Raw genomic sequence first — 42,001 nt, forward strand, 5'->3', positions numbered from 1 at the left:
CTAATGCACAACTTGAAGTCACCACCCAGTCAGCACGGGCTTTAACCGCTGCTGAAGTATTGGCATAAACCACTACGGTACGATCCGGATGCTGATCACAGAACTCAGAAAACTCTTTAACGGGACAACCCAAGTCCAGAGAACAAGTCGCTTCCAAAGTTGGCATTAAAATACGTTTTTCCGGGTTTAGGATTTTCGCCGTTTCCCCCATAAAACGTACGCCTGCCACAACCAAAGTTTGTGCACTATGCTCACTACCGAAGCGGGCCATTTCCAAAGAGTCGGCCACACAGCCGCCACTTTTTTCAGCAAGCTCTTGAATCACCGGATCACAATAATAGTGCGCGACTAAAACAGCATCTTTAGCCTTTAGCTCAGCCATAATACGTTCTGAGTAATGCGCCTCTTGTTCAGGCGTTAGGGCCTCGACCTGCTTTGCTGCCAAGTGTGCTTGAACTAAAATACGTTCAGAAATTTGCGTCATTAATGCCAGTCCTCACAGCGCACGCAGGCGCAATGTTAACAAGTGTATTTCTTATTAATTTCAAAAGATACAACACACAGCTGACAAAAACTGATGCTTGAAGAAGTTGGTGGGTCGTGTGGGATTCGAACCTACGACCAATTGGTTAAAAGCCAACTGCTCTACCACTGAGCTAACGACCCGGAAGGGTTGCAAATAATACGGAATTTTCAGCTCAGTGCAAGAAAAATTTTGCTTTTGTCAAAAATAACGTGTTGGATCCTTCATATCTGCGTTTAAAAACCTTGTTTACGCAATTGACAGCTGTCACAGACTCCACATGCCTGCCCTTTGTCATCCGTTTGATAACAACAAACAGTAAACGCATAGTCTACCCCTAGCTGTGTTCCATGCCGAATGATAGCAGCCTTACTCATACTTTGCAGTGGCGCTTGAATTAGAAATTTACGCCCTTCCACTCCGTCTCCCAGCGAACGCCTAGCGCCGCCTGATTTGCGCCAGTTCAGCCGTGCTTTCTTAAACTGCTTACGGCGTGTGACATACTCATCTGCAATGCACTGTAAGATTTGGCTGTGCAACCCTAGCTCTTTACCAGCACCTTTGGTGTAGGGATGCATATCATACACAGACAAAAACACACCGCGCTCCTTAATCGAGCGGTGACTTAACTCATTGACAAAATTCCAGACGAAATTGACGCTTCGAGCCATGCAGTTTAGTAAGGGCACATGCCTGTCTCGTACTCAGATTTTTAATGCTTTGGTGTGCTTTATCATGCTGTATATAATACCAGCACAACCTATACTGCAAAGACTTTAACAGCCTGTTAAGGGGTTAAGGGCTGCTTACACGGCCCTCGCTATCCATCCTCGCACTAAAAGTGCGAGATCTTACGCGATTTTAATAAACACGGGCACATACGCTGCATGCTCACCTATGCAAATAGATAGCTTCTCCTACTGAGAGGCTTTCAAGATATGTACAGCTATAACAGACTCTAAAGCTGGCTTAAATCTCTTTTTGCTAACTGAGCTGCAGAGCTGCTTGGATACTGCTCAATCACTTGCTGATAAATACCGCGAGCACGATCCGCACGCCCTAGGCGGCGCTCGACGTCCGCTAGCTTATATAAAGCGTCAGGCACTTTGTTATGCTCAGGATAGTTTTGTGCAACCTTCGCAAATGCTTTACCTGCCTCTGCTAAATTATTGCCTTGAACCAAATAAACCTCACCTAACCAGTACTGTGCGTTTCCTGCGTACTGACTATTTGGGTATTTACGCAAAAAAGCATTAAACGCTTTTTCTGCATTATCAAAATCACGTGCTTTAATTAAATCAAAAGAAGCATCGTAATAGAGCTTTTCCTTTTCTGGATCAGACTCTGCAGCGACTTGTGGCGCACTTACTTCGGCACCAGTGCTGACTGTTTGTTGTTCAGTCGCAGGAGTAGCTGCTGTACTACCACCCTCATGAATACGACTGTCTAATGTCTGGTAACGCTCAAGACTTTCTTGGCGCAATTGACGCAGTTCATGCTGTTGTTCTTCAAGCATTCCGCGTAGCGTTGCAATCTCACGCTGCATTTGTTGCAACTGCATGAACATCTCACCTTGAGCCGAAAGTGGCGCTTGCGCACCACTTCCAGTCTCAGTTCCGTTCATTCCCTGGCTTTTGCTAATAGGCACAACATACGCTGAACGATCAGTGACCGGTATTGCAGCCACCGCCAAAGCAGGCAAACTAAGGGCTAAAGCTATCAGGATTGGACGGATCATCTTCATAGTTAAATTACTTACGCAGTTCTACACGACGGTTTTGTGACCATGCGCTCTCGCCATGACCTGTTACCTTCGGATTTTCTTCACCATAAGAAACAGGCTCTAGCTGTGCTGGTGAAACACCCTGTAACGTTAAGTAGCGTTGTACTGCTTTAGCACGACGCTCACCCAAAGCCATATTGTACTCACGCGTACCACGCTCATCAGCGTGACCTTCAAGTACAACACGCTGACCATTGTTTTTCAGGTCACGTGCGTGTACATCTAAAGCGCGCATCGCTTCTGGCTTTAAATCTGAGCTATCAAATTCAAAGTAGAACGTAGTAATTGCACGCAAAGCCGCTTCTTCGCTGCTGCTGCTATCGTAGCGACCATCAGTTGCGCCAGAAGTTGAGCCATAACCAGCATTCGGATCCATTGCGCCTTCACCGCTCATGTCACCGCCTTTAGAAGAACAACCAACCGCTACAGCTAGCGCCAGTGATAAAGTTGCAAGTTTACCGAATTTAATAATTTGCATATTTTAAAGCTCCAAAAAACCACATTACGAATTGAGTTATAAACAACCCAGTATCAGTTTAAATAAGGGGACCATGAAGGCTCTCTGACTTCGCCTTGTATGCTAGGTAGTGGGAGCCGCACTCGCCCATTAATAGACGCAAGCATCAGGACACCCTTTCCGCTTTGCTGGGTAGCATAGATTACCATTGTTCCATTGGGTGCAACAGTGGGCGACTCATCTAAACTTGATTGTGTTAGCACTCGGAGGTTACCACGCTGCAAATCTTGTGCTGCTACTTTAAATACAGTGTAACCCTCCTGACGATGAATCATCACTAAAGTCTTTTCATCAGCAGACAGTTTCGGGTTGGCATTGTAGTTACCAACAAAGGTTACACGCTCTGCGTTACCGCTATTGATGTTCATTTTATAAATTTGCGGACGCCCCGAACGGTCTGAGGTAAAGTAAATGGTTTGTCCATCTTTACCCCAGAATGGCTCTGTATCGATGGCCGCATGATTGGTTACACGGCGCACTTGTCGAGTCGCCATGCTCATCACATAAATCTCAGGATTACCATCACGGGATAAGACAAAAGCTAAACGCTGCCCATCAGGTGACCAAGCCGGTGCACCATTCAAACCTTCATAGTTAGTGATTTGCTCACGCTGCCCCGTTTCAATATTTTGCACAAAAATGCGCGGACGCTTTTGCTCAAAAGACACATAGGCGATGCGCTTACCATCTGGTGCAAACGACGGCGACAGAATCGGCTCACGGGACTCCAGTAAAGTAACCGCCCGCGCACCATCATAATCTGAACGCTGCAAGGTATAACGTGTGTTATTTTCTGAAAAACGCTGCGCTGTGACGTACAACAAACGCGTTGAGAATGCGCCTTTTACACCAGTAAGTTTTTCATACGCCTGATCCGAAATGTGGTGCGCTAAGTCACGCAATTGTTCCACACCACCTGACACCGAACCACTTGTGAGCACCTGTTCGGTATTCACATTCAGAACCGCATAATCAACTTGTAAACGACCGGCATTGGAGATCACCTGGCCCACTACTAAATACTGCGCTCCTACTGCTGTCCAGTCACGAAAGATCACTTCGTTCACCGTTGCAGGCTGGCTGATCATATTGTTACGCGCAATAGGTTCAAAGGAGCCTGAATTGCGTAAATCATTCCCCACGACCTGCGCAATATCTTCCGGTAAAGCACTTCCTCCTTGCCAACCAAAAGGCACAACAGCGATGGGAATCGCTCGGTCGCTACCACCTGATATCAACAAAGGGTCTGCTGCCTGCACCCAGCCGGCACAGAGCAACATACTTAAAAACAACCACCGTTTTATTATTTTCACAGACCTAAATCCTCTGGTTTAAACACTGCACTACGTTTGCGATATAAGCGATCAAAAGTAGCGCGATCCAATTGTTGCACCTCTCGGACACGCCCCACTTTACGCACCGCCGCCACAGCTGAAGCATCAAAGGCACTGTCACCGCTACTGCGTGTGACACTGGCATTGGTGATAGTTCCATCGGGAAGCATCTCAATGAGCACTGTCACTGCCATGCCATTACGAGCAGACGGTGGTCGTATCCATTGTGCACTCACTAAACGCACAATTAAGTCATCCAAATTACCCGCTACCTGCGCACCTCGAGTATCCGCTGCTGTTTGCTGATATTGAGTATCATCCGCCAACAACTCTGCTAACGCGCTCGCTTTTTTCGCTTCAGCCGCTTTACGCGACGCCTCTTGGGCTTTTCTTTGCTTTTCAGCTTCGGCAGCCGCACGTTTTTTTTGTTCAGCTTGTGCTTGTTTTTTCGCTTCTTCAGCAGCTTTTTTCTTAGCAGCTTCAGCTGCAGCCTTCTTTTTGGCTTCCTCTGCAGCAGCTTTCTTCTTAGCCTCTTCCGCGGCCTTCTTCTTTGCTTCTTCCTCAGCTTTCTTTTTAGCAGCCTGCGCTGCAGCTTTTTGCTGAGCTGCTTCTTCAGCTTTTTGCTTCGCTAAGAGTGCTTGCTTCTGTTTTTCAGCAGCGTCCCGAGCCGCCTGCTCTTGCTTTTTCACTTGAGCCGCTTGTTGTTCAGCCACCTTACGTTCAGCTTCAGCTTTTTTCGCTGCCTCCGCCTTCGCTGCTTCTGCCTGTTTGGTTTGCGCCGCTCGCGCTGCCGCGGCAGCTATTTTTTCCTGCTCAATTTTCTTTTGCTCGAGCTGCTCAGCCTCATGCTGTGGTGCTGCGGTTTTTTTCGCCTCACCAGCAATTTTTTGATTCGTTTGTGTACTTGCCTGACTTTGTGACTCAAGCTTATACAAAGTAGCCTGAATAATCGGCCGCGTCGGCGGTAATTCAGGCGTCCGGGCAAAGCTCACAAACAGAAAAGCAAACAACAGTAAGTGCAAGCCTAACGCCCACACCACTGGCCAAAAAAGCTTTTCTGAAGGGGAAGGTTCACGCTCTCGCATCAAGGCGCCTCAGTAATTAAGCCAACGTCAGTCACGCCTGCTTGCTGCAAGCCACCCATAGCAGCCATCACACTGCCATAATCGACAGCTTTATCCGCTCGCACATAGACTTGCACTTTTTTACCTTGGGCTGCATTTGCTCCCAAAATTGCCCGTGCAGCATTAACCATTTGCTCCAACTCTACCGCTTCATCCTGTACCGTTTCCACATCCACTTCAGTGCTAGTATTCCAAAAATAAGTCTTATCAGACTTAATCGAAATGGTCAGCACAATGGCATTATTGTCTTGTGGTAACACCTCACTGCTGACCTGCGGCAGATCCACTTTTACCCCTTGATTCAGCATGGGCGCAGTGACCATAAAAATCACTAACAACACCAGCATTACGTCGATATAGGGCACCACGTTCATTTCTGCAACGGGTTTACGACGATTACGAATTCTCGCTCTATGCATGGGGCACCTAATCCTCTTTCGAGTGGACTTTACGATGCAGAATGGCTTGGAACTCATCAGCAAAGGTATAATAGCGAGCAATTAAATTCTCACCACGCGCAGCAAAACGGTTGTAAGCAATCACCGCCGGAATCGCCGCAAACAACCCGATGGCCGTTGCAATCAAAGCCTCAGCGATCCCAGGTGCTACTGTAGCCAAAGTTGCCTGCTGTACTTGAGCTAAGCCTCGGAAAGAGTTCATGATTCCCCATACCGTACCAAAGAGCCCGATATAAGGGCTGGTCGAACCCACAGTGGCTAAAAAGGGCAAACTTTGCTCAAGTTTCTCTTCCTCATGGGAAATGGCTACACGCATTGAGCGTGCTACACCATCCATTACAGACTCAGGATTGGCACCTTGCTGCTGGCTTAAGCGGGAAAACTCTTTAAAACCGGCACGGAAAATCCGTTCCACACCAGCATCAGGATCCGGCTCAGCATTGACTTGACGATACAACTTGGATAAATCCATACCGGACCAAAATCGATCTTCAAACACATTCAAACTGTTGCGCGCCGCTCGCAATAACTGGCTACGCTGAAAAATCATCACCCATGAGGCAATTGAAGCGCCAACTAAAATCAGCATTACCAGCTGCACCACCAAACTGGCGTTACTGATTAAGCTCCACATTGACATCTGATCAACGACATTCGCTTCCACGCTTACTCTCCTGCAAAGTCTCGCACATCGGCTGTAAAGGCCGTATATAAAGGTTCTGGAATGGCCTGGGGTTTCAAAGTATCAGCACGTACACAAGCCACAGTAAAACGCCCTTCACAGAGCAATACATTGTCACTGGCACGACGCACTTGCTGATAAAATTTCAAACTGGCACGTTTTAATACTTCCACCTGCGCACTGACCAGCAGCTCGTCATCTAAACGAGCCGGAGCGTGGTAACGTGCCTGGGAGGAATGCACAACAAAGAGTAGGTTTTTTGTGGCCATTTGTGCTTGGGAAAAACCTAAATCGCGTAATCGTTCAGTACGTGCCCGCTCCATAAACTTAAGATAGTTCACATAGTAAACGATGCCACCAGCGTCCGTGTCTTCATAATAAACCCGACAAGGAAAGTTAAACCCTGGTGCTGTTGTTATTGCGCTCATACTTTACTGCCGCCTTTGTTAATTGCCAATCAAAAACACAGGTATATTTTCATTCTTCCTCACTGCTGCTCGTCAGCAGTGCCACATCTTGTAAACGCTCTGGTAAGTTCAAACCAAAATGCAAATATGCATGACGTGTTACCACGCGTCCACGCGGCGTTCGCATAATAAAACCTTGCTGAATCAGGTAAGGTTCTAAGACATCTTCAATCGTATGTCGTTCCTCACTGATAGCTGCGGCCAAGCTATCAATGCCCACCGGGCCACCATCAAACTTTTCAATCATAGCCAATAATAAACGGCGGTCCTGATGGTCAAAACCGTGCTCATCAACATCCAATAAGTTCAAAGCTTGATTGGCAATAGTTTGAGTAATATGACCCGTACCACGCACTTGCGCAAAATCCCGTACTCGACGCAACAAACGGTTGGCGATACGGGGAGTACCACGAGCGCGACGCGCAATCTCATAAGCACCATCTTGCTCAATGGGCATATTTAAAATACCACCGGAGCGAGCCACAATTGTGGTTAAATCTTTATCGTTATAAAACTCAAGGCGCTGCACGATACCAAAGCGGTCACGCAATGGATTCGTTAACATCCCAGCTCGTGTGGTAGCCCCAACTAAAGTGAATACAGGCAAATCCAATTTAATCGAACGCGCAGCCGGCCCCTCACCGATCATGATATCCAGTTGAAAATCCTCCATTGCGGGATACAGCACCTCTTCCACAATGGGCGGTAAACGGTGGATTTCATCAATAAAGAGCACATCTCCCTCTTCTAAATTGGTCAACAACGCAGCTAAGTCGCCTGGCCGCTCCAATACAGGCCCTGAGGTACTCTTAAGTGACACACCCATTTCTTGCGCAATGATATTAGCCAGCGTGGTCTTACCAAGCCCCGGCGGACCAAAAATCAAAGTGTGATCCAGTGCTTCCTCTCGTTTTTTTGCCGCCTCAATAAACAGTGTCATTTGCTCACGCACCACAGGCTGCCCAATATACTCAGCCAAACTTAACGGGCGGATGGCGCGGTCAATGTGCTCTTCACGCTCACGAGGTGTCGCGTCAATCAAGCGATCAGCTTCAATCATAAACTGCAGTTATCCCAAATAAAGTAGCGCATTACGCCATGCCTTTTAATGCACGACGAATTAAGTCTTCGCTGCTCAAGTCTTCTGCAAAAACAGCACTGACGGCACGACTGGCCTCAGCTGGCTTAAAGCCTAAACCTATCAAAGCACTCACCGCATCATGCTCAGCATTCTGCGCCTGTATGACTGCATTATCCTTCGCAGGTTCCATGGCCGTCTGTCCTGCCAATGGTGTGCTCTCCCAGTTCTTAAAACGATCCTTGAGTTCAACCAGTAAACGATCCGCGGTTTTCTTGCCTACGCCGGGGACTTTCATAAGGCGCGAAGTGTCTTCAGCATTCACACATTGAATCAGCTCATCCACACTCAAGCCTGACATCAATGCCAACGCTAGTTTAGGACCTACACCATTTAAACGGATCAACTCGCGAAATAAAGCACGGTCACGCTTGCTATAAAAACCATACAAAAGCTGTGCATCTTCACGCACTACCAAATGCGTATGTAAAACCAGCGGTTCGTTCACCGCTGGCAATTGAAACAAGGTGGTCATTGGCACTTCCAGTTCATAGCCAACACCATTGACATCTAACAACACATGAGGCGGCTGCTTTTCTAATAAAGTGCCTCGCAAATATCCAATCACAATCAATCCTTATTCATCAAAAGCGCTTGCCGCAGCTCTACAGGCCCCAGCAATAACAACTGGCATTATATACAGCCAACACTCAGCAATACCAGAACCCTTCCTCTTGCTCAAAATGAACTACCCGCCACTTTAGAAATGGAGGAATTCTGCTAGCAATTGTTAAACAGCGAATACTGTACTGACGCACAATTAAGACACTGGGAAAATACTGTATTTTCATCTATTCTAAATTTTGAACCTTTAGTCACAACAGGAGCTCTTCTATGCTTAAAACGCCAATCTTAGCCGCAACCGTTGGTATTTTAGCCATCATCAGCCCTTTGACTTATGCCAGCGACGCGCCAACCACGCCGCAACAACAACGCCAACTACGCGCGCAAAATATGATGCAGTATTACAACTGCCTACAGGAAAAAATTGATGCGCCAGCGTTTGAAAAAATGAGTCAAGACAGCGAAACCCTTGACAACAATCTCTTCCAACTCTGCAGCAACGGTCAGCGCCAACAAGCTCAAGCACTGGCCCTGGATTACGCCAAAAAAATGCTCGCCTCAGACAACTTTAAAGCCATGTTGGCGTGCACAGCTCAATTTGAGCCTAACACACCTGGCATTCCTGACTTAGAAAAAGATTTTGACTTAGAGCAACTTAAGCAAGGCAATATTTGCGACCTACAAGAAGGCCTAGATCAGGACTAAAGGCTCTAACAGTCAGTACGTCGTGCCTACACCACTCTTACAGTGCATGAAGGGCGCAGTACTCAAACCGGTACACGCCCTTCAATCTCACCGCTTACTGAGTCAACCACGCACTAATAAAGTAATTCAATGCCCCACCGGCCAGCAGCAACCAAGCAAAAAGGATGGTAGCTAGCAGCAAAGGCCTTACACCAGCACGACGAATCGCCTTCATATCAGTGCTCAAACCTAAACCTGCCATCGCTGCAGCCAACAATGCTGTGTCGAGCTGAATAATGCGCTCGATTGCCACTTCCGGCAGCCACTGCAAAGAATTAAAACCTGCAACGGCCACAAAAATGAAAGCAAACCACGGCACATTCACGCGGGTTAACAATCCTTTATTCTGACAACTTCCCCTTTCTATCACTCTTGCAGGCGTTTCATGCCGCGCTAAATACAGCGCCAGCAGTATCAAAAAGGGCGCTAGCATCATGACGCGCACCATCTTTGCAATCACTGCAGTATTGGCAGCCTCTGGACTGATTGCAGCACCGGCAGCTACCACCTGCGCCACCTCATGCACAGTAGATCCCACAAACAAACCGTAAGCAAAATCTGTTGTACCCAACAGTTGCCAAGACTCATTTAAGCTGTACAACAACGGATATAAAAAAATTGCCAAAGTACCAAACACTACCACCGTTGATACGGCCACCGTAACCTGTTCAGCGCGGGCCTTAAGCACGGGCTCTGCTGCCATAATTGCTGCGGCACCACAAATTGAGTTACCGATCCCAATTAACATAGCGGTGCCACGGTCGAGCTTAAACAGGCGCACACCTAGCAATACAGCCAAAACAAAAGTAGAAATTATAACTAGGGCATCAATGACCACCCCTGCCAGCCCCACATAGCTCACATCCTGAAAAGTCAGACGAAAGCCATACAAAATAATACCGAGGCGCAACACATACTGCTTCGCAAAATGCACACCCGGTGCGCAGTAACTGTTGAACTTAAATGGCAAAATATTACCCAATACAAAGCCCAATAAAATCGCCAGAGTCAGCGCTGACAAACCATGCGCTTGCAACCACGCAACCCGGTCTAGCAGCATGGCTGCCCCTGCAATGACTGCGCACAACAACAGTCCTGGAAGCAACTCGGCCCGCCACTGTAACCACTGTGGTAATCGCACTTTTGTCGTTTCAACGCCTCTATTGAACGCGAACATTCGCAACCCTCGGCCTAAAAGACCTGCTTTACTGTTGACATCCTTCCCGGCCTAGAGGACGGGGTTTCTACTGCTAGACGGCCATGCCCGACCGCGAGAGTGCTTTGCGCCGCGCTTATCTAGCGGAGTGGAAACACTACACCCACTGCTCGCCCACTCTCTTATTACAAGCCCTGCGACACCTTTCGGCCTCGACTCGGGCAAACTACCACAACTCGAACAGCTTTGGGTGGTGTATGCCTCGTTAACTTACTTAAAATTGACATCCTCCCGACCTAAAGGACGGGGATTCCTACTGCTAGACGGCCATGCCCAACCCCTATAATTTTAAATTGCCCCAACGAGCGTCTAGTACTGACCTGGCCATCGTGGTTTTAACAAGTTTTAATCGGCTGACATGCCCACATAGATTGCACCGCAGCGGTTGACTAGGGTACGACTAAACTTGAACTCATCCTTGCACTAAAAGTACGAGGATTTCCACCATTTTGGTAACACCTGTGTACATTCCAACACAGCAAATTTAACTGCTCGCGACTCATAAACAAAAACGCCCCGCTGTTTAAAGCGAGGCGTTTGGGTCTTCCTACGTTTAGCGTAGAAATCAGTTACATTGCAGCACGGAAAATAGCGGCCACTTCTTTATCGTTTAAACGTCGAGGGTTGGTCACTGCACACACATCCTCCTGCGCATGCTTAACCATCGTTTCAATGTCTTCATCTTTGACTCCCAATTCACTTAAGCGACTTGGAATACCCACATCTTCAGACAAGCAACGAATCGCTACTACAGCCATTTCAGCTGCTTCACGCACAGACATACCATAGGTGTTTTCACCCAAAGCTTCAGCAATGTCAGCGTAACGCTCTTGCGCCGCCATCAGGTTTGCCTCACATACATGCGGCAATAAGAGTGCGTTACACACACCATGAGGTAAGTTATACATACCACCCAGCTGATGCGACATAGCATGCACATGGCCCAGACCCGCATTATTAAAGGCCATACCTGCTAAATATTGCGCATAGGCCATACGGTCACGGGCTTCCAGATCATCACCGCGAGCAACCGCCACGCGCAAGTACTTAGCAATTAAACGCATCGCCTGCAATGCAACAGCATCAGTAATGGGGTTTGCATCAGTCGATACATAGGCTTCAACCGCGTGAGTTAAAGCATCCATACCTGTTGCAGCTGTCAATGATGGCGGCATTTTCATCATGAGCAGTGGATCGTTAATGGCCAAGTCCGGCGTCACACGCCAGTCAACAATGGCCATTTTCACATGATTCGACGTGTTGGTAATAATAGTAAAGCGCGTCAATTCACTGGCTGTACCAGCGGTGGTATTAATTGCGATATATGGCGGTAACGCTTTTTTCAGCTGATCCACCCCTTCATAGTCAGCAATGCTGCCACCGTTAGCAACCAACAAACCAACCGCCTTACAGCAGTCATGCGCACTACCACCTCCTAAAGAAATCAACATATCACATTGATTGTCTTGGTAAGCAGCCACGCCTTGCTCAACGTTTGTATCTGTTGGGTTTGGTACCGTCTCATCAAACACAGCGTACTTAATGCTCGCTGCCTCCAATAGATCTGTGATCTGCTTGGTGTACCCCATCTGAGTCATACCTTGGTCGGTCACAATGAGCGGCTTAACACCACCTAAAGCTGTTACTCGATCAGCTAACTCACTCAGAACATTCGCACCGAACAAAGAAACACCGGGCATAAAAAAGCTTGCATTCTTGCTCATATTGGTCACCTCTCAATGTGCCATCATCGCGATCAGCAACGATGGGCTGAATCAATTCAAATTAAGTATAACAAAACTGGCCACTCAATCTCTTGACATCTCTCAATCGCCCTGATGAAAGAAATCTATAAACATGCCACAGCCTATTTCCGGCCTGCCCACAACACAAACTGTTACCGAAACCCACCCACGTAACACTTAAGCCCAAAAGCGGTAACACTTTTATCTCAACGCACGTATGAAAATAATCACAAAAAACACAGAAAACTTGTAAGTAGTTGTTTTTAAAAGGTTTTTATAAAGTTGGCACGCTATCTGCTTTATATATCTACACAACAACAATAAAAATACAAAAACCATAATAAGAATAAGACGTAACGGCTCCAGCACAATAAAAACAACAGCACAGGAGACGCAGCTAACTGATTACTTTGCAGAGGATGATGATTGTAGAGACACAGATGAACAGAGAATAACAAAACTGCAGAACATGCAGCGCCAGTTTCAACTGACAAACTACAAACACATCAGCATTCAAAGCAATCCGTTAACTCTTCACAGTTCGACTTAAAACTGTAAAAGCAGGCGCACAATAACAACAAAAACGCCGAGAATAATAAAAAAAACGCACAGAATCATTCAAAGAGGGGAGCCACGCACTCCCCTCTTAACCTTAACGCCCACAGCTCCCCCCCCCCCTCTTCTAGCACTACAAAACAACACTATCTAGCCGTATACCTACTTTCCTCGTTCACCTCCCTTGCTAGCGGTGATAGAATCGAGCGCTATGATGTGTCATTTACCCAATAATAATTCTTATCGTTACACCGCATCGGCAGCACTGTCTTCATTGCCGCTGACTTTTTGGCGCACAGCGTTTATGAATTTTCTTTTTGATGCGAGTCGCAAACAGGCCCTGCTATGCTGAAAAAGCTTTTTAACCCCTTTCGTCGTTCACGCCAGCGCAAAGACCCTCAACAACCCACTGTATTGAATGCCCATGAGCATCAACTCAGTACCGCTGACTTCAGCCGTAACTCGGCCAATGTTGCAGTGCGCTTACAGCATGCAGGTTTTGAAGCCTATTTAGTCGGCGGCTGTGTGCGCGACTCGCTCTTAGGCATTACCCCAAAAGATTTTGATGTCGCCACCAGCGCCACCCCCGAACAAGTGCGTCAAGAGTTCCGCAACTCACGCATCATTGGCCGTCGCTTTAAATTGGCCCATGTGCATTTTGGTCGTGAGATCATTGAAGTGGCAACATTTCGCAGTGATCACTCACAAACGGACAAAAGCAACAGCGACCGCTCTGCTCACGATGCCAGCGGCCGTATTCTACGGGATAACGTTTACGGTACTATGGGAGATGATGCACAGCGCCGCGATTTCACCATGAACGCGCTGTACTTTGATGTCAGCAACGAAAAAGTATACGACTACAGTACCGGCTTTGCCGACATTAAGCGCCGCCTTATCCGCCTCATTGGTGACCCTGAACAGCGTTACCTAGAAGATCCGGTACGTATGCTGCGCGCCATTCGCTTTGCTGCCAAGTTGGACTTTAATATTGAAGACAGCACAGCTGAGCCCATTCGTCGTTTAGCCCACTTACTGCGTGATATCCCAGCGGCACGTCTGTATGACGAAGTACTCAAACTGTTCCTCAATGGCTATGCTGAACGCACCTACGACTTACTGCGTGAGTATCATTTATTTGAGCAGCTGTTCCCCGCGGCGGCAGACGCCTTAAAGCGTCAACCTGAAAGAACCGACGCATTACTGCGCAATGCTTTCAAAAACACTGACACTCGAGTCAGTAACAACCGCCCTGTTACACCGGCATTCTTATTTGCGGCACTGCTATGGCCCTCCTTAACGGTGCGCGCCTCACATCTAGAAAACGACGGTATGCATCCGCTTCCGGCATTACAAGAAGCAGCCCACCAAGTGCTCTTTGAACAAGTGCAACGGATCGCCGTACCCAAGCGTTTCAGCGTCCCAACTCGCGAGATTTGGGATTTACAAGATCGCCTCACGCGCCGAATGGGGCGCAGGGCTGATGTGCTTCTCGCTCACCCTCGCTTCCGTGCAGCTTATGATTTCTTACTATTGAGAGAAAGTGCAGGCGAAGACACCCAAGGCTTAGGCCAATGGTGGACCGAATACCAAGATGCCAGCGACAGCCAACGCCGAGCCATGGTTAACGCACTGGGTGGTAAGCCACGTAAGCGTCGCCGCAAGCCACGCATGAAAAAACCCGTGCATAAAACGCACACCGGTGACAGCCCGTCAGACAACAGCTCAGGACCACATTGATGGAACAGGTATACATCGGCTTAGGCAGCAACCTGCGCGACCCTGAGCAACAACTCAATGCAGCGCTGCACGCCTTAGCACAATTACCCCACACACGCCTCGTTGCAGTGTCAGCCTATTATTCGAGCGCACCACTGGGCCCTGCGGATCAACCCCGCTATACCAATGCAGCGGCACATTTAGAAACAACGCTCGAGCCACACATTTTGCTCGACCACCTACAAGCCATCGAATTAAATCAAGGACGTGAACGTAAGGCTGAACGTTGGGGGCCCCGTACACTGGATTTAGATATTTTAATTTTCGGTGAGCGCATCATGAATGATGAACGCTTATGCATTCCCCATTACCACATGCATGCACGCCCCTTTGTATTACTACCATTGGCCGAACTGTGCCCAGTTGATTTTCAACTGCCCGATGGCCGCCTATTGACGGATTTATTAAGTGCTTGCCCTGTTGATCCAACTTTGCAACGCTTGCATACTCCGCAACTTGCAAAACTTTAACCGGTCGATTCACATGCAAATAATTGACTTAAAGCCACGTCATCAGGACTATAACAGCCCCGATGCGAGTACCTTTGAAGGTACCAAAGAGGACTTATTGTATGTCTGATGTCACCCTGACAACTTTATTAAAGCTTAAACAGCGTGGTGAAAAAATCGCCATGCTGACCTGTTACGATGCAACCTTTGCTGCCACAGCCTGTGATGCCGGCGTCGAAATTCTATTGATTGGCGACTCACTAGGCATGGTTTTACAAGGTCATGACAGCACCCTGCCAGTCACCATTGACGAAATGGCCTACCACACCGCCTGCGTAAAGCGCGGCAATAAAGGCGCCATGATCCTGAGTGACTTATCGTTCATGAGTGCAGCAACCCTTGAGCAAACCTATGCCAGCTGCGCCAAACTGATGCAAGCTGGGGCGCACATGGTCAAACTAGAAGGCGGCGCATGGTTAGCAGAAACCGTCAGTTTATTAGCGGACCGTGGCATTCCATCCTGTGTTCATTTGGGCTTAACCCCACAATCCGTTAACGTTTTTGGCGGTTACAAAGTTCAAGGCCGCGGTGATGAGCAAGCACAAAAAATGCTGGAAGATGCCATTGCCCTCGAACAAGCCGGAGCAGCTTTATTGCTCTTAGAATGTGTACCTAGCGAACTTGCTGCCCGCATCAGTGCCGCTGTACGCATTCCTGTCATTGGTATAGGTGCGGGTCCAGGCACAGACGGCCAAGTCTTAGTCTTACACGATATGCTTGGCTTATCCCTTACCGGCCGCATGCCTAAATTTGTTCGCAATTTTATGCAAGGCCAATCCAGTATTGCTGACGCGATCAGCCTGTACACGCGCTCAGTAAAAGATCAATCATTCCCAGCACAAGAGCACGAGTTTAGCGCATGAACACAGTAAGCACGCTGCAAGCACTACGCGCAGCCATTGCCCAAGCACGCAGTGAAGGCAAACGTATTGCCTTTGTTCCCACAATGGGCAACTTGCATGCCGGCCACATTTCACTGATCAACCATGCGGTTGCACAAGCTGACTTTGTAGTCGCCAGTATCTTCGTAAACCCACTGCAATTCGGTCCTAACGAAGACTTGGATAACTATCCGCGCACCCTCGCCGATGACCAAGAAAAACTGCAAGCTGCTGGCTGTGATCTGCTATTCACTCCAACGGTACAAGAAATGTACCCTGCGGGCATGGAGCAACACACTACAGTAAGCGTACCGGGTGTATCCAAGGGCTTATGCGGTGGCAGCCGTCCAGGTCATTTTGACGGTGTTGCCACTGTTGTGTGCAAACTGTTGAACATGGTACAGCCCGATCAAGCTATGTTTGGTGAAAAAGATTACCAACAGCTGGCCGTTATCCGTAAAATGGTCACGGACTTAAGCATTCCTGTACGTATTTGCGGCGTACCTATTGTGCGTGATACAGATGGCCTCGCATTATCGTCAAGAAATGGGTATCTTAACGCGCAAGAACGTGCCAACGCCCCTGCCTTGCATCGCAATATGCAAGCACTCGTTGCACAAATACAAAGTGGCCAGCGTGATTATTCAGCACTTTTCGATCAGTTCAAACAAGATCTGCAAGCTGCAGATTTACGTTTGGACTATGTAGAGTTGCGTGATGCACTCAGCCTAGAGCCAGCCGATGCCAGCAGCCAACAGTTAGTTTTATTAGCGGCTGCCTACCTCGGCACAACTCGCCTAATCGACAATCTGATCTTTGATCTGTAATAACGACAAAAGCTCAGCAGCAGCACAGAAATGCGCCAGCTGAGCCTCGTCAAAGAGGAAAAAATTATGCTAACCACCCTGCTCAAAGCAAAACTGCACCGAGCTGTTACCACCCACGCTGTCGTTGACTACGAAGGCTCTTGCGCCATTGATGGTGACTGGTTGGATATGTCGGGCATTCGTGAGTACGAGCAAATCGATATTTACAACGTCACTAACGGTGAGCGTTTTACCACCTACGCCATCCGCGGTGAAGCCGGTTCAAAAATCATTTCCGTTAACGGTGCCGCTGCACACAAAGCCGCTGTTGGCGATATTTTGATCATTTGCGCTTACTGCCAATACGACGAAACTGAAGTAGAAACCCATGAGCCACGCTTGCTCTATATGGCGGCCGATGGTTCTCTAAGCCACAGCAGCAACGCCATTCCAATCCAGCTGGCTTAAGCACACAGTACTAAGCGTTGGGCGACACTGAGTCGCCCAGCCTTTTTCTTAAGGTAGGCCGGTGTGATGACCCATTACCAACACCCTCAAGACCCTTCGCAACTCCCTGCTTGGCAACAACTGCTCAAGCAACAACAAGTGATGCAAAACTTTCGCATGAGCGATGCGTTTGCTGCGGACCCACAACGTTTTCAGAACTTCTCCATTAGCCATGATGGTTTATTGCTCGATTACTCGAAAAACCTTCTGGATGAAACCACTCGCGACTTGCTCATGCAGCTGGCTGAACAAAGCCGCTTGCAATCAGCCATTCAAGCCCTCTTTAATGGCGAACCCGTCAATGCGTCGGAACAACGTCCAGCACTGCACACAGCATTGCGCCGTCCCATTGGTGACCGCTTAGTAGTCAACGGCGAAGATTTAATCCCGCAGATCCATGATGTGCTTAATACCATGACCGAAATGGTCAGTCGTATTCACAATGGTCTGTGGCGTGGCTACAGCGAAAAACCCATCACCCACATTGTGAACATAGGGATTGGTGGCTCCTTTCTAGGGCCACAACTGGTGTCAGAAGCACTACTACCCTTTGCCCAACAGGGCGTCAAATGCCATTTCCTTGCGAATATCGATGGCAGTGAATTCCATGAGCTGAGTAACACACTGGATGCGCAAACCACCCTCTTTGTGGTATCTAGCAAATCCTTTAGCACCTTAGAAACGCTCAAGAATGCATTGGCAGCGCGCAGTTGGTACTTAGCCCAAGGTGGCAGTAAAGACTGCATTGACCGCCACTTCATCGCCGTTTCTAGCAACATTGAAGCCGCGGTCGAGTTTGGCATTGCCAAAGAAAACATTCTCCCTATCTGGGATTGGGTAGGGGGCCGTTACTCCCTATGGTCCGCCATCGGCTTACCCATTGCACTGTCCATTGGCATGTCCAACTTTAAAGAACTGCTGACTGGTGCCTGGAGTATGGACCAACACTTTCTGCAGGCACCCTTTGCTGAAAACATGCCTGTCATTTTGGCCATGCTCGGCATTTGGTACAGCGATTTCTGGGGTGCGCAAAGCCATGCAATCTTACCGTACGATCACTATTTGCGTAATTTCACCCAACACTTGCAACAGCTGGATATGGAATCCAATGGTAAGCAGGTGCGCCAAGATGGTACAACACTGAGTTATCCAAGCGGTGCCGTGATCTGGGGTGGCGTAGGTTGTAATGGTCAACATGCTTATCACCAACTGTTACACCAAGGCACTTTATTGATCCCAGCCGACTTTATTGTCCCAGTGGTGAGCCACAACCCCATTGCCGACCACCATCAATGGCTGTATGCCAACTGCCTCTCCCAAAGCCAAGCTTTGATGCAAGGTAAGAGCCTCGAGCAAGCCGCGCAAGAACTTCGCGACAAAGGCCTAGAAGAAAGCGAAGTGCAACGCCTTGCACCGCATAAAGCCATTCCCGGAAACCGTCCCAGCAACACCCTTGTGGCCGAACGCATTTGCCCTCGCCGCCTCGGCGCTCTCATTGCCCTTTATGAACATAAAGTCTTTGTGCAAAGTGTCATTTGGGGCACCAACCCCTTTGATCAATGGGGGGTAGAACTGGGTAAAGTACTCGGAAAAGATGTTTACCAACACCTCACCGGCCAAGTGACAGCACCTAGCAGTGATCCCTCAACTCAAGGACTGATTGATTTCTTTAGAAACCGTCATCGTGGTTAACACCCCATTCAATAAAAACTACAAAGCCAAAGCTCAGGCCCACGCCTGAGCAACAGGGCTCACTCATAACAAAAGGAATGCCCCATGCACGAAGTCGTCATTGTTGCCGCCACCCGTACCGCTGTTGGTAGTTTTCAAGGCAGTCTAGCCCAGATCCCCGCTCCTGAGCTTGGCGCTGCAGTTGTCCGCCGTTTACTCGAACAAAGTGGTTTAGCTCCTGAGCAAGTTGATGAAGTGATTCTTGGTCAAGTGCTCACGGCGGGTAGCGGACAAAACCCCGCACGACAAACGGCTATTCAGGCTGGCTTACCTCACTCCACAGCAGCTTTCACCCTCAACAAAGTATGCGGCTCAGGCTTAAAAGCACTGCACTTAGCCACGCAAGCCATTCGGTGCGGTGATGCTGAGGTGATCATTGCGGGTGGCCAAGAAAATATGAGCCTCGCACCTTATGTCATGCCCAAGGTACGCACTGGCTTACGCATGGGCCATGGCAAAATCATTGACAGCATGATTGAAGACGGCCTGTGGGATGCCTTTAACGACATCCATATGGGTATCACAGCAGAAAATTTGGTGGAAAAATACAATCTCAGCCGCGAAGAACAAGATGCCTTTGCTGCCGCATCACAAGAAAAAGCCAGCGCCGCCATTGCTGCCGGTCGCTTTGTCGATGAGATCACCCCCATTCAAATCCCACAACGCAAAGGCGAACCCTTGGTGTTCGACACTGATGAACAACCGCGCACGGGCAGCACTGCTGAAGCCCTAGCTCGCCTGCGCCCTGCCTTTAAAAAAGATGGCACTGTCACCGCTGGTAACGCATCAACTTTAAACGATGGTGCCGCAGCCGTCATGCTGATGAGCGTAGACAAAGCACAAGCACTCGGCCTGCCGGTCTTGGCGCGCATTGCAGCCTATGCCAATGCCGGCGTCGATCCAAGCATTATGGGCATCGGCCCTGTTGCTGCCACACAAAAGTGCCTCAGCAAAGCCGGTTGGACAATAGCCGAGCTAGACCTGATCGAAGCCAACGAAGCCTTTGCCGCACAAGCGCTATGCGTCAATAAAGAACTGGGGTGGGACACCGGCAAAGTCAATGTAAACGGTGGTGCCATTGCTATTGGTCACCCCATTGGCGCATCCGGTTGCCGAATTTTAGTAACCCTAGTGCACGAAATGATTCGCCGTGACGCGAAAAAAGGCTTAGCCACCCTATGCATTGGTGGTGGTCAAGGTGTTGCCTTAGCCATTGAGCGCTAACACCGCAGCGGAGCTGTTTACAACCCTGCTTAAATACGCAGTGTGGAATAAGCGCTCCGCCCCTTATGCACCAGTACAGACCTAAAATAGCCAAGCACAGACCCTGGCTGACTCTGCTCAGCCACATCCCCATTTATATGGATGTACATCCAATCACCTACTACTCTGCACATATTTTGCATACACTGTAAAAACTGTCGACCAGAGGAGCTGCCATGATGCTCAAAGCATTAAAACGCCTAGTCATTATTCTCACCAGTGTTTTAGCTGTTTACAGCTGGCTGGGCTTTTTGCTGATCCCCAGTGTGGCCCTACACATTGCCAACCAGCAACTAGGGATCTACGCCACCCAACCAGCGCACTTGCATCGCCTTGAATTCAACCCTTTTCGCTTTGAATTAAAAGCCTGGGGTTTTCAGCTCGGCGAAGCTGAAGATCAACAACTCAGCTTGCAACACCTGTACGGCAAGCTTGCTTTAGACTTCGACAGCCTGCGCAATAAAAGCTTACGTATTGAAGACATTTTACTGGTCAAGCCACATGGACAAGTGATCATTAACCCCAAAGGTGAGCTTAATCTAACCCAGCTGTTTAACCTACCCGACAACCCAGAGCCCAAAAAAGAGCCCGATAGCACACCTCTAACGCTACTGATTGACCGGATTCAATTGCAAGACGGACAGATCCGCTTCAATGACCAACGCCAACAGGACCCCGTCGACGTCACCTTAGCCGACCTGAATATCACCTTAAACAACTTTGACACAGGTCCCGACAACAACAGCGGCCTGCAACTCAGCGCTCAAGCCAGCGACGGCGCACACCTGCAATGGCAAGGCGATGTCAGCATCAACCCTGTCTCCTCACAGGGCCAACTCAGTCTAACCGGCGCTCAACTCAAAAGTTGGTGGCCTTATGTGCGCGAACATTTCGATGCCCAGCTACAGGATGGCCAGCTCAACTTAAGCACTGATTACACTCTCGTATTGCAGCCCACCCTCCAATTTACCGCCAACAACCTCAGTGCAGAACTCAAAGCGCTCGGTTTAAACCACAACAAACAGCCCCTTGCTCGTCTTGGCCAATTGAGCATCCAAGACGGTGCTTTTGATTTAGCAGCACAAAAAATAACCTTAGGCACAGTCACAAGCCGCAACCTTGAAGCTTGGGCCGATATTGATCAAAACGGTACCGTAAACTGGCTTAAACCGCTTCCTCAAAAAGCCGAACCCGACACACCTGAAGCTAGCAACTCAGCATGGCACATCATCGTTAAGCAGGCTGATCTCAAACAGCATACTTTTCACTTAGCCGACAACAGCCGTGCACAACCTGTGGCTTTAGAAGTGGCAGACTTCAATCTGCGCATTAAAGATTTTGACAGCCTTGCCGAGCAACCCTTCAGTGCAGAGTTGAACACCGGCATTGGCCAAGAAGGCAAAATCAGTAGCCAAGCCAAAGTACGCCTACAACCGCTCAATGTTGAAATGACAGTTAACAGCAGTAATCTCGATCTACGCCCAGCACAAAGTTGGATCAGTCCTTACGCACATGTTGAATTGCGCAGCGGTTTGTTAAATAGCGCACTTAACTTGCATATCAGCGATCCTGAGCATTTAAAACTGAACGTCAGCGGACAAGCGTCCATCACGCAACTCCACGTCACTGACACCTTCGGCCAACGTGACCTAGCCAAATGGCACAGCGTAGACGTCAACGGCATCAGCTACAGTCTACAAGAGCAAAAACTTAACATTGATCAAGTGGTTCTCGATCAGCCTTATGTGCGCTTTATCATTAACGACGACTTAAGCACCAACATCAGCCAGCTGATGATTGAACAACCACAATCCGCAAGCGCCGAACCCACCCCAACTGACGGCCCTGAATTCGCCATGCGCATTGGCGGCATAGAAGTGCAAGACGGTTCCGCCAACTTTGCCGACTACAGCCTCACCCCCAACTTTGCGACAGCCATTCAAAAGCTCAACGGCCACATTGGCACCTTAAACAATCAGACCAACGCCGTCGCTGAAGTGGACATCCAAGGCAGCATCGACCGTTATGCTCCCGTCAGCATCACCGGCAGCCTTAAACCTTTCGACCCACTTAAAAAGTTGGACATTGCCACCTCGTTTAAGCACGTCGAGCTCACCACGCTCACCCCCTACTCCGGTAAGTTTGCCGGCTACCGCATTCAAAAAGGTCGCTTAAATTTAGACCTGCACTATAAAATCACCGATGGCAAACTGGACGCGACCAACCAGCTATTATTGGAAGAACTGCAATTGGGTGAACGGGTTGATAGCCCCGATGCGGTCGACCTACCCATTCGCTTAGCCATCGCTCTACTCAAAGACCGAAAAGGCCAGATCGCCATTGACCTACCGGTACAAGGTGACCTGAACAATCCCGAGTTCAGCGTCGCGCCCATTATCTGGCAAACCCTACGCAACCTCATTACTCGCGCTGCCGCAGCCCCCTTTAATTTCATTGCGGGATTGGTCGACGGCAAAAGCGATGAGCTCAACGAGGTGGCTTTTCCTCCTGGCCAAGCCACCATCACCGCTAGCGCTGCGAAAAGCTTAAACGCACTGGCCGCCGCCTTAAAAGATCGGCCAGAATTACGCCTCGAAGTCGAAGGCGGCAGCCTAGCGCAGTTAGACGGCCCCGTACTGGCAGAAGCACGCCTCACAGCGGCCTACCAAGACGTGTGGTACAGCATGCTGCAACGGCGTGGCAGTAAAATTGAAGAACGGCAAGAAGACCTACAAGTCCCTGAAAAAGAACAAGCTGCATTGCTCGAAGGAATCTACCGCGCGGTCATTCAACATCAACCCCCAAGCGATTGGGATCAGCTGAAAAAAGATGAACGCAGCGAGAAAATGCGCACCGCGGTACTTAAAGCTTATGCACAAGACGACACAGCCTTACGCCTACTGGCACAAAAACGCGCCAATAGCATTAAAGAGTACCTGATTGAAAACAGCGGCCTCGAAGCCCAACGGGTGTACTTGATTGATGTCAGCCTAGGTACAGCTACACAAAAGAATGAAGTCATCAGCAAGCTGCATTTAGGCGCGATGTAGTGTATCGATTAACGCTAAAACACAATACCCAACACTCTGTCGGCCTTTAAAAGGCCGACCCGTAAGCTCATTAGGCCTACAGCTAGCCTTATAAGCTGAGTGTAATCCATTTACGAAAAATATAGGTTTAAAAGATGCACGTGAAACTTTGCAAGGATAAAACTAAAAACTTTCACTGCTGATACTCATTAACGTTCAGCCTTACTATGATGATAATAGAGGTAAAGCAAACCAATAGGCGCTATAAATACAGCCATTGCAAAGCACATCAACATTGTAATGACTTTAGTAACAAGCATAAAAATAGCATTAACAAAAAAAACATTACCACCCATGATATAATCCACAATACTCTCGTAAACAAACCGAGAATAAGGATAAAGCAACGTACTGATCAAAATAAAAAACCATATACCTATCGCCTGCGACTGTTCAGCCAAGGTAAGCATATAAATATTCAAAGCTGCAATAACCAGTCCAAATAAAAAATTACGAATATAGTATTGTACCGATAGACCACCAAAGGTTTTACGAATAACAGGATGCATGTATACCCTCTACTTATATACTCTATAACTAATTGAATAGTCATTTATAAAATGCTGAAATGGTCAGCGTTATGACGGTTTTGTTAAAACACGCTAGCAAACTTTAAACTCAAATTGATTTAACTCTATTTCGAAAAAGAGCTCAGAGCCTCAAGCTTGGCTGAGAGCCGTTCTTTCAGATAACTTGACCCTGCATACCTCAATTTGCACTGATCACAGGACTGGCTATACCACTCTATTCAAAACATCAATGCAGTATAAAATTTGTTGCAGCTTAATTTAACCTCGAAACTTTACTATAAAATAATTAATCAAACCCCCATACCAAAGTCGAATAACAACGTCTAAATCTCATATGTGGTCGGCGTCATCCGTCTTTCTTATTAATTATTAGTTATTAGTTTCCAGTAATGCGGATTATTTCTCTTTTAGTGTCAAAGCAACTTTTTATACCCTGTAACACCGCACATATATCATCGACCTATTTAAGTAATTGTCACAGATTAAATATAGCAATACTGTTGACCATCTAATTCATGAGGTTCTTGCTTATAACTCAATCATGAACGAATTAGATCTGTTTACTACAGTGTGATTGCTATTACGCTTAAGGAATACCTTTTGGAATACCTAGTGGAATACCAAAAGCAGTGGATTGGAAAAGACACCTATGAACACCTATAGCGTGCAAACCCTTGATATTGCTGAATTGCAGGCACAAAAAAAGGCGTCTTAAACAAGACGCCTTTTTATATTTGGTGGAGCCGGGGGGATTTGAACCCCCGTCCGCCAGTACTCCGCTGTCGGTACTACATGCTTAGCCGTGTCTATTAAGTTAACCCGCAGCCGCCCGATCGGCAGGGTGCATTGGGCGAGTTGTGTAAGTTTTAGCCGCGTCGTCCACAACATACTAAGCGGCGATTCTGTTCTATCTGACAGTCAGTTTGAGTTTACAGACATCCTCTAGTGACTGCTGGCGCCGAAGCGACCAGAGGAGCGGCTCGGCTGCTTACGCAGCTAGAGCTGTTGCTCCGTAGTTTTCGTCATTGGCAACTATAAAAGTTGCAACAGTGGATTTACGAGTTCTGTTACCAACTCGGCATGCACCTAAAGTTTCGCAACCAGCGTCGAATCCTAATCGGCCCCAAAGCTGTTCACTTACAAGGTGACAGAACAAGCATCATACGTTAAACAGCGCCTTTTGTCTAATATTTATACAAATCAGTAAAATATCAAAGCGCCCTCCCTGCTTGCTTACCTACATAGATGGGATCGATCTGTACTTTTTCAAGGGCTCATGCAAAAAGTCTGAATGCTTTGCATCTTGCTGAATTACAAATCAAAGCAGCCCGTCAAATAATGCTTAACGCGCATCCTACTTAAATCAAATTAAAAGTGATTTTACTAGCAGCGTCTACCAAAGGCGTTTGCAGCAACTGATGCTCAGAAAAATCAGATGGCTGTTGCTGTATAAAACTCTCAAAGCTATCAAAATGCTGCATACCTGTATTTTGCAGGTCTGAGGATAAGCCCCCTTGCGCCCAGTCGACTCGATTACCCACCACAAACAAGTGGTGCTTAGCCCGCGTAACCGCCACATTCAGTAAATTAGGTTTACCATTCACCCAACTAATGCCACCCGTATTTTTACGCGCTTTAGAGGCTGCAGTACAGAAAATAACTGTTGATGCCTCTTTACCTTGAAAGGTATGAACAGTACCAATATTTTCCTTGAAAAACTGATCAGGCTTAGCTGTATGGGCCTTGTCTTTTCCCAATGCCTGCTGCATCCAAGCGTGATTATTAGCGTTTTGTAATAGTTTTTTACAGCAGGTTTGTAACTCAACTCTCATCTTAGAAAAAGGTGTAATGATATAAACACCACCGGCTACCATTTGAGGGTGCTGAACAACTAAAAACTCAACCACTTTTAAGGCTGTAACAGCTTCTGCAGTATTTGCATAGCCCGGGCGTGCAATTGCATCAGGCTGTTCTTCAACATGAATCCAACCGCTTGGAATCGCTGGCCAACTAAATGGCTGACTGGCCATAACCATTTTATTGTCATAAGCAATTTTATTAGCAATTGAAAACATAGGTTCTGTACAGCGCCTATGTACCAATAATGGTATACCCACTTTACGCTCACCAATTTTAGCCATAAAACGCCCAGCATGATCCGCTAAGCTTTGAGCCGAACTGGTACTCACCAAATAACGGTCACCCCACCTTGACACACCATCTTTTGACGATACATCAATAAAATCATGAGCAATTGCTCGGTCCACTGAAGATGGCAGCGCGACTACAGGCTCAAGCTGGATAGGATCGCCGACTAAAATAGCTTGTCGACAGCGCTGCAATAATCCTACGATATGATAGTTAACAGCTTGCCCTGCCTCATCGATCATTACCAAACCAAACCCGCTGGTTTTCTGCATCAATCTAAACTGGCTTTCCACCGATGAGAGCGACGTACTCACAACAGGAAAAAATAAAAATAAAAGTGCCCACAACTGCTGATGCTCGGGTAAAACTTCTGTCGTTTCTAAACGCCCATCAATCAACTGATTTAATTGTTCCCAATGCTTAGAAAACTGCGCCCCACTGCTTTCTAAAAGGGCCTCATTGAACCTTAAAGCACTAGCAAACAACTCACTGCGCTGCCTATTTAACTTCTCACTACTAAAAGGAGCGCTCATTTGTAGTCGCTGTTCTGCCGCCTCAAGAGACTCATCAGTTTTCGGCATGTAAGCCGCAGCAGAAGTTAAATGTTGCTCCTCATCCAACTCCCAATAAGCTGCAGACTGAGCATTGCTCGATGAAAACATGGCATAACGCTGAACAAAGTCATCTTTGGCCGCTTGCAACTTTTTCTTAATGTGCGCCTGATACAGCTTCTTACCAAACCACTGACGCTTAAAGGCCTCGAACGCTTTTAGTGAGTAATCCCACTGCTCTTCCTTAAACTCATCCCAACGAGCAGCCAGCGCATCAACCGTAAGCTCACCAGAGTCAATCATCAGCAAAGCATCGGTGAACTCTGAGAAGAAGCCCTCATAGCTTTGATATGCCTGACACAACTTAATATCAGCAACCAGCGCTGGAATTTGGCCTTGCTTATCCCACTGCTGAACAAATTCTGCAATGGTTTTCTGCCCATTTTCCTGACCGCCACTTAAAAGAGCTCTATAAAAAAGATTGAGATTATAAATATCATTAATGTATTTAATATGCTCGCTCACTTTTTTCAGCGTTGCTTTAAACACATTACGGTTTGTTGAATTACCCAGAATGGCACAAAACAACCCCCAATCGCTGCTCGGTGCCAACGCACGAAAATGAGTAACAGCGTCAGCAAATGCTTCATCCAGTTGGCTCAACGCAGGCAGTTCTCTAGAAATGTTTTCAACTGCTTTATTATTACTCGACGCCACCAACATGCTGTGTTGCATAATCACTTCAAGATTTGAACTGTCATTAAACCATTCAGTATCCTCACACACCCGACTTAAAGCATAGCTGCGCGCTACAAAACGATCGGCAATAATATCTTTTAACAGGGTCGTTTTACCCGTACCTGGAGGACCATTTACAGCAACAATCGGATTTTGCTCAGCAGCACGCGCCACATTCACAGCAAACGCCTGCAGCAAACTCAAACCATACTTGGGGTTTTCAGGCCAACGTCCGTGCAGTAATGCGTTGGTATGCTGTAGAAAAAACGCCCCTTGATTCACCGCATCGCCAATTTCAACCTGCTCTACTTGGCCTAACACATATTCTTTCAGTGGGGCGGATAAGCCTTGCAGTCCATCTCGCTCGATGCGACTTATCACATGCTCAAGATCTTTCACAAAGAAAGGGCCGAGCTGTTTGCTTTCGTTTTCATCGGGGTAATAACAGAACCGCCAACGAAAAGTCACAGAACCATTGGAGAGCTGTCGAGGCTTATCTTGTTCTGCCAAGTATCCACTTTCAATCGGCTGACAATGCTGCAGCATATAACGACGCGCATCAGCATCAGGCCAAAACTCTTCTGCAAGTTCGCGATTAATCTCAATAATACGGCTTTGTAACTCTTCCGTGCTGAGCGGCACGCCCTCATCACCACCCAGATGATCCTGCAGCTTCGTTTCAATACTGACGACCCGTGCTTCAACCCACTGCGCAAGGCTCATATGTTCAGGCACGGAGCTACGGCAGCGCCGATACAAGGTACGCATTGTTGCTAAGTTTAGAATGAGGTCTTCATTATTGTCAGAGCGCAGCCAAGACAAAGTTTTCTTCTCATCATCCCATTGCGGGATCATGGCTTGCGCAACAAGGTAGGTACGCGGCACAACATAGTTGGGATGTTTTTCATCTTCTCGAGTGAGGTACCCCGCTCGATGACACTGAAACATCAGCAATAAGCGACTTTTATCGCTGATTTTTAATTTTTTTGTCGTTATTTTTTCAATCGCTGCATCACCCCAGACCTTATTAAAATCGTCTGCGGGTTGGCTGATAATCTTCTTTTTTACATCTAAAGGGCATTCAGGTAAATCAAATAACTCAGTATCCAGCCAATAATTTAAAACTCGTTTACAGCGCTCAGTGTATACATAACTGCTCTCAGCTGAAGGCTTAGTGGCAGATGATGCAGACACGCCTCTTACTGCTGAGCTGAGGGAAGAGTTCATAGCCTTTAGTGCTGCTTGACGATTAAATAACCTCGTCAAAATAGACTTGAATACCCCTCTCATACCACCCGCTCCCTTTTACTCACAACACGAAAATCCGGTGTACCGGCCTGAGTCACAACCACTCAACTATGAAAACAACAATATGCGCCCTAGCTAACGCGCCCCAAACCCAGTCAAAATCGTTTTAATGGTTTTCACTACAATCAAAATATCCAGCCACAAGGAGAAATGCTTGATGTAGTAGAAGTCATGTTCAATCTTAACTTGAGTATCATCGGCATCGGCAGCATAACCATGTACCACTTGCGCCCAACCGGTAATGCCTGGCCGAACCACGTGGCGATAAGAATAAAACGGAATCTCTTTTTCAAACTGATTCACAAAGGCACGCTGCTCTGGCCGCGGGCCAATTAAGCTCATGTCCCCTTTGAGCACATTAATAAACTGTGGAATCTCATCAAGGCGGGTTTTACGAATAAAATGACCAACTCGAGTGATGCGCATATCATTCGCTTGGGCAAACTGAGCCCCATCTTTTTCCGAGTCTTTACACATACTGCGCAGCTTGTAGACTTTAAAATCCTTATTTCTCAGGCCAACACGCTCTTGAATAAAAAACATAGGCCCATCACTTTCAAGCTTAATCACAATCCCTGTTAGCAGCATGATGGGTACCCACACCGGTGCAGCCAGTAGCACCAACAGCACTTCAAAAAAACGCTTAAAACCAGAATACATGCCTGATGGCAAAAGAGAGCCAAATATGTTTTCAGACAAATGATCTATCTTCACTCGGCCTGTCATTGACTCAATCAACTGTTGGGTATGGTAAACAGGGATACGCGCCAAGGTGCAGCTGGCCAGAAAACGCTCCCATTCAGCTGGCAGTTCTGTTGAGTGCAGGTCTGCCACAATGCCGTCATAACGACGCCCTTCTAAATCAGCTTTATTTAGAACCGTTACGATCGCATGAGGTGTGTCCTCTAACTCTAACGCGCGGCCATAAGGAACCAGCGCTAACTTAGGCTGTGCATAACGACGTCCTAAAAAGTAACCTAAAAAAGCCCAAACATAAGCCAGAATAAAAGCGTAACTCAGCACCTGGCGGGCGTAGTTCTCTTCACGTAAAAACAACAAAACAGATAATACAAACAACCACGACGTTAAGATCGTCGGAATAATAAAAGGCAAGGAACGCGTCCCTGGAAAGCGTTTAAATTTATGCAATATAAAAAATGAAATGGCATAAGCAATGCTGTTCGCGATGACTGTATTCAGTTCGGTTTCTGTCAGCGGCAGCTTTAACAACAACTCCCCCCAACGAATCCAATTGGGCAGCAAAACAACAACAGCAAACCCCAGAATAAACTGAAACAAACTACTGAAGAGGATGACTTCATACCAGCGCGAATGACGACGCTCTAAGTTAACCGACACATTAGTCTCCAAACTTTGGTTTGATAAGGCCAAAGCTGTCTAGAAATCGAAAGAACGGCCTATTCTATCCCTAGGCACCACTGCCGTATATATGCCTTAAGCCCTTTAGACTGCGAGCCCATATACAATTACAAAATCTTAACTCATAAAGCTTGCGCCTCGCCTGTCCCTACGTTACGCACTAAAAATACGCAATGGCCGGAAGTACCGAAGGTGACGACTGGAGCGAGATTAGTCATATCAAAATTGAGTGAATAAAAAGAGTTGAGCCAAAAGAAGATCGCAGTTCTTATCTCATATAAAAGATATTAATCTAACACCCCTAGTGCTCGAGCAAGTGTTGGAAATTTCGTACGAAGCACACCACGTACAGCGTAATGGGTAAAGTAATAAGCTGACTTAAAAATACTCAACTGCTCTAGATCACGGTATAAGCGCCAGTTTTCTTTGGCCATTTTAGTTTTTTTGGCTGAACTTTGTGATGCATACACTCTGTACCGTGCCAACACTTCAGGCATGCCATAGGCATAATCAATTTTCTTCAAAATTGCTAACCATGTAGCAAAGTCTTCCCGCTTTGTATTGACTGGCATATAGACTTTACCCAATTTTTCAACATCATACATAGCAGTCAAACAACCGATAACATTGGTTTTTAAGAGCTGCTTATAACTGATTTTCGTAGGGGTGTTCACAATATCGAACGATACTCCTTTTTCATCGATTTTTTCATAAGCTGTGTAACTGAAAGCAACTTCGTTCTCTAACATGAAGCTGATTTGCTTTTCTAGCTTTTCCGGATGCCATAAATCATCGCTATCCAAGAAAGCAATAAATCGACCAGTTGCGACTTCAATTGCAGTGTTTCGTGCAATTGAAGCACCAGAGTTTTTTTCTAATTGTATAAACTTAATACGAGGGTCTTGAGATGCGTACTGTTGGATTACCTCTGCTGAACTATCAGAGGAACAGTCATCAACAATTATAACTTCCCAGTTATTAAAAGTTTGCGTGGTTACTGACCTAAGTGTTTGTAAAATGAAAGAGGAGGAGTTGTAAGAAGGGGTTATGATGGAAACGCTAGGACGCATTATATTTTCCAGATATATTTAAACTTTCTTTTAAGTAATCTATAAATAAATCTTCTTTTTCTTCCCAAAAAGTATCAGGCTCATACTTCACATAGCTTACAGAGAGTGAAGCTAAGCCCTTTTTAATTTTATTTCTGATGTCATCAACATTATATTCATCAACTACAACTACATTGCTGTATTCCTTTACAAGCTCTTTCGCCATCATAGTATTTTTTGAAAAAATTGGTATTTTAGAAAAATAAGAGCATTCGAAATATTTATTTGAAATTGCATAGATTGCATTAAAATCATTTGTGGGATAAGCGGCCCACACTAGGTCCGCTAGTTCATAAATGTATTTTAAATCGGAAGGCGAGTATCTTCCAAAAAATACAACTTGATTCTCTAGGTTAAGTGTCTTTACTTTTTTTTGTAATTTTTTAAGTTCTGGACCATCTCCAAAAACATAAAAGCAAATACTTGTACCAACAATTGCTTTCAAAATATTCTCTAGAATTTCATAGTACCTAACTACTCCGACCCATGAAACATTTTTACCGCTCTCTGGTTTGTTTTCTTTAAAATCTAAAAACCATTTTGGCTGTATTGAATCAAAATCTAGTGCTTTTTTAGATGGATAGTTTTCAAATGTATAAGAATTCAGACTTGAAGGATAAAGTTCTTTAAAAAAACGAGATGCAAAAATTGTAAAACTCACATGTCTAAGACATGCCCTTTCCAGTAATTTTAAAAACAGACTTATTGCTTTGTTGTTAGAAGTTGGAAGGTCTAAACAATCATAAATTATTTTTATTTTATTTCTTGAGAAAACCTTTATAGAGACTGCACAAAGTAGAGAATCCCAATGGCTAGCAAATATAATATCTGGATTCTCTATTTTTTTTATTTTTGAAATGTACCTAATAAATTTAGGTAATGAAAATATTTTCTTTATCTTGTTCCCATAACCCAGCTCATTTTCTAAGACATAATGTGAAGCTGGTACGGCTTGAGATGACTTGGCGCCTCTATTCCATGCAACCACAGTTACGTTAAAGTAGTCTGACAATGTATTCTTAAATCTTTCTGTGCGAGTATTAATTGGCCATGCTGTATCAATAATCAATATTTTACTCATATGCATCCTAAAATAAAAGGACTTATAAATTATATTAGTGGCACTTAGTATATAACAAAAATGTTATTTTATTATAAATATTCAGAAGGCAACCATAGCCACTTAAGCCCACGTATATTTCTACAAAATTAAAAGACAGGGAATAATTTACATTACATTTTTTAAAAAGTTTATAATCCGTTTAGTGGCTTGACCATCACCATAAGGATTATGCGCTTGTGACATTTTTTGATAAAGCACTGAGTCATCTAATAATTTTTGAACAGCATCGCGTATCAAATTCGAATCTGTGCCAACTAGTCTAACTGTACCTGCTTCAACCGCTTCTGGTCTTTCTGTAGTCTCACGCATTACTAAAACTGGCTTGCCTAAGCCAGGTGCTTCTTCTTGAACTCCACCACTATCTGTAAGTACTAAGTAGGAATTTTGCATTAAGTACACAAATGGCTCATAACCAAGAGGTTTTATTAAATGCAGATTATTTACGTCACCTAGTAATCGGTTTACAGGCTCTTGAACATTTGGATTTAAATGGACAGGATAAACAAAATGAGTTTCAGGGTTGGAAATGGCCAAGTCACGTAAAGCGGCACAAATATTTTCAAAACCACCACCAAAGTTTTCACGACGATGCCCAGTAACTAAAACATAGCGATGTTCAACAGCGTTAATATTTAAGCCAGCAGTAGTTAATGATTCAGTGATACTTTTTTTCAGCTCAGCTGATTCAGCAATTTTTTGTGTTACTAACTGCAACGCATCTATCACTGTGTTACCAGTTACAGTGATGTGGTCAGAAGAAATTTTCTCATCTAATAATGCTTGTTTGTTACGTTCAGTAGGGGAGAAGTGCCATTTTGCCAGCCTGCCTGTTAACACACGGTTTGCTTCTTCAGGCCAAGGAGAATACATATTCCCTGTACGCAAGCCTGCTTCTACATGCCCCACAGGAACTTGCTGATAGAAAGCTGCCAGTGTAGCAGCGAAAGTAGTGGCAGTATCACCGTGAACTAATACCAAATCAGGCTTGAACTCAGAAAATACGTCACGCAAACCAAGAAGTACTTTACTTGTAATATCGTATAAGTCCTGACCAGCCTGCATTAGATTTAAATCAAAGTCTGGTGTGATTTCAAAAAGCTTTAAAACTTGGTCTAACATTTCACGATGTTGCGCTGTAACTGCTACTTTAGCATCAAAAAAACCATCTGCTTCTAGTGCTTTAACGAGAGGTGCCATTTTAATTGCTTCTGGTCTAGTCCCAAAAACGGATAGAACTTTCATCATATATTCCTAAACTAGATCTAGTGTTATTTTTTTAGCCCATTCATCAAGTGAAAAATTATTCTTAATTTGACAGTAGGCTTCGTACGAAAGCTTATTGTACTCTTCTTCCGTTAGGCTTAAAGCAAGCTCTAAAGCAGCTGTTAAATTATTGTTTTTTACAACTATCCCGTTCACTCCATCCGTTATAATTTCTTCAAATCCATCTCCTGGATAAACAACAGGAACAAGACCTAATGACATAGATTCAAGTAATGCATAGTTCGCTAAAATAATATCTGCTGGCAATACGAAAAAACGATGCTTTTTCATAATTTCACGTATATTGCTAACAAAACCATGTGCAGATACAACATCACTGATATTTAATTTTTCATAAACATCTAAGGCTTTTTCAGAGTAGGATACTCCTCTTGGAGCATAAACTTCATTAGAAATAGAATTGAAACCATAAATTGAAGCATTGAAAGATTTTCCTTTTTCTTTAAGTTCGTTAAATGATTCTATTAATTCAATAACATTCCTTTTTTCAATAACAGCATTTGCGTATATAAAGTCTTTTTTATTTTTTTTTCCTCTTGGCTTTACATACTCTTGTACCGGTACGGCGTTATAGATACTAACGACTTTATTTAAAAGCTTAGGGCTTATCTCTGCAAGGCTAACCAAGTGATGCTTTTCTTTGGCATATATTTTATTAGAAAATCTTACTGCTAATCTTGTCAGTTTTTTCTTAATACTCACTAAAATGATACTTTTGTACGATTCATTATTTATATTTTGCTTATCACCAGTTAACTCCCAACCAATTAGCCAAAACCTTACATTTATATTAAGAGCTCTGGCTAATAATACGTAAAAAACTGAAAGAATTGAGTAATCATAACAATCAATATTTTTTGGTTTAAACATCATTAGAACTTTAAAATAAGAAAAAACTCTCATAAAAATATTAGTTCCAGCATAAACAAAAATGGACTGCTCTGTGTTTATTGGATCAGTTTTTTTCTTATTTAAGAGAACTTTAATGTTAACATTATTTTTTTTATAGGAATCAACCACATAATTATACTTATGTGGAAAAAAAGGCAAACCAACAATTAAAATGTTTTTCACAAGTTTTCCGTTTTAAATATATAACTATTAAATTAACGAATTAAGTCTTTTAGCAATTTCTTTAGATGTCTTCCCGCCACCGTACAACCTACTCTCATCTTTAACAGTACGTCCTAAGTTATGCATAGCAGCCTCGATAATATTATTCGTATCAGCCCCCACCAACTCATTAGCCCCGACTTCAACCAACTCAATCCATTCAGTCTGATCTCGCATAGTAACGCAGGCTTTCCCCATAAAAAACGCTTCTTTTTGTACACCGCCGCTGTCGGTGAGGACTAGACCTGTGCGTTGTAGTAGCCAAATCATTTCTAAATAACCAACTGGATCGATTAAGTGAACATCTAGCTTTAAGCCTTGTGCAGCGATGACTTTACGGGTGCGTGGATGCAGGGGTAAAACTACAGGCGCTAGGTTGGTGTGTAGGTGGTTAAGCGCTGTAATAATAGCGGCTAAGCGCTCTGGGTTATCAGTGTTTTCGGCACGATGAAAGGTGGTAAGAATAAAGCCATCGTCAAGCTCAAAGCCCTGCGGCTGAGTGGCTTTTTGGGCGAAAAACTCGGCGCTGTCTTGCATCACATCACCCACCTGCAACACTTGGATGGGCTTATCATCAAAACCCTCACGCTTTAGGTTCGCCATAGCTGAATCGGTTGGACAAAACAGTACACTACTAATTTGGTCGGTCAGGATACGGTTAATTTCTTCCGGCATCTGCATATTAAAGCTACGCAAACCTGCTTCCACATGAGCTACAGGAATATGCAATTTAGCCGCTGCCAAAGCACCGGCAAGCGTGGAGTTCGTATCACCATAAACCAATACCCAATCGGGCTGCTCTTTAAGCAACACCTTTTCAATTTCTATCAACATACGGCCAGTCATATCACCGTGGTTCACGCTGTTAATGTTTAACTGATAATCTGGGCGTGGAATGCCTAGCTGTTCGAAAAACACATCCGACATATTGGCATCAAAGTGCTGGCCAGTGTGGATTAAAACCTCAGTTAAGCCATCGGTTTCTTGAATGGCTTTAGAGACGACACTGGCTTTAATAAACTGCGGCCTAGCGCCGACAATGGTAACTATTTTTTTCATTTAAAAACTCTTTTTTTGGCTACTGAAAACAGGCAGTTATACACGAATTAGAAAATCGTCTTCTAACTAACAAATCACCAGAACAGCTTTAAACACCAAGGTTAATTTCTCAAACATTGATTATCGTTGGTGAGCACACAGAATCTATCACTTACCATGCCTTCTTATAGCCACTAGCAAATGCCAAGGTTGCCGGAAAGCGAAATCGCGTCAAGAAACAAAAATAAAGCTAGGTATTCTTTACCTTCACACACTAAAGACAAGGGTAAAAAGCCCTGCACAAAGCCATCCAAAGGCCGCTATACACTGCAGCAAGCATTGTACGTGCGAGGGGTGCAATAAACCATTGGTATATATTATATGCAATAACGGCTACCGTCACGTCAAGAGCACCTGTCTACTTAATTAATAAAAAAGCTATGAAAATTTAGCTAAGAAACAAAACTAATATTTACTTAGCATATTGACTTAACAGTACTTCTTTAACCATCTTGATGCTTCGATTAAAGATAAAAAAACCGATAAAAAACATTCCTATCCATATAAACAGAAGTAAACCTCCTTGATCTAAAAACAGTGATTTAATAACAACAACAGAAAGTAAAATAGTTATAATTAAATAAGTTTTAACGCTAGGCATATTACGCCAAACTCTACGAGCAAGCTCGGTACGTAAAATATAAAAAACCCAAAAAGAAAATGCTGTTGATATGGCTGCACCAGTTGCTCCAATTTTAGGTACTAATAAATAATTTCCTATTACATTAATCAACATTGCGCCAATGGATGCCAACATAGAGAATCCTGTTTTTCTTGATATTGATATCCCTACAGCTGTTGTTTCTGAAAGAGTATAAAAAAGAGGTGCTATTAAACATAGCGTAATCAAATATTCAATTGCAGCGTATTCTTTTGGTAGAAAGTAAGGGAGTATCCAAGAAAATAAACCTGCTAAGACCACAATAAAATAAATTGCTGCTAATAAGTGTTCTGAGATCTCATCAACCTTTTTAAGGTCAGCACCTTCTTTTACCCACTTGTAAACCATAGGGGCCCAGATAGTGTTGAAAATACCTGCAAAAATTGTGGCGACACCTGCGATACTCATTGTGACTGAGTAAACACCAAGCTCTGCAAAGGTGGACATGCTCCGTAAAAATAATTTATCCATAACGTTGAGCCCCCATGAGGCTAAGCCACCTATTACTAATGGAAGACCAAAAATAAGTAATGGCTTTATCTCTATCCACTTAATAGAATATTTAAGAGAGGTTAGCCATTCTTTCCTTGTATTCCAAAAAAACACAAGAAAGACAGATAATACGGACAGCGTGTGTGCAGTAATTAGGTTGTAAGCGTCTTTTTTAAAACCAAATAGAACAGTACTAACGATAAATAATAAAAAAATAATTTTCGGTAGTAGCTGACTCATTGAATAAGCGAGAGCCCGTTCTTCCATACGAAGTATCAAGGATAAAAAGCGAGAAGTAAAAGCTAAAAAAAAGCAGAGAATGCTAACTGCACTTAAAAAAGCACTTGGGATATCATACAAGTATTTAGCAATTACGGTGGGCTCAATCAGATAAATTATTCCGTAAGTACAAATAATTAAAAAAAGCCCAGGGAATAAACTTAGCTTTAGTAGTTTTGGTTTGTTATCTGACTCATGATATTCGCGCACATAAGCTTGGTCTAGACCTAAGCAGAAAAGAAGAATAGAAAAGCTGGCTACCACTTGTAGCATAGAGATTCTGCCCACATCTTCTACTGAATAAAACCATGTGATGAGCGGAAGAGTAATAAATCCTAGTGCGGCAGCACCTATTGGACCAATAGCATAGCCCAGTATTTTATTAAGGTTCATTAATCCCTGCGATCTTTTCTAGTTTACAAATAAAATCAGGATAGTTAATGGAGGCATTGAATCTTTCATATACCCAATTATAAGCATTGTTACCATAATCAATAGTTTTTTTGTTTTTACATATAGTATTAATACCAAGGACTATATCACTAGCTGTACATTTTTTAGGCATTAAATAGCCGTTTTCATTATTTACAAGATCAGAGATACCACCGACGTTAGGAGCTATAGATGGAATCTTACAACTCATGGCTTCCATTATAGAAACGGGGATACCTTCAGAAGCACTAGAGTTGATAAATATGTCAAACCCCCCTGATTTAAGTATTTCAATAACATCTGTATTTTTTTTGTGGCCAAAAAAATTGATGGTTAAATTAGTTTGTTTACGTGTTAATTCACGTGACTCTTTGATCAAACTCTTTAATAGTGGTCCGTCACCAATATGTGCCCACTCAACACCTATATCTTGATTTTGTTTTGCGTACTCTAATACAGCACTAGCAATTAAATGTATTTGTTTTACGGGTACACAGTATGATATAGAAATAACTTTTACAGTATCCCTCGATATTTTAGCTTGTGGCTGTTCAGCAGGTAAGTTTACACCTAGCCTTGCTACATCAAGATTATTAACAGTTACACTATATTTGCTTTTATAATATTTAAGTGCGCTTTTAGATAACAGATAAACTCTATCAGGCGAGTTTGCAAATTGTCTTTTTAAGGGCATATATTTATTCTTTCTTTGCTCTTCATATAAATCAAATCTATGTGCCCTAGAAACAACCTGATTAACAGCCCCTTTTTCTTTTAAGATGCAAGCCGCATAAAAAGAAATATCATTCCAATAGCAATAAAATGTATTATTACCATCAATATCATTACTCATCATTGTTTTACTTAGCATTTCTTTTTCACGAAGCAGAACAGCTACTGATTTTAATGCTACTTTTAAATTAGATATAAAATTTATTACCCCCCCTCTCTTAAATAAACATACAACTTCTTTCATAAAATAAACGCTTAACAATGCCTTTACTACATACAAAAACTTTTTATTTATTTTATGTTTTTTTAGTAGTTTAATCTCACCAGGGAAACTTCGTAAGGCTCCTTTATTATTGTCTGACATGATGTAAACATTATCAAAATTAGTCCCCTTCCAATACTTTATTTCTGTCTCTAAGAACTGCTCGCCACCTTCATATGGAAAGCTAGAGGTAAGAATTATTAGATTGTTCATTCAGCTAAAGCCTTGGCGATTTTATATTGGTCTTCATTACTCATGTACGGATGCATGGGCAAGCTAATTACCTTTTCTGCCACTGCATCGCCTACAGGTAGCTTGGCGCTTTCATCGGCCACTGCTGGTTGCTTGTTTAGAGGTATCGGGTAATGCACTGCTGTGGGAATGCCAGCTTCTTTAAGTTTGGCTTGTACTTGTTCGCGGTTCTCCACCTGAATGGTGAATTGTGCCCAAGCACTGGTGTTGTGTTCTTCAACAAACGGTAAAGTGATTGTTTTAGCCACAGAATCCACTGAAGACACGGACAATAATCCTTTATAGCGCTTGGCTACTTGTTGGCGTAATTTAATTTCTTCTGCGAATATTTCGAGCTTGGGTAATAAGATAGCGGCTTGCAGGGTATCTAAGCGACTATTTACGCCGACACGAAGATGATGGTAACGGCGGTCTTGCCCGTGACGTGCTATTTGGCGTAATGCAATGGCTAGCTCGTCATCGTTGGTGAATATTGCGCCCCCATCACCGTAGCAACCAAGTGGTTTGCTAGGGAAGAAGCTAGTGCAGGCTACGGTACTTAAATTACAAGACTGCTTACCTTTATAAGTAGCACCAAAGCTTTGTGCTGCGTCTTCAATAACAGGAATACCATATTTTTTGGCGATAGTATTAATGGCATCAAAGTCAGCGCATTGACCGTAAAGTGATACTGGAATGATTGCTTTGGTTTTAGTGGTAATAGCTGCTTCTAACTTTTGTGGGTCTAAGTTGTATGTTTTTGGGCATACATCAACATAAACGGGTTTTGCGCCTAATAAAGCAACAGTTTCTGCCGTAGCAATATAAGTAAACCCAGGGGTAATAACCTCATCGCCAGGCCCTATGCCATAGGCCATTTGAGCAATCTGCAAAGCATCGGTACCGTTAGCAACACCAATACAATATTTAGCACCTACAAAGTCGGCCAACTTTTCTTCAAGCTCACCGACCTCAGGACCAAGAATATATTGACCATGCGCTAAAACGTTTTGAATATTAAAATCTATTTTGTCTTTAATGCGTGCTTGCTGGGCAGCTAAATCGATAAATTGCATATGCCATATCGCCGGAGCAATGTCCGCGCCTACAGTTAAATATTATGTTTACGCAGCTTGTTTGGTCACCAAGCCATTTTTGAGTGTGTACACAGTACCGGTATGTTGACAGGTAGTTTGCCCTTCACCACTTAATGGTAAATCCAATTGCTCACCAAACTCGCTCATCCAACCGATTTGTCTTGCGGGCACTCCAACTATAAGGGCATAAGCAGGTACATCTTTATTAACCACTGCACCCGCACCAACAAAGGCGTACTCACCTATGGTCACGCCGCAAACGATTGTGCAATTAGCCCCAAGAGTTGCCCCTTTTTTGACAACAGTGTCGAGGTACTCATCTTTGCGTTCAATTAATGAACGCGGATTATATACGTTGGTAAACACCATACTCGGGCCACAAAACACACCCTCTTCAAGGTGTACATTATCGTAAACCGAAACGTTATTTTGGATTTTACAGTGATCACCGATGGTGACTTTATTACCTACGAAAACGTTTTGACCAAGGGAAACGCCTTTGCCAATTTGCGCTCCGCTACAAACGTGAACAAAATGCCAAACGCGGCTGCCTGCACCAATTTGCGCGCCATCATCAACGATGGCGCTATCATGTTTAAAATATGTCATCAGAAGCTTCACTGCTCTTTCAAGAATGGATGGTAGTCACCTTGCAGGCCTACTACAGTAGCGTTACGAATATGTGAAACAGTCGCAATCGCAGTGCGGTTTTCTTCTAAACCAAAACCACGACCCGCTAAAATTTCTTCGTAACTACGGTTATGCAACTCAGTAAAACCACCGGAGAATTCAATCTCCTCACCATTTACGGTGATGGAGCGGAAAGTTCGCTGCCCTGTCGCACGAACCTCCGCTGGAACATCTTCAATATCTACAGATAAAAACCAACGTACTCGTGCACTTTCGTACTCTAAGTAACCTGCTGCCTTGGTATCTGTCATGTGATGGACGATATTTTCCTGCAAGTCACCAAAAATAAAATGCAGCATGTCAAAAAAGTGCACACCAATGTTACTGGCAATACCACCTGACTTTTTAGTGTCGCCCTTCCAAGACTGTAAGTACCACTTACCACGTGAAGTAATATAGGTAAGATCAACTTCATATTTTTTGCTGTTTTGAGTGCTTTTTACTTTTTCTTTCAACGCAACAATGGCAGGGTGAACACGCAACTGCAAAATGGTATTCACTTTTCTACCAGTATCTTTTTCCACTTCTAAAAGCCCATCAATATTCCATGGGTTTAATACCAATGGCTTTTCACAAATGGCATCTGCACCTGAGCGTAAAGCAAAACGCATATGAGAATCGTGCAAGTAGTTTGGTGAACAAATAGAAATATAGTTCACACCTTCGCCCGCACGTCTTAGCTTATCGATATGACGGTCAAAACGTTCAAACTCAGTAAAAAAGCTCGCATCAGGGAAGTGGCTATCGATAATCCCCACCGAATCATTTGGATCAAGGGCGGCTACTAAGTCCGCTTCAACGTGTTTAATTGCCTGCATGTGACGAGGTGCGATATAACCCGCAGCACCAATAAGAGCAAATTTTTTCACATTCATATCCTATCTATTTTATATATTTAGCTTGTAAAATCGGACGCCTGCTATAACGATAATACAATTAATAAGCACCAAAATGATTAACGGCTTACAGTCGTATATCCGACTCTTGAGAGTTAAGTAAGTACTTTAAGTCATATAAAATATGTTCTGGCTTACCTAATTTACGAATTTTCTCTACACCCATACTCTTAAACTGATGATGACCTACAGCCAACACCACCGCATCATAAGCACCAGATTTCGGCTCACTAACAGGAGTGATATTATATTCACATTTAGCTTCTTCAGGGTTAACCCATGGATCAAAAACATCCACAGAGATATGGAGTGAACCCCTTTTCTTGGACTCTTAAGCCACGCTTTTACTTAGGTACTGAGCTCTGTATTGAGCAGGGCTCATCTTTAAATTAAGCATGATTCGTTCGTTGTTATAGTAGCTAATGTAATCTT

36 protein-coding genes, 1 tRNA gene, 1 other RNA gene and 1 pseudogene (1 of these 39 only partly in view) are annotated in these 42,001 nt (G+C 44.7%); 9 read left to right on the forward strand and 30 right to left on the reverse strand.

What is annotated here, in order from left to right; all coding sequences use genetic code 11:
* From nadA to ruvA, 12 genes and pseudogenes are all read right to left on the reverse strand, one after another.
* Positions 1 to 484 carry the 5' portion of a quinolinate synthase NadA gene (nadA, locus tag TOI97_RS04140; protein ID WP_321552859.1) on the reverse strand. The gene continues 575 nt to the left of window position 1, outside the view, so only the first 484 of its 1,059 coding nucleotides appear in the window; its start codon is at positions 482 to 484; the stop codon falls past the left edge of the window.
* A 107-nt stretch (positions 485 to 591) separates the two neighbouring features.
* Positions 592 to 666 (reverse strand) — tRNA-Lys (locus TOI97_RS04145).
* 58 nt (positions 667 to 724) lie between these two features.
* Positions 725 to 945: pseudogene (locus TOI97_RS04150) on the reverse strand (7-cyano-7-deazaguanine synthase); the annotation flags it as partial.
* A 536-nt stretch (positions 946 to 1,481) separates the two neighbouring features.
* The gene (gene ybgF / locus TOI97_RS04155; protein WP_321552860.1) at positions 1,482 to 2,267 is read right to left on the reverse strand and encodes a tol-pal system protein YbgF; all 786 of its coding nucleotides are present in this window, start codon (positions 2,265 to 2,267) and stop codon (positions 1,482 to 1,484) included.
* A gap of 7 nt (positions 2,268 to 2,274) precedes the next feature.
* On the reverse strand, positions 2,275 to 2,784 hold the full coding sequence (gene pal, locus TOI97_RS04160) for a peptidoglycan-associated lipoprotein Pal (RefSeq protein WP_321552861.1): 510 nt from the start codon (positions 2,782 to 2,784) through the stop codon (positions 2,275 to 2,277).
* A 53-nt stretch (positions 2,785 to 2,837) separates the two neighbouring features.
* Positions 2,838 to 4,103 (reverse strand): Tol-Pal system beta propeller repeat protein TolB, encoded by a 1,266-nt coding sequence (gene tolB, locus TOI97_RS04165; protein WP_321552896.1) that lies wholly within the window; start codon positions 4,101 to 4,103, stop codon positions 2,838 to 2,840.
* A gap of 29 nt (positions 4,104 to 4,132) precedes the next feature.
* Positions 4,133 to 5,242 carry a cell envelope integrity protein TolA gene (gene tolA / locus TOI97_RS04170; protein WP_321552862.1) on the reverse strand — a complete coding sequence of 370 codons (1,110 nt, stop codon included), beginning with the start codon at positions 5,240 to 5,242 and terminating at the stop codon, positions 4,133 to 4,135.
* On the reverse strand, positions 5,242 to 5,700 hold the full coding sequence (gene tolR, locus TOI97_RS04175; protein WP_321552863.1) for a protein TolR: 459 nt from the start codon (positions 5,698 to 5,700) through the stop codon (positions 5,242 to 5,244). Before tolR ends, tolA begins: the two co-directional genes overlap by 1 nt.
* A gap of 7 nt (positions 5,701 to 5,707) precedes the next feature.
* Positions 5,708 to 6,403, reverse strand: coding sequence for a protein TolQ (gene tolQ, locus TOI97_RS04180; protein WP_321552864.1), 696 nt, complete (start codon positions 6,401 to 6,403; stop codon positions 5,708 to 5,710).
* 2 nt (positions 6,404 to 6,405) lie between these two features.
* On the reverse strand, positions 6,406 to 6,849 hold the full coding sequence (ybgC, locus tag TOI97_RS04185; RefSeq protein WP_321552865.1) for a tol-pal system-associated acyl-CoA thioesterase: 444 nt from the start codon (positions 6,847 to 6,849) through the stop codon (positions 6,406 to 6,408).
* Between the two features lie 49 nt (positions 6,850 to 6,898).
* Positions 6,899 to 7,948 (reverse strand): Holliday junction branch migration DNA helicase RuvB, encoded by a 1,050-nt coding sequence (ruvB, locus tag TOI97_RS04190; protein ID WP_321552866.1) that lies wholly within the window; start codon positions 7,946 to 7,948, stop codon positions 6,899 to 6,901.
* Positions 7,949 to 7,979: 31 nt separating this feature from the next.
* Positions 7,980 to 8,594, reverse strand: a complete 615-nt coding sequence (gene ruvA / locus TOI97_RS04195) for a Holliday junction branch migration protein RuvA (RefSeq protein WP_321552867.1) — start codon at positions 8,592 to 8,594, stop codon at positions 7,980 to 7,982.
* A 266-nt stretch (positions 8,595 to 8,860) separates the two neighbouring features.
* On the opposite strand from ruvA, the gene TOI97_RS04200 reads away from it, so the two are divergent.
* Positions 8,861 to 9,295, forward strand: coding sequence for a hypothetical protein (locus TOI97_RS04200; RefSeq protein ID WP_321552868.1), 435 nt, complete (start codon positions 8,861 to 8,863; stop codon positions 9,293 to 9,295).
* Between the two features lie 94 nt (positions 9,296 to 9,389).
* Here TOI97_RS04200 and TOI97_RS04205 read toward each other — a convergent pair whose 3' ends face one another.
* Together TOI97_RS04205 and TOI97_RS04210 are read right to left on the reverse strand one after the other, a co-directional pair.
* Positions 9,390 to 10,511, reverse strand: a complete 1,122-nt coding sequence (locus tag TOI97_RS04205; RefSeq protein WP_321552869.1) for a YeiH family protein — start codon at positions 10,509 to 10,511, stop codon at positions 9,390 to 9,392.
* A 608-nt stretch (positions 10,512 to 11,119) separates the two neighbouring features.
* Positions 11,120 to 12,274 carry an iron-containing alcohol dehydrogenase gene (locus TOI97_RS04210; RefSeq protein ID WP_321552870.1) on the reverse strand — a complete coding sequence of 385 codons (1,155 nt, stop codon included), beginning with the start codon at positions 12,272 to 12,274 and terminating at the stop codon, positions 11,120 to 11,122.
* 921 nt (positions 12,275 to 13,195) lie between these two features.
* Between TOI97_RS04210 and pcnB the strand changes: the two genes are divergently transcribed.
* From pcnB to TOI97_RS04250, 8 genes are all read left to right on the forward strand, one after another.
* Complete coding sequence (gene pcnB, locus TOI97_RS04215; RefSeq protein ID WP_321552871.1) at positions 13,196 to 14,590, forward strand: polynucleotide adenylyltransferase PcnB; 1,395 nt, start codon at positions 13,196 to 13,198, stop codon at positions 14,588 to 14,590.
* Positions 14,590 to 15,099, forward strand: a complete 510-nt coding sequence (gene folK / locus TOI97_RS04220; RefSeq protein ID WP_321552872.1) for a 2-amino-4-hydroxy-6-hydroxymethyldihydropteridine diphosphokinase — start codon at positions 14,590 to 14,592, stop codon at positions 15,097 to 15,099. The genes pcnB and folK overlap by 1 nt, the downstream gene beginning before the upstream one ends.
* 101 nt (positions 15,100 to 15,200) lie before the next feature.
* Positions 15,201 to 16,001 carry a 3-methyl-2-oxobutanoate hydroxymethyltransferase gene (panB, locus tag TOI97_RS04225; protein WP_321552873.1) on the forward strand — a complete coding sequence of 267 codons (801 nt, stop codon included), beginning with the start codon at positions 15,201 to 15,203 and terminating at the stop codon, positions 15,999 to 16,001.
* Positions 15,998 to 16,846: a pantoate--beta-alanine ligase gene (gene panC, locus TOI97_RS04230; protein WP_321552874.1), complete on the forward strand. Its 849-nt coding sequence runs from the start codon at positions 15,998 to 16,000 to the stop codon at positions 16,844 to 16,846. Before panB ends, panC begins: the two co-directional genes overlap by 4 nt.
* A 66-nt stretch (positions 16,847 to 16,912) precedes the next feature.
* Positions 16,913 to 17,293 carry an aspartate 1-decarboxylase gene (gene panD, locus TOI97_RS04235; RefSeq protein WP_321552875.1) on the forward strand — a complete coding sequence of 127 codons (381 nt, stop codon included), beginning with the start codon at positions 16,913 to 16,915 and terminating at the stop codon, positions 17,291 to 17,293.
* Positions 17,294 to 17,359: 66 nt separating this feature from the next.
* The gene (pgi, locus tag TOI97_RS04240) at positions 17,360 to 19,024 is read left to right on the forward strand and encodes a glucose-6-phosphate isomerase (protein WP_321552876.1); all 1,665 of its coding nucleotides are present in this window, start codon (positions 17,360 to 17,362) and stop codon (positions 19,022 to 19,024) included.
* 84 nt (positions 19,025 to 19,108) lie between these two features.
* Entirely contained in the window at positions 19,109 to 20,287 is a 1,179-nt protein-coding gene (locus TOI97_RS04245; RefSeq protein WP_321552877.1) for an acetyl-CoA C-acetyltransferase, read from the forward strand.
* A 215-nt stretch (positions 20,288 to 20,502) separates the two neighbouring features.
* On the forward strand, positions 20,503 to 23,376 hold the full coding sequence (locus TOI97_RS04250) for a DUF748 domain-containing protein (protein ID WP_321552878.1): 2,874 nt from the start codon (positions 20,503 to 20,505) through the stop codon (positions 23,374 to 23,376).
* A 188-nt stretch (positions 23,377 to 23,564) separates the two neighbouring features.
* Here TOI97_RS04250 and TOI97_RS04255 read toward each other — a convergent pair whose 3' ends face one another.
* From TOI97_RS04255 to TOI97_RS04330, 16 genes are all read right to left on the reverse strand, one after another.
* On the reverse strand, positions 23,565 to 23,924 hold the full coding sequence (locus TOI97_RS04255; protein ID WP_321552879.1) for a hypothetical protein: 360 nt from the start codon (positions 23,922 to 23,924) through the stop codon (positions 23,565 to 23,567).
* Between the two features lie 756 nt (positions 23,925 to 24,680).
* Positions 24,681 to 25,070: a transfer-messenger RNA gene (ssrA, locus tag TOI97_RS04260) on the reverse strand.
* A 233-nt stretch (positions 25,071 to 25,303) separates the two neighbouring features.
* On the reverse strand, positions 25,304 to 28,576 hold the full coding sequence (locus tag TOI97_RS04265) for an AAA domain-containing protein (RefSeq protein WP_321552880.1): 3,273 nt from the start codon (positions 28,574 to 28,576) through the stop codon (positions 25,304 to 25,306).
* A 189-nt stretch (positions 28,577 to 28,765) separates the two neighbouring features.
* A complete protein-coding gene (locus TOI97_RS04270; RefSeq protein WP_321552881.1) occupies positions 28,766 to 30,049 on the reverse strand; it encodes an exopolysaccharide biosynthesis polyprenyl glycosylphosphotransferase in 1,284 nt (427 codons plus the stop codon).
* Positions 30,050 to 30,357: 308 nt separating this feature from the next.
* The gene (locus tag TOI97_RS04275) at positions 30,358 to 31,140 is read right to left on the reverse strand and encodes a glycosyltransferase family 2 protein (protein ID WP_321552882.1); all 783 of its coding nucleotides are present in this window, start codon (positions 31,138 to 31,140) and stop codon (positions 30,358 to 30,360) included.
* Positions 31,130 to 32,260 carry a glycosyltransferase gene (locus TOI97_RS04280; RefSeq protein WP_321552883.1) on the reverse strand — a complete coding sequence of 377 codons (1,131 nt, stop codon included), beginning with the start codon at positions 32,258 to 32,260 and terminating at the stop codon, positions 31,130 to 31,132. The genes TOI97_RS04275 and TOI97_RS04280 overlap by 11 nt, the downstream gene beginning before the upstream one ends.
* A 147-nt stretch (positions 32,261 to 32,407) precedes the next feature.
* Positions 32,408 to 33,544 carry a non-hydrolyzing UDP-N-acetylglucosamine 2-epimerase gene (wecB, locus tag TOI97_RS04285; protein WP_321552897.1) on the reverse strand — a complete coding sequence of 379 codons (1,137 nt, stop codon included), beginning with the start codon at positions 33,542 to 33,544 and terminating at the stop codon, positions 32,408 to 32,410.
* Positions 33,545 to 33,553: 9 nt separating this feature from the next.
* Positions 33,554 to 34,660, reverse strand: a complete 1,107-nt coding sequence (locus TOI97_RS04290; RefSeq protein WP_321552884.1) for a glycosyltransferase family 4 protein — start codon at positions 34,658 to 34,660, stop codon at positions 33,554 to 33,556.
* 27 nt (positions 34,661 to 34,687) lie between these two features.
* Complete coding sequence (gene wecB, locus TOI97_RS04295) at positions 34,688 to 35,758, reverse strand: non-hydrolyzing UDP-N-acetylglucosamine 2-epimerase (RefSeq protein WP_321552885.1); 1,071 nt, start codon at positions 35,756 to 35,758, stop codon at positions 34,688 to 34,690.
* A 451-nt stretch (positions 35,759 to 36,209) separates the two neighbouring features.
* A complete protein-coding gene (locus tag TOI97_RS04300; RefSeq protein ID WP_321552886.1) occupies positions 36,210 to 37,622 on the reverse strand; it encodes a lipopolysaccharide biosynthesis protein in 1,413 nt (470 codons plus the stop codon).
* Positions 37,612 to 38,868, reverse strand: coding sequence for a glycosyltransferase (locus tag TOI97_RS04305; protein WP_321552887.1), 1,257 nt, complete (start codon positions 38,866 to 38,868; stop codon positions 37,612 to 37,614). Before TOI97_RS04305 ends, TOI97_RS04300 begins: the two co-directional genes overlap by 11 nt.
* Positions 38,865 to 39,962 carry a DegT/DnrJ/EryC1/StrS family aminotransferase gene (locus tag TOI97_RS04310; protein WP_321552888.1) on the reverse strand — a complete coding sequence of 366 codons (1,098 nt, stop codon included), beginning with the start codon at positions 39,960 to 39,962 and terminating at the stop codon, positions 38,865 to 38,867. Before TOI97_RS04310 ends, TOI97_RS04305 begins: the two co-directional genes overlap by 4 nt.
* 48 nt (positions 39,963 to 40,010) lie before the next feature.
* On the reverse strand, positions 40,011 to 40,592 hold the full coding sequence (locus tag TOI97_RS04315; protein ID WP_321552889.1) for an acyltransferase: 582 nt from the start codon (positions 40,590 to 40,592) through the stop codon (positions 40,011 to 40,013).
* Positions 40,593 to 40,600: 8 nt separating this feature from the next.
* Positions 40,601 to 41,542: a Gfo/Idh/MocA family protein gene (locus TOI97_RS04320; protein ID WP_321552898.1), complete on the reverse strand. Its 942-nt coding sequence runs from the start codon at positions 41,540 to 41,542 to the stop codon at positions 40,601 to 40,603.
* Between the two features lie 94 nt (positions 41,543 to 41,636).
* Positions 41,637 to 41,867: a UDP binding domain-containing protein gene (locus tag TOI97_RS04325; RefSeq protein ID WP_321552890.1), complete on the reverse strand. Its 231-nt coding sequence runs from the start codon at positions 41,865 to 41,867 to the stop codon at positions 41,637 to 41,639.
* 33 nt (positions 41,868 to 41,900) lie between these two features.
* On the reverse strand, positions 41,901 to 41,993 hold the full coding sequence (locus TOI97_RS04330) for an IS3 family transposase (RefSeq protein WP_407651303.1): 93 nt from the start codon (positions 41,991 to 41,993) through the stop codon (positions 41,901 to 41,903).
* Positions 41,994 to 42,001 lie beyond the last annotated feature (8 nt).

Origin of the sequence: Denitrificimonas halotolerans (genome assembly GCF_034259425.1) — a bacterium.
Lineage (GTDB): Bacteria > Pseudomonadota > Gammaproteobacteria > Pseudomonadales > Pseudomonadaceae > Denitrificimonas > Denitrificimonas halotolerans.

Excerpts from the sequence above, each read along its gene's own strand:
- wecB (WP_321552885.1), bottom strand. The coding sequence starts at position 35,758 with ATGAAAAAAATAGTTACCATTGTCGGCGCTAGGCCGCAGTTTATTAAA.
- panD (WP_321552875.1), top strand. The coding sequence starts at position 16,913 with ATGCTAACCACCCTGCTCAAAGCAAAACTGCACCGAGCTGTTACCACC.
- panB (WP_321552873.1), top strand. The coding sequence starts at position 15,201 with ATGTCTGATGTCACCCTGACAACTTTATTAAAGCTTAAACAGCGTGGT.
- TOI97_RS04310 (WP_321552888.1), bottom strand. The coding sequence starts at position 39,962 with ATGCAATTTATCGATTTAGCTGCCCAGCAAGCACGCATTAAAGACAAA.
- TOI97_RS04205 (WP_321552869.1), bottom strand. The coding sequence starts at position 10,511 with ATGTTCGCGTTCAATAGAGGCGTTGAAACGACAAAAGTGCGATTACCA.
- pcnB (WP_321552871.1), top strand. The coding sequence starts at position 13,196 with ATGCTGAAAAAGCTTTTTAACCCCTTTCGTCGTTCACGCCAGCGCAAA.
- TOI97_RS04245 (WP_321552877.1), top strand. The coding sequence starts at position 19,109 with ATGCACGAAGTCGTCATTGTTGCCGCCACCCGTACCGCTGTTGGTAGT.
- TOI97_RS04275 (WP_321552882.1), bottom strand. The coding sequence starts at position 31,140 with ATGCGTCCTAGCGTTTCCATCATAACCCCTTCTTACAACTCCTCCTCT.
- wecB (WP_321552897.1), bottom strand. The coding sequence starts at position 33,544 with ATGAAAGTTCTATCCGTTTTTGGGACTAGACCAGAAGCAATTAAAATG.
- tolA (WP_321552862.1), bottom strand. The coding sequence starts at position 5,242 with ATGCGAGAGCGTGAACCTTCCCCTTCAGAAAAGCTTTTTTGGCCAGTG.
- tolB (WP_321552896.1), bottom strand. The coding sequence starts at position 4,103 with ATGTTGCTCTGTGCCGGCTGGGTGCAGGCAGCAGACCCTTTGTTGATA.
- pal (WP_321552861.1), bottom strand. The coding sequence starts at position 2,784 with ATGCAAATTATTAAATTCGGTAAACTTGCAACTTTATCACTGGCGCTA.
- TOI97_RS04305 (WP_321552887.1), bottom strand. The coding sequence starts at position 38,868 with ATGAACAATCTAATAATTCTTACCTCTAGCTTTCCATATGAAGGTGGC.
- TOI97_RS04255 (WP_321552879.1), bottom strand. The coding sequence starts at position 23,924 with ATGCATCCTGTTATTCGTAAAACCTTTGGTGGTCTATCGGTACAATAC.
- ybgC (WP_321552865.1), bottom strand. The coding sequence starts at position 6,849 with ATGAGCGCAATAACAACAGCACCAGGGTTTAACTTTCCTTGTCGGGTT.
- TOI97_RS04210 (WP_321552870.1), bottom strand. The coding sequence starts at position 12,274 with ATGAGCAAGAATGCAAGCTTTTTTATGCCCGGTGTTTCTTTGTTCGGT.
- panC (WP_321552874.1), top strand. The coding sequence starts at position 15,998 with ATGAACACAGTAAGCACGCTGCAAGCACTACGCGCAGCCATTGCCCAA.
- ybgF (WP_321552860.1), bottom strand. The coding sequence starts at position 2,267 with ATGAAGATGATCCGTCCAATCCTGATAGCTTTAGCCCTTAGTTTGCCT.
- TOI97_RS04200 (WP_321552868.1), top strand. The coding sequence starts at position 8,861 with ATGCTTAAAACGCCAATCTTAGCCGCAACCGTTGGTATTTTAGCCATC.
- TOI97_RS04250 (WP_321552878.1), top strand. The coding sequence starts at position 20,503 with ATGATGCTCAAAGCATTAAAACGCCTAGTCATTATTCTCACCAGTGTT.
- TOI97_RS04315 (WP_321552889.1), bottom strand. The coding sequence starts at position 40,592 with ATGACATATTTTAAACATGATAGCGCCATCGTTGATGATGGCGCGCAA.
- TOI97_RS04300 (WP_321552886.1), bottom strand. The coding sequence starts at position 37,622 with ATGAACCTTAATAAAATACTGGGCTATGCTATTGGTCCAATAGGTGCT.
- tolR (WP_321552863.1), bottom strand. The coding sequence starts at position 5,700 with ATGCATAGAGCGAGAATTCGTAATCGTCGTAAACCCGTTGCAGAAATG.
- TOI97_RS04280 (WP_321552883.1), bottom strand. The coding sequence starts at position 32,260 with ATGAGTAAAATATTGATTATTGATACAGCATGGCCAATTAATACTCGC.
- folK (WP_321552872.1), top strand. The coding sequence starts at position 14,590 with ATGGAACAGGTATACATCGGCTTAGGCAGCAACCTGCGCGACCCTGAG.
- pgi (WP_321552876.1), top strand. The coding sequence starts at position 17,360 with ATGACCCATTACCAACACCCTCAAGACCCTTCGCAACTCCCTGCTTGG.
- ruvB (WP_321552866.1), bottom strand. The coding sequence starts at position 7,948 with ATGATTGAAGCTGATCGCTTGATTGACGCGACACCTCGTGAGCGTGAA.